Origin of the sequence: Streptomyces sp. NPDC059828 (genome assembly GCF_042731955.1) — a bacterium.
Classification (GTDB): Bacteria; Actinomycetota; Actinomycetes; order Streptomycetales; family Streptomycetaceae; genus Streptomyces.
Genome location: NZ_JBHWIW010000037.1, coordinates 1 through 57,671 on the forward strand (window position 1 = coordinate 1; position 57,671 = coordinate 57,671).

Consider the following 57,671-nt stretch of genomic DNA (forward strand, 5'->3'; position numbering starts at 1 on the left):
CGCGTCGTCCTGCTCTCCTCACGCCCCGGCCGCGTCGCCCACCAATGGACCGTCGACATCCCCCAGCCACGCCGCATCGAAGACTCCGCCGTCGCCGAACTCTCCGTCGAGATCACCGAACAACTCCGTGGGGAGATCCGCCGCCATGGCCAGCACTGAGACCAAGAGCGAGCTCACCAAGGCCACGGCCACCGGGGAGGCGGCGTCCCAGCGGACCGACGACTTCGCCGGACTCGAAGCGGGTCTCGACGCGCTCGACGCCGTCCAGGCCCATCGCACCCCCGTCCGCCAGGTACTGGTGGGCAAGGTGCTGCCGCCCACGGTGGCGGTGGCGCTGGTGCTCGTGGTGTGGCAGCTGCTGGTGGCGCTGAAGGTCACCGATGACTACAAGCTGCCGCCGCCGTCCGCTGTGTGGGACAGCGTGTCCGGGATGTGGCTCCAGGGCACCCTGCTCGAGGTGATCTGGACCAGTGTGTCGCGCGGTCTGCTCGGCTTCCTGCTGGCCCTGGCCATCGGCACACCGCTCGGTCTGCTCGTGGCCCGGGTGAAGTTCGTCCGCGCCGCCATAGGCCCGATTCTGTCGGGTCTCCAGTCACTGCCGTCGGTGGCGTGGGTGCCGCCCGCGGTGATCTGGCTCGGGCTGAACGACTCGATGATGTTCACGGTGATCCTGCTCGGTGCCGTGCCGTCCATCGCCAACGGCCTGGTGTCGGGCGTGGACCAGGTGCCGCCGCTGTTCCTGCGGGCCGGACGGACCCTCGGCGCCACCGGCCTGAAGGGCACCTGGCACATCGTGATGCCCGCCGCGCTCCCGGGCTACCTGGCGGGACTGAAGCAGGGCTGGGCCTTCTCCTGGCGCTCCCTGATGGCCGCCGAGATCATCGCCTCCTCTCCCGAACTGGGCTTGGGGCTCGGCCAGTTGCTGGAAAACGGCCGTAACAACTTCGACATGCCCGGGGTGTTCCTCGCGATCATCCTCATCCTGATCGTCGGCATCGCCATCGACCTGCTGGTCTTCAGCCCGCTGGAACGCTGGGTGCTGCGCAGCCGCGGTCTGCTCGCCCGGAGCTGATCCCTATGCACGATCCCGTACTGCTCGTCATCGCCCATGGCAGCCGCGATCCGCGGCATGCCGCGACCGTGCACGCCCTGGTGCGGCGGGTGCGGGCCCTGCGGCCCCGGTTGCGGGTGTCGACCGCGTTCCTGGACTTCAACGCCCCGGCCGTGCCGCAGGTGCTGGAGCGGATGGCGAACGACGACGTCCGGGACGTGGTGGCACTGCCGCTGCTGCTGACCCGCGCTTTCCATGCCAAGACCGACATCCCCTCCGTACTCGACGCGGCCCGGGCCCGGCACCCGCGGCTGCGGATCGTCCAGGCGGATGTGCTCGGCCCCTCGCCGCTGCTGCTGGACGCGCTGGAGCGGCGGCTCTACGAGGCCGGGTTGACCCCGGCCGACAAGCCCTCGACCGGGGTCGTCCTGGCCTCGGCGGGCTCATCCGACCCGGAGGCGATCGCAGTGATCGCTGAAATGGCGCGGGAGCTGCGGCACACCGGTTGGTGCGCCGTGCGGCCTGCGTTCGCCTCCGCTGCTCTGCCGCGCACCGGGGACGCGGTCCGCGCGCTGCGCGCCGATGGTGTGCGCCGGGTGGCGGTCGCTCCCTATGTGATCGCCCCGGGCCGGCTTCCGGACCGTATCGCCGACGGCGCCGGGTGCGCGGGCGCTGATGTGCTCGCGGATGTGCTGGGCCCCGCCCCTGAGCTGGCCGGGCTGCTGCTCCAGCGCTATGACGAGTCCCGGGCGACCGCCCGCCTTCCCCGGCTCCCGCTTCGGGCCTGGGGGCCCGCGCGGACGACCGCACGGGCGGCGGGGGCCTGAGGCCCCCGCCGGCAGGGGTCACCAGGTGTGGGCGACGTCCACGATGAGCTTGTCCCCGGACTGGAGCACCCGGAAGGGCAGCCTGGCCCGCACACCCAGGCCGATCTGGGTCTGGCCCTCGAAGCTGGCGCCGAACTTGGTGTCCTTGAAGGTCTTGTACCCGGTGAGGTCGACACCCGGCAGGGGCTTCCCGGCCTTGCCCGGATAGGTCGGGCGCATGTTCTCCGGGTCATAGCTGGGCGCGGAGACGAACACCTGGAGGATGGCACCTCCGCCGACCGGTATCGGCTCACCGGAGCCGTCCTGGTGGAACGCGTCCACATAGCCGACGTGATAGCCGAGCTCTGCCTTGGCGCCGCTGATGTCGAACACCATGCGGTCGTAGCACGTGCCCCGGCTCGCTGTGATGTTCTTCAGCGGCTTCCCGTCCGCGTCCGCGGCCGTTTTGGTGCCACTGCCCCAGGGCGTCGAGCACACCGAGACCGATGGCGTGCCCTCGGTGCGGTGGGACACGGCCGACGCCGGTCCCACCGCGCTGACAAGGCCCGCGGTGGCGAGCGCCAGCGCCGCGCCCACTGTCCATGAACGTCCCATGACCTACTCCCGACGTGTATGTGTGACAGGTGCACACAGTGAGACGTAGGGAACATGCGCTGGTTGACCGATTTCCCGTTCCGGCCATCACAAAGGCCGAAACGAGCACGCGGTGTCAGGCCGTGTTCAGCTTGCCGGTCCGGGTGCGCTTCAGCTCGAAGAAGTCGGGGTGGCCCGCGAGTACCCGGAAGCTGTCGAAGAGCTTGCCCGCCTCTTCACCGCGAGGGATCGAGTTGAGCACGGGACCGAACCAGACGGCTCCGTCGACATGGATGGTCGGTGTACCGATGTACTCCCCGGACACCGGGTCCAGACCGGCATCGTGGCTGCGGCGCACCGCGTCGTCGTAGGACTCGTCGTGCGCCGCGGCGGCAAGCTCGGCCGGCAGTCCGGCCTCCGCCAGGGCCTCGGCGATCACCGCGTCGAAGTCCTCGTTCTTCTGCTGGTGGATCCGGGTGCCGAGGGAGGTGTAGAGACCGCTCAGCACCTGCTCCCCGTGCTGCTCCGCCGCGGCGACCAGGACCCTGACCGGCCCTATGGTCCGGTCGATCAGCGCGCGGTAGCCGTCAGGGAGTTCGTTGCCCATGTTGTGGAAGTACAGACTCATCGGGCGGAACCGGACATGGATGTCGCGATGCTGCTCCACCTCCAGGATCCAGCGGGAGGTGATCCAGGCGAAGGGGCAGGCGGGGTCGAAGTAGAAGTCGACCTGAGCTGTGTGGTCGGTGGTCATGGAGATGACCCTAGAGGCTGGAGTGGCCCGGGACCACGGGCGTCGCCCGGCCCTTCGGAGCCATGACTACCTCAGGGTAACTACGGCTGGAAACAGCGGTTCATGACCGAAAAATACCTACCAGTTGTAAAACGATCGTGAAATTCTCGTCGTGCCCAGGGGGAGGGCGATCACGGGGATCAGGCGCTTGACCAGCGCCACAGGGGGAGACAGACCCGCACCGTGCCGTGCGGCGTGCCGCCGCGCATGCCTTCCGCCGGGCTGACCGCATTCAGTTCAGCAGAAGGCAAGCACGTGCAACGACTCACCCTCTTGCGGGCCAGACGCGACGGAAGGTGGCGCGTCACGCGCGCCGGCCTGCGTCGCACCCTCGCGGGCACGGCCCTCACCACGGCCTCCGCGCTCCTCGTCGGCCTCGTCCAGGCGGCTCCCGCCAGCGCCGTCGAGGTCCCTCCGGACACCGAACCCCCCTACCGCCCCATCGCCCTCGGCGAGCAGGGCCGCCTCGACCGCTGCGCCGCGGGTGTGGCACTGCACGTCGGCGGACCGGAGCTGAAGAAGCTCTCGGCGAAGCTGCTCACCGGCCCGCCGGAGGAACTGGGCACCGCCACCGACCTCGCGAGCGGCATGTGGCCACTCAACCAGGCGATGGTCAAGGACCGGGACTGGCCCGGCGGCGAGTCCTCCACGGACCGCACACGGCGCTGGGAAGCCGCCAACCAGACGTACTGGCAGACCGGCTGGGGCAGCGTCGCGAAGGACGCGCCGCAGTTCGCCAAGGGCATCGAGGCCTTCACCCGCAACACCCAGCGCGAGCTGTGGAACAAGCTCCAGACCGACGGTCACGCCATGGCGTCCAAAGCCTCCCTCGAGCGGGCCAAGGCGGTCGCCGAGGAGATCAAGGGCCGGGACGTCAACAACGACTGGCTCGCCGAGTCCATGCTCAAGGACGCGGAGAGCCCGCACTACCGGATGGTGACCGCGAGCGACATCGCCCGCTTCCTCCGGCACGGCGGCTTCATGGCCCAGACCCCGCCCGAGGACTCCCCCGAGTTCCGGCTGGAGGTCGAGGCCCTCAAGGTCGGCTGGGGATCCTGCGACAGCCGCAACCCCGTCGACTTCTACCGGGTGATGTCCCCGATCGTCGCGACCGCGCACGTGGAGTGGGAGCAGGAGTACGCGGCTCAGGCCCAACCGCGCACCGAGATCGTCAACGCCGAGGTCGTGGCCTCCGACGAGGTCCGCAAGGCCACCGAGGCGATGATCGAGGCCATGGGCCAGGCCTGGCTCGCCGACCAGATCCTGAACTGGCAGAAGTACTGGTCGAAGCAGCCGGCCGACCACCTGCACCGGCCCAAGCCGGCCGCGTTCACCAAGGCCAACGCCGATCTGGCCACGGCCCGCGCCAAGGCCGCGGCCCAGGCGAAGACCGCCGCGACCGCCGCGACCGCCGCCAAGACGGCGGCGGACAAGGCGAACACCGCGCAGAACGCCGCCTGGAGCATCGCGGACGCCGCGAAGACCCCGCGCGGGCGCGGCCTGCTCTTCGCGCAGCAGTCCGTCCAGGTCGCCAAGGCTTCGGCGGCGGCAGCGGAGGCCGCGTCCAAGGCCACGCTGACCGCGTCGAACGCCGCCAAGGCCACGGTCGCCGACAGCAAGGCCCTGTACGCGCTGGCGCAGACCCAGTCGCACGCCACCAACGCCGAGTTCCGCCGGGTCGCGGCGCAGGAGGCTGCCGCACAGGCGAAGGCGGCGGCCACCGCTGCTGCCGCCCAGGCGAAGGAGGCCGCGGAGAACGCCACCAAGGCGAAGGCCGCGCAGGCCACCGCCGAGCGGGCGCAGGAGACCGCGCGCCTCGCGGCGGGGACCGCCAAGGCACAGCGCGCCAAGGCCGAGCAGGAGAAGGCCCTCGCCGCGAAGGAGCGCCAGACTGCGGCCAGCGAGCGCGCCAAGGCCCAGGCGGCCGAGCAGCGCGCGGCCAACGAGCGCGAGACGGCGGGGCTCGCTCGCTCCCAGGCGGAGGGCGCTGCCAGGACGGCCGACGAGCAGCTCACCGTGGCGCTCCTCGCCGAAGGCAGGGCCGCCGCGGAGCGCGAGAAGGCGGAGGAGGCGGAGCGCGAGAAGAACGCCACCGCCGCCCGGGCCGCGGCCCTGGAGTCGGCCGCCGCCGCAGCCGTCGGCACCAGCGCCGCGGGCGAGACCCGGGAGGCGGCCACGGCCGCCCGTGCCGCCGCCAACGACGCGGCCGGCGCGGCCACCCGGGCGCGCGCCGCCGCCGGCGAGGCGAGCACCGCGGCACAGAACGCCCGCGCCGCCGCCACCCGTGCCGATGCCGCGGCACAGCGCTCCCGCGCGGCCGCTGACAAGGCGTGGTCGGCCTACCAGACGGCCGCCGCCGCGGGCGCGGTCGCGCACGCCGCTGCCGCCGAGGCCATCGACGCCTCCGAGGCCGCATCGGCGAACGCCGCCAAGGCCGAGCAGGAGGCCAAGAAGGCTCAGGCCGCCTCCCTCAAGGCGAGCCAGGAGGCCGACGCGTCCCGTGCCGAGGCCGCCAAGGCCATGGCCTGGGCGGCCGTGACCGCCGGACACGCGTACGCGGCCGGTCAGGCGGCCTCCGCGGCCCGGGACTCGGCGGCGGAGGCGATCAAGCCCGCCAACACCGCCATCGCGATGGGCACCCCGTACCGGGAGTCGGACTCCGCTGCCGCTTTCGCCGTCCTGATCGGCCAGACCGCCCTGTCGCTGTCCGAGCAGCAGGCAGCCGCGGCCACCGCCAAGGCCAACGAGGCGGCCAAGGCCGCCGCCGACGCCAAGGCGCTGGCCGACAAGGCCGCCGGCGACGCCAAGCTCGCCGCACAGGCGGCAGCGGCAGCGGCCGCCGACGCGGCGGCCGCCCTCAAGTCCATGGCCGCCGCCCGGGCTTCGGCGGCTGAGGCGGCCAAGGCCGCCGAGGCGGCGAAGAAGGCCGACGCCAAGACCAAGGAGTACGTCGCCCAGGCCGGCACGGACTGGTTCTACGCCGACAGCGCCGCCCGCGACGCGTCGAGCGAGGCCGCCGCGGCGAACAACGAGGCCACCGAGGCCGAGAAGAGCGCCACGAACGCCCGCGCCTCCGCCGACTCCGCCACCCGCGACGCCGGCGCCGCGGACACCGCGGCCACCCGGGCGGAGACGGACGCCGTAGCCGCCGAGAAGTCCGCGGCCAACGCCAACCAGGACGCGAAGGAAGCCGACGCGGCGGCCGACCGCGCCGAGGAGGAGTTCCGCAAGGAGGAGGAGGAAAGGCGCCAGGCCGCCCTGGACGCTCCCAAGCCCGACACCGGGCCGGACCTCACCAAGGACGAGGAAGCCCTGCTCCTCGCCCAGTGCGGCCAGTCCTGCGTGGACGAGTTCCGCAAGGCCAGGCAGGCCCTGGCCATGGACGTCATCGACTGGGTGATCGCCAACGGCGGCCAGATCCTCCTCGACGAGCTCGGCTACACCGACGCGAAGAAGTGCTTCGCCCAGCGCGACGTCGAGAGCTGCCTGTGGACGCTGGTCAACGTCATCCTCATCGGGGCCGCCGTCACCAAGATCCCGGCCGTCGGCAAGGCGATCTACCGGGTCAGCAAGGGCATTCACTCCTTCTGGGAGGGCCTGGACAAGGCGAAGGACACCCTGGACCGGCTTCGCACGGTCGTGGACCGGGTCAAGAAGGGCCAGAGCGCCGTCGAGTGTCTTGTGTCGATCGCGGAAGGCGCCGGCGTCCAGCGGGCCGCGTTCCACGGTGCGGCAGCGAAGCCCGCGGCGCTCGCCACTGCCGCCACGAGCAGCAAGTCGAAAATCTGCGTGACCTCGGCGCTCGGCAAGAAGTCCAAACTCGCCAAGCTCGCCGAGGCGGCCACCAAGAACCAGGACGTCCAGCGTGAGATGAACTCCCTGATCAACAAGCTGATGGACGGCAACGACCAGCCGGGCAAGGGCTCCAAGGCTCTGTCGCACGGCATCCGCTACCTTCGGGGCCAGAAGGGCGCACGGCTCTTCTTCCGTGAGGTCAAGGACGGATTCGAGATCATCGGGAAGTCCGACAAGGACAACGAGTCGGATGTCATCAAGGAGCTGCTGAAGGCCTATGGTTCATGACCCCTTCGTGGTCGTGAAGACCACGCACTTCACGGTCACCTACACACTCGGTCTGGACGACGACGCCGCCACCATCGAGGACGTCGACGCGATCATCCGCGCCCCTGACGGTAAGAGGTGGAGCGCAAGCCTCATGACGCTCCGGTACATCGCCGAGGTGATGGACCGCAGGTCCACCACCGGCGAGACGGCCGGCGGCCTCTACCTCCAGATCCCCGACCTCGTGATCGTCCGCGAAGGCGGCCTGGACGCCATGACCAGGGCACTGGTCGATCTCTTCGGCACGTTCGGGATGAACACCGACGTCCTGCCGCGCCTCACCGACGACGACGAGGAGGAGGTCGCCGAGGAAGACTGACTCCCGGCACCCGCCGCATACCGGGCCCCGGTGGAAGGCACTCCTTCCACCGGGGCTCCGGCACATCCGGCCCCCCGCCGGCCCCTTCAGCGCCCAGGATGCGGCGGGCGCACCTCCACGAAGCGACGGCCGCCCCGCCCCCGGTACACCAGGGCGTCCCAGCCGAGCCGGTCCAGGATCCGTGCGCACTCCTCAAGGGCGCCGCGCTCATCGGAGGCGGTGCCACCACCCGGTGGCCCCAGCCATTCGACCGCGACGGCCCCGGGCTGCTGCCCGTGCTCCTCGTCCGCGGCCCGCACTCTGTATCCGGCGACCGCCCGCCGTCCGGACGCGTCGACCGCGGACGGCGGTATCCCGGCGGCTTCGAGGGCGAGCGCCACGGACCGCACCATCCGGCCGTGCTCCCACGGCGCCGGGGCCGCCTCCGGTGCGGCGGCTCCGGTGTTGGTGAGGCGCCGGATCTGGAGCAGCCCCTCGAACGCGACCCGCACCTCGGCCGCCCGCGCCCGCACCGCGCGCTCGTCAACCGGCCGCGGTGGGCCGTCACCGTCGTCGTACATGGGACCGACGATAGGCCGGGCCGGTGACAATCCCCGCTGGCCCATCCGGAGGAGAAGCCGGCGGCGCCCGGGACCGTTCCCCGGGAACAGGACATGTCTGCGGTGACAAGACCGTGGCGGCGCGGTGACAGCCTCGCCGGGTTGCCCGTGCACCATGACGGCAAGGAGGCCGATATGTCGATCTATTACCACAAGCGGATCACGATCATCCCCAAGCTGCTGCACCTCAACATCAGTGACCGCGGCTGGGCGATGAGCTTCGGTACCCGCCGGGCCCACGTCACGCGTCACAGCGGCGGCCACCGCAGCGCGTCGGTACGGCTGCCGGGAGGATTCAGCTGGCACAAGAGCTCCCACCGGCACTGAGGCATGGCTCGGGGCCTGGGATAGGTTGGCCGCCGCCGACCCAGGAGACCCACCGTGCCCAGTCGTCCCAGCGTGTTGTTCGTGACCGACCTCGCCTACCAGGCCCGGGGACGGCGCTACTGCGACGAGGACATCTGCCTGTCCTCACGGCTGCGCGGAGAATTCGACATCGCCCTGTGCCATCCGCTGGACGCCGCCGCGCTGATGGACGGCTTCGACCTCGTCGTGGTCCGCAACAGCGGTCCCGTGCTGCACTACCGCGAGGAATACGACGTGTTCCGCGACCGGGCCACCGCACGCGGAACCCGCGTCTACAACCCACTGTCCGGCCGGGCCGACATGGCAGGCAAGCAGTACCTGCTGGACCTCACCGCAGCCGGCTACCCCGTCATCCCCACCATCGACCGGCCCGAGGACCTCGGCTCGCTGTCCGGGACCGACGACTACGTGGTCAAACCGAAGGCAGGAGCGGACTCCATCGGCCTCCGCGTCGTCCCCCGGGACCAACTGGACGGCCTCGCGTACGGCGACATCCTGGTCCAGCCCCGCATCGACTTCCGCTACGAGGTGTCGTTCTACTACGTCGACGACGCCTTCCAGTACGCCCTGTACGCCCCCGACCCCAACCAGCGCTGGGTCCTCGGGGCCTATCAGCCCACCGAGGCCGACCTCGGCTTCGCGCGCCGCTTCATCGACTGGAACACACTCCGGCACGGCATCCAGCGCGTGGACGCCTGCCGGACCCAGGACGGCGAGCTCCTCCTGGTGGAACTCGAGGACCTCAATCCCTATCTGTCCCTGGACCATGTCGACGAGCCGACCCGGGACGCCTTCGTCAGCGCCATGGCAGCATCGCTCCACCGGTATCTGGACACCGCACCCCGCGCTTGAGACGGCTTCAGGCCTCCGCCTCCGCGGCCATGTCCGCCAGCTTGACGACGGTGTTCCAGTTGCGGGTGGTGGCGGTGATCCCCTTGAACAGGCTCGGCCGGGCGAGCTGCTCCGCGAGCTTGGAGCGGCCGAGTCCGTCGGGGGCGTAGAGATAGAGCGCGCGGTCACCCAGCCGGAACTCCTCCGGCAGATGGGCCGCCGGGTCGATGCCCGCGAGGCGCTCCGGGTCCACCCGCTCGGAGAAGTAGGTGACGTGGAGCTGTCTGCCTTCGAGTTCGGCGGCCGGGAAGGGACAGTCGTCCACGATCGCGCGCAGATACCGCGCCCCGCGCACCAGGCAGTCGACAGCGAAGCCGAAGTGCCCCTCGACGGCCCGCTCGATGGCGGACGCGAGCCGGTCCTCGTCCGGCTCCGGGCTGGTGAACACGGCGTTTCCGCTCTGGAGGTAGCTGCGGACGCCGCCGTGGCCCAGCTCCGTCAGCAGTACGCGGAGGTCCGCCATGGGGACCTTGCGGTGACCGCCGACGTTGATCCCGCGGAGCAGCAGCGCATACGCATACGTGTTCTCCATCGTCACACCATAAGACGGCCGCCGTGCCCCGTGGGGGAGGGCACGGCGGCCGTCGGTCCATGGGCGGACCGGGTCGGGCGGTGACTCGGTTACTCGACGACCTTCAGGAGCTTGTTGGGCGTGCCCTCGCTCGGGTTGCTGATCTTGTCGGGAGTGGCACCGTCGGTCAGGGCCTTGGCGACCTGCTCCGGAGTGGCGTCCTTGTGTCCGGCGAGGTAGACCGCGGCGGCGCCGACGACGTGCGGGGTCGCCATCGACGTACCGGAGATGGTCTTGGTGCCCTCGTCGCTGTCGTTCCAGGAGGAGGTGATGTCCGAGCCCGGAGCGTAGATGTCCACGACAGAACCGAAGTTGGAGAAGTCGGACTGCTGGTCGTCCTTGGTCGACGAGGCGACGGTGATGGCTTCCTTGACCCGCGACGGGGAGCCCTGGCCGGCGTCACTGGACTCGTTGCCCGCGGCGACGGCGAAGGTGACACCGGCGGCGATGGCCTTCTGCACGGCCTCGTCGAGTGCGGGGTCGGCGCCGCCGCCGAGGCTCATGTTGGCAACAGAGGGACCCTTGTGGTTCTTGGTCACCCAGTCGATGCCCGCGACGACCTGCTCGGTCGTGCCGGAGCCGTTGTCGTCGAGCACCCGCACGGCGACGATCTTCGCCTTCTTGGCCACACCGTGCGACGTACCGGCTATGGTGCCCGCCACGTGTGTGCCGTGACCGTTGCCGTCGTCGGCGTTGTCGTCGTTGTCGATGGCGTCGAAGCCGCTGCTGGCGCGGCCCTCGAAGTCCTTGTGCGTGACGCGGACTCCGGTGTCGATGACATACGCCGTGACGCCTTCACCGCCGCCGTCGGGGTACGTGTACTTACTGTCGCCCGCGGTGTCGGCCTGGTCGATGCGGTCCAGGCCCCAGGACGGCGGGTTCTCCTGGGTGGCATTGATCGAGAACTTCTTGTTCTGGACCACCTTGTCCACGGCGGGGTCGGCGGCGAGGCGCTTGGCCTCGGTCTCCGAAAGCCCGCTGGCCGAGAAGCCGTTGACGGCCGATGAGTAGTTGCGCTCCAGCTTGCCGCCGTACTCCTTGGCCAGGCCCTGCTTGTCGGCCTTGGCGCTCATCGCGCTCTGCTGACCGTGCTTCAGCAGGACGATGTAGCTTCCGCCGACAGCGCCTTCGGCGTTCGCACCATAGATCTTGCCCTCCGCGGGCGCGGGGGCGGCTCCGGCGAACGACGCGCCGAATACGGTCACTCCTGCGGCGGCTGCCACGGCACTGATGGCCGCGGTCAGCTTGATCCTGCTCGCGCGCTTGTGAGTTGCCATGAAGAGGGATCTCCTCGTCAACTTTTGTGGGGGGATTGACCTCCGGACGGAAGTTCTCCGGAGGACGCTTCGAAACACTGACCGATTGACGGGCTCAGATCAAGAGCTTCATACAGCTGTGACTTACTCAACAAGTCTTCGTAATACGATATCCACCATGCCCCCTCATGTCGGACGCGAACCCACTCAAACTCTTTACGTGTTACGGGGATTGGGCGCCGCCACCGTGCCCGACGGCGATCGTGGCTGGTCGGAAGCGGCAGCAGGTCACCGCAACTGCATCCACATCAGGGGGTGTTGTCCCGCACGCAGCGGGTAGAAGAGCGCGGTTCATTTCACCGGGATGGGCGCGACGTGGCGGCGCAATTCACCAAGTGTGATGATTCTGAAACGATTTTCGGGGTAACGGCGACCGAATTCATCGAGCCCGCAATCCCGCCGTAGGGGACTCGGGAAGCAAAGGAGCATGTCGGTCCGATAGTCCGGGCGGGCTCGAGCGTCCGCGCTTCCACCGGTGGCTCCGTCACCGTTGCTGGTCACGGTCAGCGTGTACGCAGCCTGGCGCCAACTGCGGCAATGCGAGAATCCGGACCATGGACGAGACACGCGCACGGGCGGTGCTGGCCGCGGTGGGGCTGCCGGGGCGGGCGGAGCTGCTGGCGCTCGGGGAGAACGCGGTGTTCGCGTCCGGCGATGTGGTGGCGAAGGTCGGGCGGAGTGCCGAGCTGCTGGATCGGGCTGAACACGAGCTGTCCGTGGCCGAGTGGCTGGAGGAGGCGGGGGTGCCCGCCGTGCGGGCCGCGGAGCCGAAGGCCCTGCTGGTGGAGGGGCATCCGGTGACACTGTGGCACCGTCTCCCTCGGGCGGTGCGGCCCGCCGAGCCGCGTGATCTCGCGCCGCTGCTGCGGCTGGTGCACGCGCTGCCCACGGCGCCGATCGCACTGCCCCGCCGGGAGCTGCTCGAGGGGGTCGAACGCTGGCTGAGGCTGGCGGGTACGGCGATCGACCGGGCGGACGCGGACTATCTGCGGGACCGCCGGGACGGCTTCGTCACCGCGGCACAGCAACTGACGCCGCATCTACCGCCCGGTCCCATCCACGGCGACGCACTCCCCCGCAATGTCCATGTCGGCGCGGCCGGTCCGGTACTGACCGATCTGGAGACCTTCTCCTCCGACCTCCGTGAACACGATCTCGTCGTCCTGGCTCTCGCCCGCGACCGCTACGGTCTGGACCCCGCCGCCTACGAGGCCTTCACCGCCGCCTACGGCTGGGACGTACGCGACTGGCCCGGCTGCGCCGTGCTGCGGGGTGCCCGGGAGACGGCGAGCTGCGCCTGGGTCGCCCAGCACGTCCCTTCCAGCCCGGAGGCACTGGACGAGTTCCGGCTGCGGATCGACTCGCTGCGGAGGGACGACCCCGGGGTCCGCTGGCATCCGCTCTAGTGCCGTGAGTGTGGTGACCGCACAGGTGCGCCGGCACGGTCGGGCACCCTGTCCCAGGGCTGCGCCCCCGGTACGCGTTCCTGCCCGAAATGGCACCGCATGGTACCCGGTTCACAGCACGGTGATCTTGATGTGTACCAGCCCACATCCTCCCCTCACACCCTCGACACAGCGGAAGCGGTGACACCGCATCCGCCGAGCGACGGCCTTCGCCACCGGTGCGCAGCCTGGACCGGGGGGCACTGACGGGGCTTCACGCGCTGCCACCACGAGGCACACCCGCACGCTTCTGCGGCACTCCCCTCTTGTTACTCGTGGGTTCCTATCAGTCTTCGCAAGCCACCTTTCAGGCAAAGATTGGCTTCAAATCGTCCAATAGAAGCCTAAATTGGTGAGTGATCGGACAGGAACGGTCAATTCCACTTTGACTGCCCTTTCGTGATCTTCAAGACTGCGCCTCCGACCACCCCGCACCCTCGGGAACTGCGTGCGGGATCTAGCAGGGGGAACCGAAAGCACAATGAAGAAGAGTCACCCGAACTCCGCTCGTCTGCGGAGGGCCGTCACACGCGGGCTCGTGACCGCCACCGCTCTGGCCTCCGTCAGCGCCGTCGCCGCACCGATGACCGCCGTCGCCACCCCGTCGCGCTCCGCGGCCACTGCCGCCGGAATCGGAACAACCGACACACAGCGGGTGGACGCCGCTGCCGTCGTACGCCTCGATCCGAGCCCGGACGTCCTGCTGCTCAGCGACGACGACTTCATCCATGCCCTCTGGCAGAAGGCCCGGGACGGCGGGGATGCCTTCGACGCGGTGCGGCTCGCCGCCGAGGCCGCCATGATGAGCGAGACGGCCGAGGACCACGTCCAGTTCATCGTGACCGGCATCCACGAGGCGTACGCCGTCGACAAGCAGCGCGAGAAGGACAAGGCCGACGCCGCCCGTGCGGCCCGGCTCGCCAGGTCCCAGGCCCTGATCGCGGTCGGCATCCCGAACAGCCCCGATCTGCTCGACCTGAGCGACGACAACTTCATCCGCGCCGTGATGCGGCACGAGGCGGCAGGTCCCGAGGTTCGCGCCGCCGCCGCGACGGCCCTGGCCGGCGACGCCGCGGCGTGGCAGGCGTTCATCGCCAACGGTGCCCGCGAGGCCCACCAGCGCGACGTGGCCAACGAGCTCAAGGAGCTCGAGGAGAAGAACCGTGCGGAGGCCGAGCGCCGCAGGGAGCTCGCCGCCCGCACCAACGCGGCAGCGCTGTTCCGCATCACTCCGTCCGAGGCCATGCTGGCGCTCAGCGACGACAACTTCATCCGCGAACTGCTGCGTGTCGCTCCGGCGGACGCCAAGGAGAGCGAGCTCTACGCGGCCGCCCAGCGCGCGGTGCTCGACGCGGACCCGGCCGCGTGGAAGCGTTTCATCCACACCGGCGCCGAAGAGGCGTACAAGAAGGACGACGAGGCGCGCCGCAAGAAGATCGCCGAGGCCAACCGCCGGCTCGCGCTGCAGATCCAGGCCGCAGCGGAGAAGACCGGGATGAACCCGAACCTGGTCGCGGCCGCGAAGAAGGCGCTGGCCGGCAGCGACGAGGACGTCGCGCAGTTCCTCAAGGAGGACAGCCAGTACCGGGCCAAGCGCCAGTCGCTGCAGCCTGCGAGCGGCAAGCCGGCCGGCTTCTTCGTCCGGCAGTCCGACGTCGACGCCGGCGAGGCCTTCCTCGCTCCCGTGTCCACGACCTCCAAGCAGTCCGATCGCGAGGACGCCACCTGGGTCGTGGTGCCCGCGCTGGGCGGCCAGCCGGGCTGCTACTCCTTCGAGTCGGCCCGCAAGCCCGGCCACTACCTGGCTCAGAAGGACCTGCGGGTCCGGATGGCCGCGAGCGACGGCAGCACGCAGTTCCGCAAGGACGCCACCTGGTGTGCCAAGAAGGGACTGAGCGGCTCTGGTACGTCCTTCGAGTCGGCCAGCCAGCCGGGTCGCTTCCTGCGACAGCGCCAGGGCGACCTGTACGCGGCCAACAAGACCGCCAAGAACAGCTTCGACGCCGAGAAGGACTTCGTCCAGGACGCCTCCTGGAAGATCGTCGCTCCGCTCGCGCGCTGACCGCGGCCCGTCGGGCCCCTTTCCCGGAGATCCCGCAGATTCCCGGAGATCCCGCAGACCGGCAGATCCGCAGATGCCGCAGATGCCGCAGATCGCGCGGATCCCGAAGACCTGAGAAGAACGGAAGCACCCCATGTCCCGGATCACCCGATCCGTCCTGGCCCTCGGGGCCAGTGTCGCCGTACTCGCCGGCGGTGTGACCGTCGCCGTCGCCGACGAGCCGTCCACCCCGCCCACCCCGTCCGTCGCCGCGGCCGTGCCCCCCTCGGCCGTACGGCTCAAGGCCGAGCACAGCGGCCAGTGCCTCACGATCACCAAGGCCAGCCTGCGCAACGGCGCCGACGCCGTGCAGTCGGTCTGTGCCGACGACGCCGCGAACCAGCAGTTCGACATGGTGGCCACCGGCACGGGCTCCTTCGAGCTGCGGGCCAAGCACTCCGGCAAGTGCCTCGAGGTGCAGAGCAGCGGCACCAAGACCGGTGCGGTCGTCCAGCAGTACTGGTGCGGGCAGGGACCGCACCAGACGTGGCGTCTGGTCATGGTCGACATCGCCAAGGAGCTGTACGAACTGCGGCCCGGGAACGTCGCGCAGACCATGAACCGCTGCCTGGACATCGCGTCCGCGAGCAAGGAAGACGGTGCGCGCTCCCAGCTGTGGGCGTGCAACGGCACGGCCGCCCAGAAGTGGCGTATCCAGCCGGTCACGGCTGCCTGAGCACCCTGAACACGCGAGAGGAAAACGATCCCATCATGTCTCGGATCATCCGGGCCGCCCTGGCCGTAGGCGCCACCGTCGCGGTGCTGGCCGGAACGGCCACCGTCGTCCAAGCCGACGAGGGCGCCGACGCCCGCTCCGCGGCCGAAGCGGCCCGTATCGCCGCCGAGAGGGCACGCCAGGCAGCCGCGGGGGACGACCCCGCCACCGCCGCGCGAGAGGCAGCCGCGAGCGCGGTCGCCGCACGGTCGGAGCTCATGTCCCGCGCCGCGATGGCCCAGACGGTCGTGCAGCTGACGGCCGCCCACAGCGGCAAGTGCCTGGACGTCGAAGGTGGCAAGGCCACGAACGGCATCGACGTGCAGCAGTACACGTGCAACGCCACCCCCGCCCAGAAGTGGAACGCCGTCGCGGCCGCGGCCGGAAGCTTCGAGCTCCGCTCCGCCCTCAGCGGCAAGTGCCTCGAAGTGGAGAACCACGGTACGAAGCCCGGTGCCGTCGTCCAGCAGTGGACCTGCGGGGCCGGGGAGCACCAGCGCTGGCGGATGCTGCTCGTCGACCCGGTCCGCAAGCTGTACGAGCTGCAGCCGGTGCACGCGGACGGCATGTGCCTGGACGTGCCCAGCGCCAAGAAGGACAACGGCATCAACACGCACCTGTGGACCTGCAACCGGACCGACGCCCAGCTGTGGCGGGTCCAGCAGGTCGCGTGAGCCGACTGAACGGGGCGCGCGAGCGGGTCCGTTGAGTGTCCGGAGGGGCAGGGCCGGCGCGATGGCTCTGCCCCTCCGTGGTTGTGAACACGTTCTTCATCTTCCCAAGGGGGTCTGAGTTGAGTCGTCAGTGGTGGGGCGCGCGGACGGTGGTGGTCGGTGTGCTGGCCGGCGCGATCGCGGCCGCGGGTGTGGGGCCGGTGTGGGCGGGCGCCCGTGCCGCGGCTGCCGCGCCGCTTGCCCGGGCGGTCTCGGTGGCCGTCGTCGCGGCCGACGGGCCGGAGCGGCCGCTCTCGCCCGAACTGGCCGCGGCCGTCGAGGAGGCGCGTCGGCGGATCACGTCGATGGCGAAGACGCACCCGGCCGCCGAGGTGAGGACGTCGGCGTGGAACGCGCTGCGAAGCTCCCGGGGCGAGGAGGCACTCGTCGAGTGGCTCGCGCCGGGCGGCGGCTTCGACTACGCGAAGCAGCGGGCGCGGGACACCCGCGCCCGGAACAAGGCGTTCTGCGAGCGGGTGGTCGCGACGCACACGGTGGGGTTCTCCCCCGAAGTGCGGGCGGCCGCGGCGAAGGCGCTGAAGGGGAGCGTCGCCGAGCAGGCGGCCTTCGTGAAGTCGGGGTACGCCGAGGCGCAGCGGCGCGACCGTGCCGCGCGTGAGGCCGGTGAGCGGCAGGGCCTGGAAGTGAGCGCCGGGGACCGGGACTTCGTGCGCGGGCTGAGTGAGCGTGACCCTGGCGAACAGGTGCGGGTCGCGGCGCAGTGGGCGCTGCGACCCGGTGCCGCGGACGCGGACGTGGCCGAGTTCTTCGGCTACGGCTGGGCGACCGGCGCGGCGCTGGACCTGGAGGCGTACCGGACGCGTGTCGCCGACGCGGAGACGACGCGGCACCACACGCTGACCCTGCTGATCCGTGACGCCACGGCCGCCGAGGCGGCAGTCCAGGGCGCGGCGGACGCGGCCACGGCACGCGCCGAGGCGGAGCGAGCCTGGCGGGCGGTGTCCGAGCACGCGGATGCGGCGCACCGCGCATGGCTGGCCGAGCAGGCGGCCGCAGCCGCCCAGGCGGACAACTGGCGGGCCGTCGCCCTGCTGTCCCAGGAGTCCGCGGAACAGCTGTGGAAGGCGATCTCGGGCACCGCCGGGAGCAGTGAGAACGCGTGGGCCGGGGAACTGGCCGGGGCGCAGGACGCCGCCGCGTTCTGGAAGGCCATGTACGACCGCGCCCAGGACGGCGAGAGCCGCACACGGGGCTGATCTGATCCCCGGGCTGACCCGGGACCGGCCCGAGGCTGATCCCGGTTTCGTCCCGAGACTTCCTCCGGGCTGACCCGGGTTGATCCGGGGCTTCTCCCGGGCTGATCCCGAGGAGTTCGGCCGGCCCGTGACCGGGGCCGGCCGAGAGGCATGACCACCCCGCCCGAGGTGGCCGGGGTTTCTTGATCCATTCGTCTAGGGGGTTTCCCGTGTGGGAAAGGTTCCGGCCCACAGCCGGAAGGCTGCGCGCGAGCGCAGCCGGGAACGTACGGAAGGCCGTGTCGACAGCGGTCGTCCTGGCGGTGCTGGGCACCGCCACCGGTGAGGCCGCTGCCGCGACCGCCGTACCGGACCAGAAGGCGTCGCTGACGCAGACGCTGAAGTCACTGGACCAGCTCGCGGCGGCGCTGAAGCCGAAGCCCGGTGGTGCCGCGCCGGCCGCGAAGTCCGAGCTCGACCGCATCAGCGAGGAGCGGGACCGGCAGCTGGTCGAGGACTTCGCGGAGTTCGACGAGGAGGAAGAGGTCCGCGAGGCCGCCAAGGCGGCGCTCGCGAGCGACGACCCGAATGCGATACGGGAGTTCCTGGAGCACGGCGAGGCCGAATCCCGCCAGCGCGCCAAGGACAAGCGTGCCGGCGTCGACGTCGCGAACCGGCAGCAGATCGAGAAGCTGCGCGGCACTGGCGGCCCATACTTCAACGCCGAGGTCGAGCGGGTCCTCAAGGGCACGGCTCAGGACCGCGCCGACTTCCTGGCCTTCGGCGCCGGCATCGCCAAGCAGCGTGACGAGGCGGACAAGCAGAACGCCGCCAAGCGCGCGGAGGAGAACCGCAAGCGCGTCGAGATGCTCGTGTCGGTGGGCGGTCCCGCGGTGAAGCGGGCGGCGCAGGCCGCGCTGGACTCCAGGGACGACGCGGTGATCGCGGAGTTCCTGGAGAAGGGCTACCAGGCCGCCGCGCAGCAGGACGCCGACGACCGGGCCGCGCACGAGAAGGCCCAGAAGGAAGCCCAGGAGGCCGCGGAGAAGCTCCGTGAGCTGGCCCGCAAGGCGGCCGTCGCCGCCGAGGCCCGCACCAAGCTGATCGCCGCGCACGGCAGTGCCGTCCGAGCGCTGAAGGGCGCCTCCAACGCCATGGCGGCGGCGGCATCGGCAGCGCGGCAAGCGGACCGGATGCTGTCGGCCGACCGGGCCGGCAAGCGCCTGTCCGACTATGCCCAGGTCAAGGCCGAGGTCGCACGTCAGGTCGGGTACGCCGAGGACGCCGCCAAGGCGGCACAGGTCGCCGCCGCACAGGCCAAGGTGCAGGCCGATGTGCTGGTGGAGACCGGTCTCGAGCACGGCACCCAGTGGTCCGAGGTGGCCACGGGCATCGCCGCCGCCGCCGACGCCGCGGAGAAGGCCGCCCGGACGGCACAGCACGCGGTGGACGCCACCGCCGCCGACGCCGCCGGTCTGAACGCCAGGAACCAGGCCGAGCTGCATGAGCAGCAGGCCAAGAAGTGGCGGGAGAACGCCGAGGAGCACGCCCGGGCCGCGGCTCGACTGGCCGAGGCCGCGGACAAGCAGGCGAAGATCGCCGCGACCGCCGCGGCACGTGCCAAGGAGGCGCGTCTGGCGGCCGAGCAGGCCGAACGCGAGGCGTGGGAGCACGCCCGTAAGACCCGGGAAGCGCGCGTCGAGGCGCAGCGCCAGGCTCAGATCGCGGCCGAGCAGCGCAAGATCGCCGAGCGTGAACGGGACCTCGCCGCGGCGGCCCGGGCCCGGGCCGAGCGCGAGCGGGACAACGCCGCTGCGGCGCGTGCGCGCGCCGAGGCCGAGGCCCGTACGGCGACCGCTGCCCGTGCGCAGGCGCAGGCGGCTGCCGCCACAGCGGCTGCCGCGCGCGCGGACGCCGCACACCAGAACGGCATCGCCGCCGAGGCGGACCGCAAGGCGGGGATTGAGGAGGTCAACGCCCGCGATGCCCGCAACGCCGCGCGTGCGGCCGAGCAGCGGCACCAGGCGCAGGTGGCCCGTGCCCGTGCGACCGAGGCGATCGCCGCCTCCGGCCGCGGCACGGTCGACGCGGCTGTGGCTCGGAGCGCCGCCGACGCCGCGCGCGCCGACGCAGACGCCGCCGGTGTGGCAGCGGGTCAGGCCCGTGGTGCCGCCAACACCGCCAGCGGTGCGGCCGTACGGGCGCGTTCCGCCGCGACGGAGGCCGCGGGAGCGGCCGCCCGGGCACGGGCGGCGGCCGCCGAGGCCACCGCACACGCCGCGCGTGCGAACGCCGCGGCGAACAAGGCGGAGGCCGCTGCCGCCGCCGCCAACGCCGCGGCGAACCGCGCGGAGGCGGAGGCGGCTCTCACCCACGCCGCTGCCCAGCGCGCCAACCAGAAGGCCGCGGAGGCCACGGCCCAGGAGGCACGCGCCGGCATCGCCGCGCACGAGGCCGCCCGTCTCGCCGGACTCGCCGCCATGGAGGCGAACAACGCCCTCCAGGCCGCTAACCGCACCAAGGAGGAAGCACAGGGCGCGGTCCGCGAGGCGGCCATGGCGCGGGTCCAGGCCACCGTCGCGGTCAAGGCGTCGGCCGCGGCACGCAGCACGGCCGCCGGGATCGCCGAGCCGGCCAACACGGCCATCGAGCTGACCACGCCGTTCGCCGACACGGACGTCGACGCCGACTTCGCCGCCGCGGTCGCCGCCGCGGCGCAGGAGATGGGTGCGGAGCAGGTCGCCTCGGCCGAGGCGAAGGCAACGGAAGCGGTGAAGGCCGCCGAGGCCGCCGAGGCCGCGGCCAAGCGGGCGAATGCCCAGGTCGCCCCGGCGTTCAAGGCCGCGGCCGAAGCCGCGCGTTCATCCGCGAACGCCGCGCGCTCGGCTGCCGCCGCCATGAAGTCGGCTGCGCAGGCGGCCGAGGAGGGCGCCAAGGCCCGCTCCGCCGCGGCACGCGCCAACCAGGCCGACGCGCAGGCGCAGGCCGACGCGAAGCTCGCCCGCCAGGCCGCCACCCAGGCCTACGCGGACGCGACCGCGGCCCGCAACGCGGCCAACCAGGCCGAGGCGGAGGCGGCCCGGGCCCGGGGCGCTGCAGCCGAGGCCGACAACCACGCGGTGGCCGCCAACAGTGCGGCGAACCTGGCGGAGCACGAGGCGAGCGTCGCCCAGGGAGCCGCCGCCCAGGCCGAGAAGGACGCCGCGGACGCGAACACGTTCGCGGAGTCGGCCGAGAGCCATGCCAAGTCGGCTGAGGCCGCGGCAAAGAACGCCAACACGTATGCCCGCGAGGCGGACGAGGCGGCGAAGGAGGCCGAGGAATACCAGCGCGAGCAGGAGCGCAAGGCCCGCGAGGCCGCGGCCAAGGAGGCCGGCAGCAAGGGCGAGACCAGGAAACTGAGCGAAACCGAGCTCGATGCGCTGGAGCGCGCCGGCATCTCGCGCGAGGAGTACGAGAAGGCCCGTCAGCTCGCGGAAAAGGGCCTCGTCGACTTCCTCATCGAGAACGGCGGCGACATCATCGTCGACCTCCTCTTCGAGGACATCAAGAAGTGCTTCGCCGACGGTGACTTCGAGAGCTGCTTCTGGGCGGTGGTGGGCAGCCTTCCCTGGGGCAAGGCTCTCAAGATCATCAAGGAGACTCCGGCGATCGCCAAGGCGCTCAGCCGTATCGTCGGTGGCCTTGACGACTTCCTCGAGAAGTCCGCAGCTGCCAAGAAGCTGATCAAGGAGACCGAGGAGATCCTCGACGGCGTCCGCAAGGCGTGCAAGATCGGGGAGAAGACCAAGAACAGTTTCGCACCGGGCACGTTGGTCCTCATGGCCGACGGCACCCAGAAGCCGATCGAGGACGTCCGGGTCGGTGAGCGTGTGCTGGCGACCGACCCCGTGGCCGGCAGGACCGAGGCACGCGCCGTCACCCACCTGATCACCGGCGAGGGCCGGAAGGACCTGCGGGACCTCACCGTGGACACCGACGGTGCCGTCGGAGACGCCACCGGCACCCTCACGGCCACGGACGGGCACACCTTCTGGGTCGACAACCGGCACGAGTGGCTGGCCGCGCGGGACCTCAAGCCCGGTGACCGACTGCGCACCCCCGAGGGTGAGCTCAGGGAACTGGTCGGCGTTCGCGCCTGGACTCAGCCGATGCGGGTCCACAACCTGACGGTCGATGAGCTGCACACGTACTATGTGCTGGCAGAGAGGACTCCGCTCCTCGTCCACAACGAGACGCCGTGCGATGCGGAACTCGAAGCCGTCTGGATGTCTCCCAACAAGACTCTCGCCGACAGCTTCAAGTACCACTACGAGAAGCACGCCAAGGCTCTCGGCAAGACGGAAGCGCAGTACCAGGCCGATGCCAAGGCGTGGCTCGATTCGAATCCCAAGAAGCAGCGCCTGAACGCGAGGCTGTTGGAACTGGCCGACGGTACGAAGGGCATCAAGTACACGACCCCGGGCGGAGGCCCCGGCGGCATCCTCAAGGACGGCAAGCTCGTCAGCTTCTGGTACCACGACGATCACTGACGATCACCAGGGAGAGGTGCAGCACAGATGGAATTCATGGACTCCTACAGTCTGTGGACACAGCTCATGCGCCCCCCGAAGGGGGTGGACGAGGAGACCAGAGATCTCCGCACCGACCTGCTGGTGTCCGACGAGTACTTGCTGTCGGTGACGAACCTGGTCGACTACGGAATCTTCGACCCTCCGAAGGTCGACGTCTTCTCCTACCTGGACAAGCTCCTGCTCCGTGCGGAGAGGATGATCGCGGAGGGGAGCGCCGAGGTGCGGGGGTCCGCCCGCCATCTGCATGCGTATGCGGCGCTTTCCCGCCAGGTGTACCAGCAATACCTTGAGGTCGGTGCGCAGAAGCAATGACCCCGACTGCGGCGGGGCCCCGGTCGCGGGCCCCCCCCCGGCGGCTAGGTGAGCCCAGCCACACCACTACCGTGGGGGGGGCGCGCACCCCCAGAACCCCCCGCGCGCCTTGCCCCCCTGCGTAACCCCAACCACCTGCTGGGGGGTGCGAACACCCAATCCCCCGCCCGGCGGCGGGCCGCCCTCCGCGCCCCCCCCGCGGCCTTCTCGGTCAGCCCTGCCACAGCAGTCCGGTGCGAGGCGCTCTCACCCACTGACCCCGGCGAGCGCCCGGACCGGCCAGGTGCCGTCCACCACCGCGTCGTGGGTGCCCTTGCGTCGCAGGAAGTCCTGGAAGTCCGCCGCCCAGTCTGCGTACCAGCGGATCTGACGGGAGTGCAGCTCGGTGGGGGTCACCGCTGCCACCGAGGCGTGCCGCTCCGCTATCGCACACGCCACCCTGACCGCGGCCAGCGCGTCCGCCGAGGCTTCATGCGCCTCGTCCAGCACCACCCCGTACTCGGCGCAGACCGCCTCGAGGGTGCGCTTGCCCCTGCGGTAGCGGTCGACCGCGCGGTCGATCGTGTAGGGGTCGATGACCGGGCCGATCGCGGAGGCGTCCGTGCCCTGCCCCAGCCGCTCGGAGAGCGACGGCAGACCGTGCCGGGCCAGCTCGGCGGAGAGCAGCGTCAAGTCGAAAGCCGCGTTGTACGCCACGACCGGGACGCCTGCCTGCCAGTGGCCCGTCAGCGTTTCGGCGATCTGCTCCGCCACCTCGCTCGCCGGACGCCCGTCGGCCGCCGCCCGCTCGCTGCTGATGCCGTGGATCGCCGACGCCTGGGCCGGGATTCGGATCCCCGGGTCCGCGAGCCAGGTGCACCGCCGGACCGGCCGGCCGTCCTCCACGGCGACGACCGCCGCGGTCACGATGCGCGCGTCCAGCGGATCGGTGCCCGTCGTTTCCAGGTCGAAGCCGACCAGCGGCTCACGATGCCAGGCCATGCACTGCCCCCTCGTCTGTGGTACGGACGAAACTCTCGCACGTGGCACTGACAGTCAGGACACCGGTCGGGAGTCGCTCCACACGGACTCGAATTCCTCTCGGTAGGTCTGGAACAGGCCGTGCTCGCTCTCCTGACCGGACCTCACCACGGAAGGCCTGCCACCCCGCAGCACCAGCACGGGGGCCTCCATGCCCCGGGCCCGGCGCAGATACGACTGCACGACCGCGAGACCGTCGGGGCCGTCGCCGTCGACCAGGTAGGCCGTGAAACGAGGCGTCTCGTCGAACACGTGGATCTCGAAGGCCCCGGGGTCGCGCAGCCTCGACCGCACCCGTCGCATGTGCAGGATGTTCATCTCGACCGCGCGGCCCAGTTCGCCCTTCCTGATACCCAGCTCGCGCTCGCGCCGCTTGATCGCGCTGCTTGCGGGGTTGAGGAACAGCAGCCGCACCCGGGCGCCCGCTTCCGCGAGCCGGACAAGCCGCCGCCCCGAGAAGTTCTGCACGAGCAGATTCAGGCCTATGCCGACGGCGTCGAGCCGCCGGGCACCCCCGAAGAGGTCCTCCGCGGGGAGCTGGCGCTGGAGTCTGACCCGGTCCGGGTGGACGGAGACCACGTCCGCGTAGCGGTCGCCCACCAGGTCCTCGACCGCGTCGACCGGCAACCGGTCGGCGGAGGGCACCCCGGCTCCGCTCCCGAGGATCTCGAGCAGCCGGGCCGAGGCCCGTTCGGCCTGGGCCAGTACGGCCTCGTTCAGTGCCCGGTTGCGCGAGACCACGTTCCGCGCCACCTCGAGCTCGTCCAGCGCCAGCTCGACCTCGCGCCGGTCGTCGAAATACGGCTCGAAGCAGGGCCAGTGCTGGACCATCAGCTCCCGCAGCTGCGGCAAAGTGAGGAAGCTGAGCACATTGTCGTCGGCCGGGTCGAGCAGATAGCCCTTGCGGCGCGAGACCTCCCGTACGGCGACGGCCCGCTGCACCCACTCCTGGCCTGCCGGCCCCGCCGCGGCCACGACCCAGTCGTCGCCGTGCACATGCTCGTAGACGGGCCTCAGCACGGCGGCCACGACCGCGCGCAGCCGCTGCTCGACCAGATTCAGCCAGATGTAGGCGCGTCCGGCCCGCTGGGCGCGGGTACGCACCTCGCTCCAGGCCTCCGCGCTCCAGTCCAGTTCGGGTCCAATGTGAGATGCCATATCGACCGGCCTGGCGAGCGACACCGCGCCGGGCGGGACATCGGCCGAGTCCCCCTCATGACCTGCGTCACCGGGGGGTAGCTCCAGCCCTCCCGAGCTCACCCGCGCACCGCCTTCCCGCTCCCCCTCCAACGATCAAGGAAGGGTACTCCGCCCACGGGACGAGGCGCATCCGGAACTCCCGGCTCTTTCCCAACTCCCCGAAACCGGCAGCCCGTTCACGGTGGCGAGATCGTCCGGAGTGGGGGGAATCACCGCTATTGCACCCCTGGCGGCGCCCTGTGTCCGCAGGGTTTACCCGCCCGCGGCCCGCCGGCTCAGACTCCCCGGCACGGGCGACACGGGGGAACCCTGTGTTGACCGGGTCACCGGTTTGGCGGCATACGGTTTTACATGTATTTTTCAGCGTTTACCCGCTCTTTGGCATGGTCACCCGGTAGAACGGGGGTAAGTCCTAGGAGCCGGCCCCACTTTCGGGGAGGATCTGGCCGAAGTGGTCCCCCGCACCCGGATCAGAAGTGGAAGAGTCTTATCTATGCAGGTCTGGCCGGGACAGGCGTATCCCCTCGGTGCCACCTACGATGGCGCCGGCACCAACTTCGCGGTTTACTCAGAGGCCGCGCGGCGCATCGAGCTGTGTCTGCTGCACGACGACGGCTCGGAGACGGCGGTGGAGCTGCGCGAGACCGACGCCTTTGTGCGCCACGCCTATCTGCCGGGCGTGATGCCCGGCCAGCGTTACGGCTTCCGGGTACACGGACCGTATGCGCCGGAGCGTGGGCAGCGGTGCAACTCGGCCAAGCTGCTCCTCGACCCCTACGCACGCGCGATGAGCGGCCGGATCGACTGGGGCGAGGCGGTGTACGGCTACCACTTCGGCCGGCCGGACTCACGCAACGACCTCGATTCCGCCCCGCACACGATGGCCTCCGTCGTCGTCAATCCGTACTTCGACTGGGGCGACGACCGCCCGCCGCGTACGGACTACCACCGCACGGTCATCTACGAGGCCCATGTGAAGGGCCTGACGATGCTGCACCCGGCGCTGCCGCCCGAGCTGCGCGGCACCTACGCCGGGCTGGCCCATCCTGCGGTGATCTCCCACCTCACGGAACTGGGCGTCACGGCACTGGAGTTGATGCCGGTGCATCAGTTCGTCAACGACAACCGGCTGGCGGACGCGGGGCTGAGCAACTACTGGGGTTACAACACCATCGGATTCTTCGCCCCGCACAACAGCTACGCCTCCTGGGGCGACCGCGGGCAGCAGGTGCTGGAGTTCAAGTCCGCGGTCAGGGCCCTGCACCAGGCGGGCATCGAGGTGATCCTCGACGTGGTCTACAACCACACGGCCGAGGGCAACCACCTGGGTCCCACGCTGTCCTTCCGGGGCCTCGACAATGCCTCGTACTACCGGCTGTCCGAGGACAAGCGCTACCACACGGACACCACCGGCACCGGCAATTCCCTGCTGATGCGCTCCCCCCATGTGCTCCAGCTGATCATGGACTCGCTGCGCTACTGGGTCACCGAGATGCACGTGGACGGCTTCCGGTTCGACCTCGCTGCCACCCTGGCCCGCCAGTTCCACGAGGTGGACCGGCTGTCCTCGTTCTTCGACCTGGTCCAGCAGGATCCGGTGGTCAGCCAGGTGAAGTTGATCGCCGAGCCGTGGGACGTCGGCGAGGGCGGCTATCAGGTGGGCAACTTCCCGCCGCTGTGGACCGAATGGAACGGCATGTACCGGGACACGGTCCGCGACCTGTGGCGCGGACAGCCGCGCACGCTGGCCGAGTTCGCCTCCCGGCTGACCGGATCGTCCGACCTCTACCAGGACGACGGCCGGCGCCCGCTGGCCTCCGTCAACTTCGTGACCTGCCACGACGGGTTCACCCTGCGGGACCTGGTCTCGTACAACGAGAAGCACAACGAGGCGAACGGCGAGGGCAACCGGGACGGCGAAAGCCACAACAGGTCGTGGAACTGCGGCGCCGAGGGCGACACCGAGGATCCGGATGTGGTCGAGCTGCGGGGCCGCCAGATGCGGAACTTCATCGCCACCCTGATGCTGTCCCAGGGCGTGCCCATGCTCAGCCACGGCGACGAGTTCGGCCGCACCCAGCGCGGCAACAACAACGCCTACTGCCAGGACTCCGAGCTGTCCTGGGTGCGCTGGCCCTCGTCGACCGAGGAGGAGCCGGGCTCGCTGCTGGCGTTCACCCGGGCGATGGTGTGGCTACGCCGCGACCACCAGGTGTTCCGGCGCCGGCGCTTCTTCCACGGGCGGCCCGTGGAGGGCACGCACGACGAGCTCTCCGACATCGCCTGGTTCACTCCTGAGGGGGTGGAGATGACCCAGCGGGACTGGCAGGCGGCCCATGCCCGGGCCCTGACGGTGTTCCTGAACGGGCATGCGATCTCGGAGCCCGGTCCGAGGGGTGAGCGGATCTCGGACGACTCGTTCCTGCTGATGTTCAACGCGAGCGCCGACGATCTGGACTTCGCGGTGCCGGTCAACCACGGCAGGCAGTGGCAGGTGCTGGTGGACACCGCCCGGCCGGACGGCGTACCACCGGGGCAGGGACCCAAGGTGGCGGCCGGCGAGCGGGTCCGGATGATCGGGCGGAGCCTGGTGGTGCTGCGCCGTCCGGCGTAGCCCGGCGGATACGGATGCTTGGTCGTATCAGGTGAACGTGTCCGGCTCCGGGCACCCCCGGACCTGCGGGATGACACAGATGGCGCCGATGCGGGTACGTACGTTCGCATGACGCCCACCGCCACCTACCGGCTCCAGCTACAGCCGGCCTTCCCCTTCCGGGCCGCCGAGGAAGCAGTGCCGTACCTCGCCCGGCTCGGGGTCTCCCACCTGCATCTGTCCCCGGTACTGGAGGCGGTGCCGGGCTCGGAACACGGCTATGACGTCGTGGACCACTCCCGCGTACGGGAGGAACTCGGGGGCGAGGAGGGACTGCGGTCGCTGGCCGCCACGGCGCGTGAGCACGGTCTGGGTCTCGTGCTCGACATCGTGCCCAACCACATGGCGGCATCGCCCCGGCACAACCGGCCCCTGTGGGAGGTCCTGCGCCAAGGGCCCGGCTCACCGTACGCACGCTGGTTCGACATCGACTGGGAGGCGGGCGGCGGCAAGGTGCTGATGCCGGTGCTCGCCGGACGTCTCGGGGACGAGCTGGACGCGCTGCGCGTCGAGGGACGGGAGCTGCACTACGGGGACCACCGTTTCCCGCTGCGCGAGGGCACCGAAGGGCTGCCGCTGCCGGAGCTGCTGGACGCGCAGTGGTACCGGCTCGGCTGGTGGCGGCTGGCCCGCACGGAGCTCAACTACCGGCGCTTCTTCACCATTTCCGAGCTGATCGCGGTCCGGGTCGAGGACCCGGAGGTGTTCGCCGCCACCCACGCCAAGATCCTCGAGCTGGTGCGGGACGAGGTCGTCGACGGACTGCGGATCGACCACCCGGACGGTCTCGCCGACCCCGAGGAGTATCTGCACCGGCTGGACGAGGCGAGCAGCGGCTGCTGGACGGTGGTGGAGAAGATCCTCACCGGAGGCGAGCGGCTTCCGTCGTCGTGGCCGGTCGCCGGGACGACCGGCTATGACGCGCTGCACCGGATCGACGGGGTCTTCACCGACGCCGACGGGTTCGGGGAACTGCTGAGCGTCTACCGGGACTTCACCGCTCCCGCCGGCGACCGGGGCGGCTACTGGGGCGCCACGGCGCGCCGCGCCGCCTACAAGGTGGTGACCCACGAGCTGGTGGCGGAGACCGAGACCCTCGCGCGGCTGGCGCAGCGGGTGTGCGGGGCTGACCCCGCCCTGCGCGACCACGCGCCCTGGGCGCTGCGCACGGCGATCCGGGAGCTGCTGGTGCGGATGCCGGTCTATCGCGCCTACCGCACGGGCGGGGAGGCGGTGCTCACGGCGGACCTCGCGCTGCGTGCCAAGGGGGTGTTCGCGGTCCCCGAGGAAGCGGACGCGGTGGATGTGATCCGGGATCTGGCGCTGGGCCTCGGGGAGACCGGTCACGGCCCCGCGCAGTCCGCGTTCCGCGCCCGCTTCGCCCAGACCTCTTCCGCGCTGCGCGCCAAGTCCGTCGAGGACACCGCCTTCTACCGGTACTCGCCGCTGCTGTCCGCCAACGAGGTGGGCGGGGATCCCGGGCAGCCGGCGGTGAGCCCCGCGGATTTCCACGCCTACTGTGACCGGATCGCCCGGGACTGGCCCGCCACGGGCACGGTGCTGTCCACCCATGACACCAAGCGCAGCGCGGATGTCCGGGCCAGGATCGCGGTGCTGTCCCAGTGCCCGGGGCGCTGGCGGCAGTTGCTGACCGAGTTGTCACCGGTGGCCGCGCCCGATCCTCATCTGGCGTGGGTGGCCTGGCAGACGGCGTTCGGCCTCGGGATCCCCCGTGCGGACCGGATCGGGCCCGCGCTGCTGAAATCCGTACGGGAGGCGGGCCTGCACACCAGCTGGACCGAGCCCGATCCGGCGTACGAGCGTGCGGTGGAGGAGTTCGTGGCGGCGGGGCCCACGGGGCCGCCGCTGTACACCCTGGCGGTGTTCACCCGAGCACTCGACGGGCATGTACGGGCGAACGCCCTGGGCTCCGCGCTGGTCCAGCTCACCATGCCGGGGGTGCCAGAGCTGTACCAGGGCACCGAGCACCGGTATCTCGCTCTGGTCGACCCGGACAACCGGGAGCCGTTCCGCGAGCGCCCACCGGACGAGAAGGCGGCTCTCACTCGTACGGCGCTGGGGCTGCGGCGCCGTCGCCCCGAGGTGTTCGGCGCGCCCGGCGGGTACGCGCCGCTGGCGGCCACGGGGCCGGCGGCGGCGCACTGTCTGGCGTTCAGCCGGGCGGGCCAGGTGGTGACGGCGGTGACCCGGCTCTCGCTGCGGCTTGAGGCGGGAGGTGGCTGGGGCGGGACCTCGCTGACCCTTCCGGAGGGGCGCTGGGCCGATCTGCTGTGTCCTGGGCGGGAGTTCACGGGCGGGGACGGCGACCGGGCGGGCGTACCGCTGGCGGAGCTGTTCGCCGAGCGTCCGGTGGCCCTGCTGGAGCGGGTCGCGGGGAGCTGAGCCGGGCCGGTCGCCCGGAGTGGTCCGCGACCCGCCCCCCGCTCAGCCTGCCGCTTCCCCGGCGACCGGGTCCGTCCCTCCCATCCGGTCGGCCGGGCGGCGCCCCTTGGGCTGCTGCGGCTCCGGCAGGACCGGTGCGGGCGGCAGCGGGAGCCGCATCGGCTTACCGGCCTTCACGGTGAACAGCTCGCCGTGGTGGAGCAGCGTGAGCGGTTCCCCCTCGACCAGGGTGTAGTGGGCCCCGGAGTGCCGGATGTCCACCTGCAGTGCGCGTCCCCGGATGAGCAGGGTGAACTTCACCCCGGTCAGCGCCTCCGGCAGCCGCGGGGAGAACCCGAGGCAGCCCGGCTTCCCCTCCCCGGTGGTGTGGTGGTGCCGCAGCCCGCCGAAGCCCATCACCAGGGCCATCCAGGTCCCCGCGAGGGAGGCGATGTGCAGCCCGTCGCGGGTGTTGTGCTCCAGGTTCTCCAGATCCATCAGGGCGGCCTCGCCCAGATAGTCGTAGGCCAGCCTCAGTTGCCCGGTCTCCGCCGCGAGCACGGCCTGGCAGCATGCCGAGAGCGAGGAGTCCCGCACGGTCAGCGCCTCGTAGTAGGCGAAGTTGCGCGCCTTCTCCTCCGCCGTGAAGTCGTCCCCGCAGGTCGCCATGGCGAACACCAGGTCCGCCTGCTTGACCACCTGCTTGCGGTAGAGGTCGAAGTAGGGGAAGTGCAGCAGCAGCGGATACTGCTCGGCGGTCGTGGAATCGAAGTCCCAGCGCTGGAACCCGGTGAACCCTGCCGACTGCTCGTGCACCCCGAGCGTGTCGTTGTACGGCACGGCCATCCGGGCGGCGGCGTCGCGCCAGGCGGCCGTCTCCTCCTCGTCGACGCCGAGCTCCTCGGCCCGGTCGGGGTGGCGGGTCGCCGTCTCGGCCGCGACCCGCAGATTCCGCCGTGCCATCACGTTGGTGTACAGGTTGTCGCGGGCAATGGCGCTGTACTCGTCGGGGCCGGTGACACCGTCGATGTGGAAGACGCCCTCCGCGTCATGGTGGCCCAGCGAGCGCCACAGCCGGGCGGTGTGCACCAGCAGTTCCAGGCCCGGACCGCGCTCGAACGCCTCGTCGCCGGTGGCGTTCACATAGCGCGCCACGGCGTAGGCGATATCGGCGTTGATGTGGAAGGCCGCCGTGCCGGCGGGCCAGTAGGCGGAGCACTCCGCACCGGTGATGGTCCGCCAGGGGAATGCGGCGCCCGCGAACCCGAGCTGATGGGCCCGGTCGCGGGCCGCTGGCAGGGTGGCGTGGCGCCAGCGCAGTACGGGGGCGACGGCCTGGGGTGCCGTGTAGGTGAGCATCGGCAGCACGAAGGACTCCACGTCCCAGAAGGAGTGCCCGTCGTATCCGGTGCCGGTCAGGCCCTTGGCGGGGATGGCCCGCTGCTCCCCCCGCGCGGCGGCCTGAAGCACATGGAAGAGGGAGAAGCGCACCGCCTGCTGGATCTGCGCGTCACCGTCCACCTCGACGTCCGCGCAGGACCAGAAGTGGTCCAGGTAGGCACGCTGCTCGGCGAGCAGCCCCTCCCAGCCGGTGCTGCGGGCGGCGGCCACGGCCGCGTGGACCTGGTCCTGGAGTGCGGTCAGCGAGCGCTCCGCCGACCAGCCGTAGCCCACGAACTTCACCAGCCGCAGCCGCTTGCCGGGGGCCAGTGTGGCGGTCACCGTGACCCTGCTGACGTCCGGTTCGCTGTCGGCCGACCAGCTCGTCCCCTCGGGGCCCTCGATGATGTGGTCGGCGCCGACGGCCACCCGCTGGCCGCTGTCCCTGGTCCGGTGCACCAGGCGCAGCCGGGTGTCCCGGGCGAAGTCCTCCTCGGACTCCAGCGGTGAGTCGATCGCGGCGGCGACCCGGGGGTCGCCGGTGTCGTGCGGGACGGCCTCGTTGGCGATGAGTTCCGACTGGACGGCCACGGTGGACTCGCCGTTCAGCACCTCCACCTCGTAGGCGACCGCGGCGATGGCCCGCTGGGTGAGGGACACCATCCGGTGCGAGGTGATACGGACGGCGCGCCCGGCGGGCGTGGTCCACTCGGCGGTACGGCGCAGGACTCCGGTCCGGAAGTCCAGCACGCGTTCGTGGGAGGTCAGTTCGCCGTAGCGCAGATCGCAGGGGTGGTCGTCCACCAGCAGCCGGATGATCTTTCCGTCCGTGACGTTGATCAGCGTCTGGCCGGACTCGGGATAGCCGTATCCGGCCTCCGCGTAGGGCAGCGGATGGAGCTCGTGCACCCCGTTGAGATACGAGCCCGGCAGCCCGTGCGGCTCCCCCTCGTCCAGGTTGCCGCGCCAGCCGACATGGCCGTTGGACAGGGCGAACACCGACTCGCTCTGGGCGAGTACGTCGAGGTTCAGCTCGGTCTCGCGCAGGCACCAGGGTTCGACGGCGAACGCGGAGTGGTTGATCACCGCGCCTCCAGCAGCTCGGAGAGGTCGTCGACGACGATGCCCGCGCCGTGCCGGCGCAACTCCTCGGCCTGCCCGGTCCGGTCGACGCCCACGACGAGTCCGAAGCCTCCGGCGCGCCCGGCCTCCACTCCGGCGAGCGCGTCCTCGAAGACGGCGGCCGTCTCCGGCTCGACGCCGAGGACGCGGGCCGCGGCCAGATAGGTGTCCGGCGCGGGTTTGCCGCGCAGGTGGTGCTCGCGGACGGTGATCCCGTCGATGCGTTCCTCGAAGAGCTCCTCGATACCTGCGGCGATCAGCACATCGCGGCAATTGGCACTGGACGAGACCACCGCACGGTGCAGGCCGGCGTCCCGGGCGGCGCGGACGTAGGCCACCGAACCCTCGTACGCCTCGACGCCCTGTTCGCGGATCCTGCGCAGCACCATCTCGTTCTTGCGGGTGCCCAGACCGTTCACGGTCTCCTGGTCCGGCCCGTCGTCGGACGTGCCCTCCGGCAGTTCGACTCCGCGTGAGGCGAGGAAAGTGCGGACCCCGTCCTCGCGGGGCAGGCCGTCCACGTACTGGTCGTAGTCGCGGACGGCGTCGAACGCCACGAAGGGCGCGCCCTCCCGCTCGGCACGGGTGCGCAGATAGTCGTCGAACATCTCCTTCCACGCGGCGGCGTGCACCTTCGCGGTGCGGGTGAGCACGCCGTCGAGGTCGAACAGGCAGGTCCGTACGTGATCCGGAAGACCGAGCATGCATCCGAGGCTAAGGGCTGTCGGGTCGGCCCTGGCGGATCAGCGCGCGGATGGCGTCACCGATGGTCCGGCAGACTCCAGTGGTACGGGGCGATCAGCCGGTTGATGCTCTCCGGACCCCAGGAGCCCGGGGCGTACGGCTCCACCGGGCGCGGGTGCTCGAGGAGCGGGGCGGACGCCGCCCAGAGGCGCTCGATCCCGTCGGCGCGGGTGAACAGCGACTGGTCGCCGAGCATCGCGTCCAGGATGAGGCGCTCATAGCCTTCGAGGGCGTACATCGCGTTGAAGGAGTCGGCGTAGTTGAACACCATCTCGGCCTCGTCCAGGCGCATCGCGGGGCCCGGCTCCTTCACCAGGAAACGGATGGCGACCCGGCCGGGGTCGTTGAAGTCGATCACCAGTTCGTTGTTGCGGGGCTCCCCGGAGTCATGCGCGGTGCACGGGAACATCCGCAGGGCCGGTTCCCGGAACCCGAGGGTCACCACATGCCGGCCCTCGGCGAGGGACTTGCCGGAGCGCAGATAGAACGGCACTCCGGCCCACCGCCAGTTGTCGAGTTCCACGCGCAGTGCCACGAAGGTCTCGGTGTCCGAGTGCGGGTCGACCCCGGGCTCGTCGCGGTAGCCCTCGTACTGGCCGCGTACGACATGCTCCGGGTCCAGCGGCCGCATGGTCTCGAAGACCTTGGTCTTCTCGTCGCGCAGGCACTTGGCGTTGAGGCTGGTGGGGGGCTCCATCGCCACGAACCCGAGCAGCTGGAAGAGATGAGTGACGATCATGTCCCGGAAGGTCCCGGTCCCTTCGAAGAACTGCGCGCGGCCCTCGATGCTGAGCTTCTCGGGTACGTCGATCTGCACATGGCTGATGTGGTCCCGGTTCCAGACGGGCTCGAGGAAGCCGTTGGCGAACCGCAGCGCGAGGATGTTGTCGACGGACTCCTTGCCGAGGAAGTGGTCGATGCGGAACACCCGTGACTCGGCGAAGACGGAGTGGATGGTGGCGTTGAGGGCCTCGGCCGATGCCAGGTCCGTGCCGAACGGCTTCTCCACGATGACCCGTCCGTTTTCGGCGAGACCGGTCGCGCCCAGCATCTCGATGACGGAGGGGAAGGCCTTCGGCGGCACGGCGAGGTGGAACAGGCGCCGCGGGGAGCCGCCGATGGCCTCCTCGGCGTCCCTGACGGCCGCGAGCAGCGGGCCGGGGTCGTCGGGGTCCTCCGCCCCGAAGGTCAGGGCGTCCTCGAACCGCTGCCAGTCCTCACCCTCGGGCTTCGAGCGGCCGAACTCGGCGACCGCCTCGCGGGCCCGTTTGCGGAACTCGTCGTCGCTGAGTGCCGCCTGGGACGGTGCGGAGCCGACGATCCGGTAGCGGGCCGGCATCAGACCGGCCTTGGCGAGGTGGAACAGGCCCGGCAGGAGCTTGCGCCGGGCGAGGTCGCCGGTCGCGCCGAACAGCACGACGACATGGTCGTCGGGGACCGGGACGCCGTTGCCCGACTGGTGCGCCGCCTGGCTTGCCGCCTCGCTCGCTTCCTGGTTCGTCTCCTGAACGTGTGCGGGACCGGACATCGCTCACCCCGCCTTCTCGGCGTGACCGCCGAACTCGCCGCGCATCGCCGAGAGCACCTGGTCGGTGAACTCGCCGAGCCTGCGGGACTCGAACCGCTGGATCAGCGCCGCGGTGATCACCGGCGCCGGCACGCTCTCGTCCACCGCCGCCAGCACCGTCCAGCGGCCCTCGCCGGAGTCGGAGACCCGCCCGGTGAACTCGTCGAGGCCCGGAGAGCGGGCCAGTGCGTCGGCGATCAGATCGACCAGCCAGGAGCCGACCACCGAGCCGCGCCGCCACACCTCGGCGACCTCTCCCACATCGATGGTGTACGGGTACGCCTCGGGCTCGCGCAGTGGGGCGGTCTCGGCGTCGACGGTGCGGTTGGTGAGCCCCGCGTCCGCGTGCTTGATGATGCTGAGGCCCTCGGCGATGGCGGCCATCATGCCGTACTCGACCCCGTTGTGGACCATCTTCACGAAGTGGCCCGCTCCGTTGGGTCCGCAGTGCAGATAGCCCTCGGGCGCTGTGCCGTCGGTCCGGGTCCTGCCGGGCGTGGGCTCGGCGAGGCCCTTGCCGGGGGCGATGGTGCGGAAGACCGGGTCGAGCCGGGCCACGGCTTCGTCGTCGCCGCCGATCATCAGGCAGTATCCGCGTTCCAGGCCCCAGACACCGCCTGAGGTCCCGCAGTCGACGTAGTGGATACCGCGAGGGGCCAGCTCCTGGGCCCGGGTCATGTCGTCCCGGTAGTACGAGTTGCCGCCGTCGATCACGGTGTCACCGGTGTCGAGCAGCCCGGCGAGCTCGTCCAGGGTCTTCTGCACCACACCGGCGGGCAGCATCAGCCAGACGTTGCGAGGCTGCTCCAGCTTGCCGACGAAGTCCTGGAGGGACGAGGCCGCCGTGGCGCCTTCCTTCTCGAGCTCCTTGACGGCCTTGGTGTCCAGGTCGAACACGACGCAGTGATGGCCGTCGCGCATCAGCCGGCGTACCAGGTTGGCGCCCATCCGGCCGAGGCCGATCATGCCGAGCTGCATGGGTGTGTCAGTGGTCATGGCCGACCCCGTTCTCGTGACCGCTCTTGTGACCGCTCTTGTGACCGTTTCCGTGCCCGTTCTTGAGGGCGCGGTAGTGGCGGATGAGTGCGTTGGTGGACGAGTCGTGTCGCAGCTCCGGCTCCCGGTCGGCGGTGAGCTCCGGGATGATCTCGGCTGCCAGGACCTTGCCGAGCTCGACGCCCCACTGGTCGAAGGAGTCGATGTTCCAGACGGTGCCCTGGGTGAACACGTTGTGCTCGTAGAGCGCGACCAGCCGGCCCAGCACACGCGGCGTGAGCTTCTCCGCCAGCAGCACGGTGGAGGGCCGGTTGCCCTCCATCACCCGGTGGGGCACGACCTCGGGGGCGGTGCCCTCCGCGCGTACCTCCTCCTCGGTGCGGCCGAAGGCGAGCGCCTGGGCCTGGGCGAAGATGTTGGACGACAGGATGTCGTGGTGATCGCCCAGCGGGTTGAGGCTCTTGCCGAAGCCGATCAGGTCGACCGGGATCAGCCGGGTGCCCTGGTGCATCAGCTGGTAGAAGCTGTGCTGGCCGTTGGTGCCCGGCTCGCCCCAGTAGACGGGGCCGGTGTCGTAGTCCACCCGGTCGCCGCCGAGGGTCACGTGCTTGCCGTTGGACTCCATGGTGAGCTGCTGGAGATAGGCGGGGAAGCGGCTCAGATACTGCTCGTACGGCATCACGCCGACCGTCTGGGCGCCGAAGAAGTCCGCGTACCAGACCGCGAGCAGGCCCATCAGCACCGGCAGGTTCCGCTCCAGCGGGGCGGTCCGGAAGTGCTCGTCCATGTCGTGGAAACCGGCAAGCAGCTCACGGAACAGCTCGGGGCCGATGGCCAGCATGGTCGACAGGCCGATGGCCGAGTCCATCGAGTAGCGTCCGCCGACCCAGTCCCAGAAGCCGAACATGTTGTCGGTGTCGATACCGAAGGCGGCGACCCGTTCGGCGTTGGTGGACACGGCGGCGAAGTGCCGGGCGACGGCCTCCTCACCGAGCCGTCCCACCAGCCAGTCCCGTGCCGAGTGGGCGTTGGTGAGGGTCTCCAGCGTGCCGAACGTCTTGGACGAGACGATGAACAGGGTCTCGTCGGCTGACAGGTCGCGCAGCGCCTCCACGAGATCGGTCGAGTCGACGTTGGAGACGAAGCGGAACGTCATGTCGCGGCTGGTGTAGTGGCGCAGCGCCTCGTACGCCATCACCGGGCCGAGGTCGGAGCCGCCGATACCGATGTTGACGACATTGCGGATCGGCTTCCCGGTCGCGCCCCGCCACTGCCCCGAGCGCACCCGCTCCGTGAACGCGGCCATCCGGTCGAGCACGCCGTGGACCTCGCGTACGACGTCGGTGCCGTCGACGACCAGGGAGCTGCCCTGGGGCATGCGCAGGGCGATGTGCAGCACGCGCCGGTTCTCCGACACGTTGATGCGGTCCCCGCGGAACATCTCGTCCCGGTGGTGCTCGAGGCGGGACTCCCGGGCGAGGTCCAGCAGCAGGCCCATGGTCTCGTCGGTGACCAGGTGCTTGGAGTAGTCGAGATACAGCCCGGCGGCCTCGGCGCACAGCCGCTCGCCGCGTCCGGGGTCATCGGCGAACAGCGACCGCAGATCGTGCGCGGCGACCTCCTCGTGGTGCCGTTCCAGCGCCTGCCATGCGGGGCGCTTGCGGAGCAGAGTGGCCGTCATCGGGTCATCGCCTCCTGCGGGCGTGCGAGTACTTCACGCGCGGCCTCGGCCACCCGCTCGGGGGTGAAGCCGAACTTGGTCAGCAGTTGTTTGAGGGGTGCGGAGGCGCCGAAGGTGTGCATGCCGATGAGCGCGCCGCCGTCGCCGACGTAGCGGTCCCAGCCGAAGGTCGAAGCCTGCTCGATGCCGACCCGCGCGGTGACGTGCGGCGGCAGCACCTGGTCGCGGTACTCCCTGGGTTGACGGTCGAACAGCTCCCAGCAGGGCATGCTGACCACGCGGGCCTGGATGCCCTCGGCCGCCAGCTCTTCCCGGGCGGACAGTGCGAGGTGCACCTCCGAGCCCGTGGCGAGCAGGATCACCTCGGGCTCGCCCGACGGCGCGTCGGCCAGTACGTAGGCGCCCAGGGCCACTCCGGACGCGGCGGCGAGCCGAGACCGGTCGAGGGTGGGGAGCGCCTGGCGGGAGAGCACCAGCGCCGCGGGCTCATGGCGCAGTCCGGCGACCAGCCGCCAGGTCTCGGTGACCTCGTTGGCGTCGCAGGGACGGAACACCAGGAGTCCGGGCATCGCCCTCAGTCCGGCAATCTGTTCGACCGGCTGGTGGGTGGGGCCGTCCTCGCCGACGCCGATGGAGTCATGGGTGAAGATGTGCACGACCGGGATCTCCATCAGCGCGGAAAGCCGGATGGCGGCCTTGGCGTAGTCGGAGAAGATCAGGAACCCGGACCAGTACGACCGCAGTTTGGTCAGGGCCATCCCGTTGGCCAGGGCGGCCGAGGCGTGCTCCCGTACGCCCAGGTGGAGATTGCGCCCGTACGGCTCGTCCGGCTCGGAGTCCCCCGCTCCCTCGAAGGTGAGCCGGGTCTTGGTGGACGGCGCCAGGTCCGCCGACCCGCCGACGATCCAGGGCACCCGCTCGGCGAGGGCGTTGAGCACCCGGCCGGACGACTCCCTGGTGGCCAGGCCCTTGGGGTCGGCGGGGAAGTCGGGGACCTTGCTGTCCCAGCCGTTCGGCAGTTCGCGGCGCTGCATGCGCTGGATCTCGTCGGCGAGCCCGGGCCAGGCCGCGCGATAGGCCTCGAACCGCTTCTCCCAGGCACCGCGCAGCTCGGCGCCGCGGGCGCCGATGCCCTGCTCGAAGCGGGTACGGACCTCGTCGGGGACCCAGAACTCGCGGTCCTCGGGCAGTCCGAGGAAACGCTTGGCCGTCCGTACGCCCTCCGGTCCCAAAGGAGATCCATGGGCCTTCGGCGAGTCCTCCACGGGCGAGCCGTAGCCGATGTGACTGTGCACCAGGATCAGTGTGGGGCGCTCGGACTCGGCCCGGAAGGTGTGGAAGGCGCGGTCCACGGCGTCCAGGTCGTTGGCATCGGCGACGGTGGTCACGTTCCAGCCGTACGCGAGGAAGCGGGCGGCCACGTCCTCGGTGAAGGCGATCCCGGTGTGCCCCTCGATGGTCACCCGGTTGGAGTCGTAGATCCAGCACAGGTTCGCCAGTTGCTGGTGTCCGGCGAGGGAGGCGGCCTCGGAGGCGATGCCCTCCATCATGCAGCCGTCACCGGCGAGCGCGTACACGTCGAAGTCGAAGAGCGGGAAGTCGTCGCGGTTGTAGCGGGCGGCCAGCCAGCGGCCCGCCATCGCCATGCCGACGGAGGTGGCGACGCCCTGGCCCAGCGGCCCGGTCGTGGTCTCCACCCCGCTGGTCCACCGGTACTCGGGGTGTCCGGGGCAGCGGGAGCCGAGCTGCCGGAATGACTTCAGGTCGTCGAGAGTGACCGCGGGGCGCCCGAGCACCTCGTAGTCGGGGTCGACCGCCCGTACCCCGGTCAGGTGCAGCAGGGACCAGAGCAGTGTGGAGGCGTGGCCTTCGGAGAGCACGAAGCGGTCCCGGTTCGGCCAGATCGGGTCCGCGGGGTCGAACCTCAGATACCGCTGCCAGAGCGTGTAAGCGACGGGCGCGATGCCCATCGGCGTGCCCGGGTGCCCGGATGCGGCCTTCTCCACGGCGTCCATGCACAGGCCGCGGATGGTGTTCACCGACAGCGTGTCCAGGTCGATGTCCAGCGTGGTCATATGCGCTCCCGTTTCCGGCAGGTACGGCGGGTACCCGGGCTCGGCGGACTGATGCGGGGCCGGTGGGCGGTCGGGGGGACCCGGCGACCCACGTCCGGGCGCTCCCCGCCCGCCGCACGGCACGGACGATCCTCATGCCAGCCTGGCCGCAATATCCGATCTCGTGCTCACCCGCGAGGGGTGAACAGGGCTGCGGGCGGAGGCCCTCGTCAGGTGGGTGTCAGGCGTGCGGCACCACGGCCACCGGGCAGGCGGCGTGGTGGAGCACGGCGTGCGCGATGGAACCGATGTGGGACCCTTTGGCGGCCCGGCGCCGGCCCACGACCACCAGGGCGGCGTCCGCCGCCGACTCCACGAGCCGGTCGGCGGGACGGCCGGGCGCAGCGTCCTCGGTCACCTCGACCTGCGGGAACTTGTCCCGGTAGGGGCGTACGGCCGCCGCCAGCTCAGTCTCCCGTTCCCCGCGCACCTCGGCTTCACGGTGGTGGAAGGCGGGGCCGTGCCAGGTGTGCAGGATGTGAAGCGGGGCACTGTGCTTGGCCGCGAAGTCGAAGGCGAACGCCAGCAGCTCACCGCCGTCGTCACCATGTCCGACGTCGAGACCCACGACGATCTCGCCACGCTCGGCGCGGCCCGCGCCGGGGCCCTCCTCGCCGTAGCCCGGACGCACCAGCACCACGGGGCGCTTGGCGTCCGCCACGACCTCCTGTCCCACCGAGCCCACGATGAAACCGGAGGCGCTGCCGAGCGCGGACGACCCGAGCACCAGCAGTTCCGAGTCGGAGCCCACGTCCACCAGCAGCCGGACGGGGGCGTCCTCGGTCTCCTCCGGGGACGTGCTGATCCCCGGCCTGCGGGTGTGGGCCCGCTGCTCGGCCGCGGCCAGCAGGCTGCGGTCCTCCTCGCCCTGCGCCTCGCGCGTCGGCTTCACGGCCTGGAGCCGGTGCTCCTGCCAGCGCGACGCGTACACCAGGCGAAGGCCCGTGCCCCGCAGCGCGGCCTCGTCGGCCGCCCAGTCGATGGCCGACATGCTCTCGCCGGAACCGTCCACTCCCACAGCGATGGGTAGGGACATGGTGGTCCTCCTTGCCTCGGGGCACGTGCGCAGAGCCGTCACGGACCACCGCGCACAAGGACGCCTCAGAACGAAGCTACCGAGGAGCGCCGGGTGCCGCGATTCAGAGCGTCACGTACGGTGAGTGAGGGCCCCGACCGGGTCGGGCAGGGAGCAGGGGGCGCAGGCGGCTGCTCAGCGGGCGGCGAGGCGGAAGCTCATCCGCCCGAAGCCCACCACATCCCCGGCCTGGACCACGACCGCGCCGGTGACCCTGCGGTCGTTGACCGTGGTGCCGTTGGTGGAGCCGAGGTCGCGCAGCACCCACAGCCCGCCGCGCCGCGTCAGTTCGGCGTGCAGCCGGGAGACCGACTCATGGCTCAACCGCAGCCCGTTGGACGGGTCCCGGCCGATGCGCAGGGGATACGGTCCGGGCTCGGGCAGGAGCAGCGGGGGCAGCTTCTCCGCCTGCCAGGCACGGCCGAGCCGCACGGAGAAGGCGGACACCCTGCCGACCGCGCCGAACAGCTTCTTCGCCAGTCGCCCTTCGCTGCGCAGATCGGCGGTGAGCGCCCGCAGTTCATCGGGGCTGCTCGCAGCGAGGGCCAGCTCCACCCGCCGTACGAACGTATCGTGCGAGAGCCTGCCCTGGACCGCGCCCTCCCGGAGTCTGACCAGCGCACGGTCCCGGTCCGCGTCCGAGACGCGGGCGGGATATGTCTGGAACTCGAAGGAGGACGTCACACAGCTGATTGTCGGGCCGGATGCCCCGAGGTGTCCAGAAGCACCGGCCTGGCGGCCGACCGGTGCCCGGCGGGACGTCACGACCGATTGGCCGGGCCGGTCAGTGCCGGGATCGCTGGGCGCGGATCATGTCCCGGTACCACGTGTAGGACGCCTTGGGGGTGCGTTCGAGGGTCTCGTAGTCGACGTGGACCAGTCCGAAGCGCTGTGACGCGCCCTCGACCCACTCGATGTTGTCGGTCAACGACCAGACGAAGTAGCCGCGTACGTCCACTCCCTCCTCGATCGCCCCGTGCAGCGCGCGCAGATGGCCGTCCAGATAGGCGATGCGACGGCCGTCGTCGAGCCCGTCGTACGAACAGCCGTTCTCGGTGATGTGCACGGGCGGCAGCCGGTCCCCGTAGCGCTCCTTGAGCGTGACGAGGAGTTCGCGCAGTCCGTCGGGGACCACGGGCCAGCCGAAGTGGGTGCGTTCCGCGCCTTCGATCTCCCGGAGCCCGAAGGGCAGCCCTTCGGGCATGCCGAGTCCGGCGTACGAGTCCAGGGCCTCCGGTGCCGGGGCTCCGACCAGCATGGGGCTGTAGTAGTTGATGCCGTACCAGTCCAGGGGCTGGGAGATCAGAGCGAGGTCGTCGGCGACCGGCCCGGGCATCAGGCCGTCGAAGCCCTCGGGGTAGCGGCCCGTCAGCAGCGGGTCGGCGAAGAGCCAGTTGGTGAGGGTGTCGTAGATCTCGGCACCGGCGCGGTCCTCCTCGCTTGCGCTCGCGGCCCGTACGGGCGAGTGGGAGACCGCGAGGCCGACGGCACCGGCGCCCGCCTCGCGCAGGGCCTGGACGGCGAGGCCATGAGCGAGCAGCTGGTGGTGGGCGGCGGGCAGGGCGTCGAAGAGGAGCTGTTTTCCGGGCGCGTGCTCCCCGAGCGCATAGCCGAGCAGAGTGACTTCGGCCGGTTCGTTGATGGTGATCCACATGGGGACGCGGTCGGCGAGGCGGTCGGCGACGACGGCGGCGTAGTCGGCGAAGCGGGCGGCGGTGTCCCGGTTCAGCCAGCCGCCCGCCTCGTCCAGAGGCAGCGGGGTGTCCCAGTGGTAGAGGGTCGGCGCGGGCGTGATGCCGTGGGCGCACAGTTCGTCGACGAGGCGGTCGTAGAAGCCCAGCCCGGCCGGGTTGACCGGACCGCTGCCGCCGGGGATCACCCGGGGCCAGCTGATGGAGAAGCGGAAGGCGCCCGCGCCGAGCCCGGCGAGCAGGGCGACATCCTCGCGGTAGCGCTCATGGAAGCCGGTGCCCCGGGCGGCGTCGGCGCCGTCCTTGATGCGGCCGGGCTGTGCGGCGAAGGCGTCCCAGCCGGACGGGCCCTTGCCGTCGGAGTCGGTGGCGCCCTCGGTCTGGAAGGCGGAGGCGGACGCGCCCCACACGAATCCCGGTGGGAAGGCGGGCAGCGCGGTGGCGAGCGGCGCAGTCACGGGCGGCGGTACGGGCTGCGGTGTCATGGCCGGGACCCTAGTACCGGCGAGTAGCCCTCCTCCAGACCCCGGGACTTGCCAGGATGGACGGAGTGCCACCGATACGGAGCTGACGGACCAACGGATCACCGTACTGACGGACCGACACGACAGGGGATGCGCCAGTGCTGTTCGAGGTGTGGGCGCCGCACGCCCGGGACCGGGTCGTGCTGTGGCTGGACGATACGCGGCAACCGATGCGACGCGATCCCGAGCGCAAGGGCTGGTGGACAGCGGAGGTCGACGCGGTCGACGGCACGCGCTACGGCTTCCTGCTGGACGACGGCCCGCTGCTGCCGGACCCGCGTTCACGCCGCCAGCCCGACGGACCTGATGGGCCGAGCGCGGTGGTCGCCCCGGACGCGTACGTCTGGAGCAGCGACGACTGGCCGGGACGCGGACTCACAGGTGCGGTGCTGTACGAGCTGCATGTGGGCACCTGCACGCGGGAGGGCACGCTGGACGCCGCGGCGGAGCGGCTGCCCGAGCTGGTGCACCTGGGCATCACCCATGTGGAGCTGATGCCGGTGTGTCCCTTCCCCGGGGTGCACGGATGGGGGTACGACGGGGTGGCGCCCTGGGCCGTGCACGAGCCGTACGGCGGGCCCGCCGCCCTCAAGCGCTTCGTCGACGCGGCGCACGGCCTGGGGCTCGGGGTGGTCCTGGACGTGGTCCACAACCATCTGGGGCCCTCGGGCAACCATCTGCCCTCCTTCGGCCCGTATCTCACGGACACCCATCACACCCCGTGGGGCTCGGCGATCAACCTGGACGCCCCCGGCTCGGACGAGGTGCGCGCCTATCTGGTGGGCAGCGCGGTGGCCTGGCTGCGTGACTACCGGATGGACGGGCTGCGGCTGGACGCGGTCCACGCCCTCGTCGACAACCGTGCGCTCACGTTCCTGGAGGAGCTGTCGGCCGCGGTGGACGCCTTCGGCGCCGACGTACACCGCCCGGTGTTCCTCATCGCCGAATCGGACCTGTGCGATCCCCGTACGACCACACCGCGCGAGGAGGGCGGGCTCGGGCTGCACGCCCAGTGGAACGACGACTTCCACCATGCCCTGCACACCGCCCTGACCGGCGATTCCCGCGGATACTACGCGGACTTCGCCCGCGCCCCGCTGGCCGCGCTCGCCAAGACGTTCGGGCATGTCTTCTTCCACGACGGGACCTACTCGGCCTTCCGGGGCCGGACCCACGGGCGTCCGGTCGAGCTGAGCCGCACCCCGGCGCACCGCTTCCTGGGTTATGCCCAGACCCATGACCAGATCGGCAACCGCGCGATGGGCGACCGGCTGTCCGCGCGGCTCTCCCCCGGTCTGCTGGCGTGCGCGGCGGCGCTGGTTCTGACGGCGCCGTTCACCCCCATGCTGTTCATGGGTGAGGAGTGGGGGGCCGCCACACCCTGGCAGTACTTCACCGACCACACCGACCCCGAGCTGGCGGAGGCCGTGCGCCAGGGCCGGCGGCGGGAGTTCGCCGGGCACGGCTGGTCGGCGGACGACATCCCGGACCCTCAGGACCCGGCGACCCGGGAGCGCTCCTGCCTGGACCGTACCGAGCGGGAGCGCGAGCCCCACACCCGGCTGCTGGCCTGGTACCGCGAGCTGATCGCCCTGCGCCGATCCCAGCCGGACCTCTCCGACCCCGATCTGGCGGCGGTACGGATCGCCTACGACGAGGAGGCGCGGTGGTTCGTGTTCCGCCGCGGTGACCTCAGGGTCGCGGTCAACCTGGGCGAGGCCCCGGCCGTGATCCCGCTGGGCGGCGGCCCGGCCCGGGTGCTCGCGGTGTGGAACGGAGTCCGGGCACCGGGGCCTGACGGGACGCTGGAACTGCCGGGCGAGTCATGTGTGGTGCTCGCGGACGAGTGAGCAGCGAGGCCTACTCGACGATCGCCAGCTCGCGCGGGGTGTTGTTGAAGCGCCGTCCGCCGCTCTCCGTGACGGTGACGATGTCCTCGATCCGTACTCCGAAGCGCCCCGGCAGATAGATCCCCGGCTCGATCGAGAAGCACATACCGGGCACCAGCGGCTGCTCCTCGCCCTCGATCAGGTACGGCGGCTCATGGGTGGTGACGCCGATGCCGTGACCGGTGCGGTGGATGAAGTACACGCCGTACCCGGCCGCCTCGATGACCGCGCGGGCGGCCCGGTCGACGTCCTGGCACGGCGCCCCGGGACGAACGGCGTCGAACCCGGCCTGCTGCGCGGCGCGCACCACATCGTGGACCCACGCTTCCTCGGCGGTCGGTTCACCCACATGGACGGTGCGGGTGGTGTCGGAGCCGTAGCCGTGCTTGAGACCTCCGAAGTCCAGTACGACCATGTCGCCCTGCCCGATGACACGCTCGCCCGCTTCGTGGTGGGGATTGGCGCCGTTCGGGCCGGACCCGACGACGGTGAAGTCCACCTGCGAGTGCCCGAACCGCAGCAGCAGCGCGGCGAGGTCGGCGGCCACCTCGCTTTCCCGGCGTCCGGCGAAGCGGACCTTGAGGATCTCCCCGTACGCCTCGTCGGCGGCGGCTCCCGCCGCCTCCAGCCGGGCCAGCTCAGCAGCGTCCTTGACCGCCCGCAGCATGGGCAGGGCTTTGGTGAGCGCCACATAGGAGCTGCCCGGGAGCCGCCGTTGCAGTCCGAGCAGGTGCATGGCCCAGGTGTTGTCGCTGACCCCGTAGCGTCCCTCGGCCTCCAGCAGCGCCCCGGCGACGGCGTGCGGGTCCTGCCCGTCCGTCCAGTCCCGCAGGGTGAGCGCGCCGGCGCCGGGGGCGTGTTCGGCGTCGGGAGCCTCCAGGGTCGGCACCACCAGTACGGGATCCCGGCCGTCGGCGAGGTGGAGGAGGGTGAGCCGTTCGGTGGACACCGGCTGGTAGCCGGTGAGATGGACCAGGTCGGGCCCCGGGGCCACGAGCAGGCCGTCGAGTCCGGCCTCGGCAGCGGAGCGCGCGGCGCGGGCCATCCGGGCCCGGTAGTCCTCGGCGGTGAAGGGCTCGGGCGGAGTGTTCATGGCGGGCACGGCGGGCATGGGCTCCTCATCGGCGGCTGGGGTGACGGGCCGGACGGCCCTGGATCAACCTGAGGGTCTCCGCAGTGATTTTCAAGAGCACCACGGCTCGGCCACCCGAACACCCGCCGTCCTGAGACGCGTTGCAGTGCGGCCGGCCCGCACACGCTCGGCCGGCCGGCCGCACAGGGTCCACGGCATCCGGGCAGGCCCGGTCGGCCGTCAGTCCGTCGCGGGGTACGGCACGCGTGCGAGGAGTCCGGTGAGATCGCGTGTGGTGGACCCGGCGATGTTCTTGATGACGTCCTTGATCTCTCCGGCGAGGCCGGGGTCGACCTTGCCTTCCACGAGACGGTCGTACTTGCTGACCGCGTCGTCCCAGGTGAAGGGGCGGCACGGCAGTCCGGGATAGTCGTCGACACCGTGCGTGAGGACACTGCCGTCCTGGAGGCGGACGGTGAGGTGTGCCGGCATCAACTCGGGGTAGGCACGCGTGAAGTCCTGACCCGGCTTGACGACGACCTTGGTCAGCAGATGCTGCACGTCGTCGCGACCGATGCGTTCCGGGAGGAACTGCGCGGGCATCACGTCTCCGTCGAGGAGCGCTACGGCGAGCAGATAGGGGAGGCTGTGGTCGGCCTGCTCCTTCGTCGTGATCGTCGTGGCCGCTCCCCCGTACAGCCCGCCACCGGTGAAGTCGAAGGTGATCTGGGGTACGACCGCCTCGATGGAGACGATCTGCGCGGGGTCGAGCGGCTGCCGCCCGCGTAGTTCGACCATGCAGTGGATCGCCGACTGCGTGTGGATCTCGGCGTTGTACCGCTTGATGGCACTCGTGGCGATGCCTTCGTACTTCTCGTTCGCCCAGTCGACCTCGATGGGCCGGTGCAGCAGATTGTCGATGCCGTTCGGGCCTTCGATGATGGAGAGCGGGCCCTCGACCCCGCGTCGGGCGAGGAACAGCGCGTTCATCGCGGCGAACGCGGACTGAGCCGAGGCGAGCCCCTTCCACTGGGACAGGGGCTTCGCCCGGATGTTGGCGAACGACGCTCCACTCGCACCGGCCATGGCCATCGCGTGGGCGAGCTGTTCCGCTTCCATACCGAGGAGCCGGCCTGCCGCGGCGGGGACCGAGAAGGCGAGCTGCGCGGTGTGGTCGAACCCTCGCGTCATGAAGTTGGCGTGGTCGACGAGCCTGGACTGGATGGTGTAGCTGACGGCGAGCCCCAGCATGAACTCCCGGCCGCTCGCGTCGGCGAGATCCGCTGCGGTGAGGACACCGCCGAAGTTGTCCGCGGTGTGGCAGGTCTCCGTCGGTGCGAGGAAGTTCTCCATGATGTCGACGTAACGCACCAGCGCCGTGTGCCAGAACGATGCGTACACCGGGTTCGATGTCCCACCCGCGATGAGCCGGCAGGCCCCGCCGTCGGCGAAGTCACGCACCTGTGCGCGGCAGGCGTTCACCGGTGGGGCGCCGAGAGCGGCGAGGGAGCAGGCGACACAGTCGAGCACATGGGTGGGCAGCTGCTCGACGGAGGTCTTCGAGAGGTCCTCATAACGCGCACGGTGCGCGTAGGCGGCGATCTCTTCCACCACGGTGGGCTTCGTGTCGACTGCGCTGGCGGGGGCGGCCATGGAATCTCCTCGCGGACTCGGACAGTCAGGGCGGTGCGCGTTCGACCACGCCTCTACGGCCGAATACCGGGACGAACGGGAGTCCGACAGCCGTCGAGCGCGCCGAACGGCATGATGTCCCCACAGTCTTGCGTCACCGCCCGCCGGGACCGGTGCTTCCGATCCGCACGTCGTGCCGCGCCACTCGCATGGCGCAGCACGACGTGCGACGCTCAGTCCTCGCCCGGCTGCCGGCCGATGAGCCTTTCCAGCAGTTCCTGGAAGTCGCCGTCCACGACGATCCGCAGCCCTTCGCCGTCCTCGGTGCGATCACTGAGCTGGGTGAGCGTGCCGTGGCGCCACCAGTAGACGTACGGGGTGATGGCGCCGGGCGTGTCGGCGTACCCGGAAGCGGCGAAGGCCGCCATGCCGTTGAGCGACGGGATGATGCCGGCGTCACGGATGACGTGGAATGCGACCTGGTGCCGGAAGGGCAGCGCGACCAGCGCGCCGTCGGAGGTGATGTGCTGTCCGGTGACCTGATGGGCGAGTGTGTCGAGCGCCAGGACACGGCTGGCGGTGTAGAACGAGTCGCCGACCACCACGTCGAAGCGCAGGCCGCCGGCGTCCTCGACGCGTTCGTGGCCCTCCACCGGGAGGGCTCGGAGGTTCTCCATCGCGCGTTGCCTGAGCTCCTCGACCTTCCCGAGCGGCTCCAGGGCCTCGTCGGTGAGCATCATGACGCTCTCCGGGAGATCGAGGGCGAGCACCTCGCACAGCCCGGGGGCGAGGTGGCGGGCATATCCGAAGGTCTTGGGGTCGAGGCCGTCCGAGCCGATCACCCTCGGGTAGAGCTGGGCGCGGATCTGCTCCGGCGGCAGCGTGTCCAGGGCCGACGGCGCGTCCATGGTGCGCAGCACCAGGGCGACATGCCCGCGGATCACTTCGGGCCACACCCGGGAGCCGCGCTCGTCGTTGTGGCAGACGGCCGCGAGGTTGCCGAGCCCGAACTGGCGTCCGGAGCTGTCGGTCACCACATCGGAGTAGACGGTGACCTCGAGTCCCTGTTCGGCGAACGCCTCCCGGACCTGGCTGCGGAAGCGCGCGGCCTCTCCGACCGAGAGGAAGGTGAACTCCTCGTCGCGGGGCACGTCGTCCCCGTCCCGCTTCGGTCCTCGCCGGAACAGCCCCACATCAGCCCCCGCTCATCCTGTGGTCCTCGGTTTCCCGCGTGTGCTCTGGTTTCGAGCCTACCGACCACCCTGCCGGGAGCGCTCTTCGGGTGCCCGCGCCCGCCCCGCTGCTCAGCCCCGTTCAGTCCATCCGTACGGTCAGATGGGCCCGATGCCTGCCGTGCGCGACCAGCCGGGCGTTGGCCTCGTCGGAATCCGTTACCCAGCGCTCGGCGTACGGGCGTTCCTTGCCGGAGCGCACATGGCGGTCGACAAGCCTGGGCACCCGCAGCCGCTCGTCGAGCTCCAGGTACCAGACCTCGTCCAGGAGACCGCGGACCCGGGCCCAGGCACCCTCGTCGTGGAGCAGGTAGTTGCCCTCCGTGATGACCAGCGGGACGCCCGGGCCGACCGGGATGCTGCCCGCCACCGGCTCCTCGATCTCGCGTGCGAAGGCGGGCGCGTACACCGTGCTGCCCTCCTCGGCCCCCCGCAGCCGGGCCAGCAGCGCGGTGTACCCGGCGGCGTCGAAGGTGTCGGGCGCGCCCTTCCGGGACGCCCGCCCCAGCCGTTCCAGCTCCGCCTGCGCCAGATGGAACCCGTCCATGGGTACGAGCACGGCGAGCCCGTCCAGCCGCGCCACGAGCTCCCCGGCGAGGGTCGACTTGCCGGCCCCGGGCGGCCCGGCGATCCCGAGGATCCGGCGCACACCCGGCCGTGCGAGTCGTCCGGCCCGGGCGGTGAGCTGCTCGATCGAGGGGTCCATGGCAGGCATTGTGCAGGTGCCCGGGATACTGGGCGCCCCCAGCACCCCGGGCATCCCCGGCATCCCCCAGCAAGGAGCGCGCTCATGTCCACGCCGCAGCGCCGTATCGCCCTGGCCGCACTGGTCGTCCGCGACTACGACGAGGCCATCGCCTTCTACCGCGACGCCCTCGGTTTCGCCCTCGTCGAGGACACGGACCGGGGCGGCGGCTCGCGCTGGGTGGTCGTCCGCCCCGGGGACGGCGGCGGCACCGACCTGCTGCTCGCGAAGGCCGCCGACGAGGCACAGCTCGCTGCCGTCGGCGCCCAGACGGGTGGCCGGGTCGGCTTCTTCCTGTACACCGACGACTTCGCCCGCGACCATGCCCGGATGACCACCGCAGGGGTGCGCTTCCTGGAGGAGCCACGCCATGAGCCGTACGGCTCGGTGGCCGTGTTCGAGGACCTCTACGGCAACCGGTGGGACCTGCTCCAACCCGCGTGAAGCGTGGGCAGCGAGCTGACGGGACGTCTCAGCGCCTGCCGGCCCTGGACGTACGTTCGACCGCTTGTCCGGTCGCGAACTCGGGCGTCGGGCACGGATGTCACGCCCCGCCGCGCTCTGCGGCCATTCGGCCGCAGGCTGGTTTGCGGGTGCGTCAGACCTGACATGGGATCGGGTGCATGCACATACCCGGAGCGATTTCCGGCCGCGGGCGTTGTGCCGTGGTCACCCTCGCGGCGGTGCTCTGCACGGCGATGCACACCCCGGCCCACGCCCCGATGCGCACCCCACCGGCACGCTCCCTGGCCGGAGGACCGGTCCCTCCTCCCGCCGACGCGTCCGCTCTGGAATGGACCCCCTGCGCCGAAGCCCCCGGTTTCGAGTGCGCCACCGCCCGTGTGCCGCTCGACCACCGCGCTCCGGGCGGGCGCACGATCGAACTGGCCGTCATCAAGCGGCAGGCGACCGGCCCCGGGCGTCGTGTCGGCACCCTCTTCTACAACCCCGGAGGTCCCGGTGGCGCGGGGACGGAGGATCTGCCGCTGTCCTACGAAGCCTTCCCCGAGGAAGTACGCCGCCGCTTCGACATCGTGAGCTGGGACCCGCGCGGTGTCGGATCGAGCACCGCCGTGCGGTGCTTCGACACCCCTCAAGAAGCCTATGAGTGGGCCGCCGAGAGCCCCGGCGGCTTCCCGGTCGACGCGAAGGAACGCGAAGTCTGGTTCGACGGGTACGCCGAGCTGGCCAGGCGTTGTGAGAAGCGGGACCCCGAGCTGCTGCGGCATGTCTCCACCGCCGACACGGCCCGCGACCTCGACCGGCTGCGGGAGGCCGTGGGCGAGGTGCGGCTCAGCTACCTCGGGGTGTCCTACGGGACGCTGCTGGGCGCCACGTACGCCAACCTGTTCCCCGACCGGGTCCGCGCCATGGTCCTGGACGCCAACCTCGACCCCGAGGCCTGGTTCAACCACGGCGCGAAGAGCGACCCCCTGCTGACCACCTTCCAGCGCACGGACTCCGACCTGGGCGCCGCCGCGACCCTGCGGCAGTTCCTCGACCTCTGCGGGCGTACGGACACCGAGCGCTGCGCCTTCTCCGCGGGCAGCCCGGACGCGACCCGCGACAAGTACGAACGTCTGCTACGGCGTCTCGAACGGCAGTCCCAGGACGGCTGGACCTATGCCGCCGCCGTCGGCACCACGTTCGAACACCTCTACACCGTCCACCCCCAGTGGACCGAGCTCGCGGACACCCTCGAGGAGCTCTGGCAGGAGCGCACCCCGGAGGAGTCCCCGGCCACGCCCGCCCCGTTGCCGTACCCGGGCTACGAACAGATAGAGGCGATACGGTGCTCCGAGAGCCCCAACCCCAGGGACCCGCAGCGCTACCGCTCCCTCGCGGACTTCGGCCAGGCCCGCGCCGGTGACCTGGGACGCCTCATCCCCTGGTCGACCTCGGCCTGCGCGGTGTGGCCCGCGACGGCTGCCGACCCGTACACGGGTCCGTGGAACCGTCCCACCCCACCGCTGCTGGTGGTCAACTCCACCTTCGACCCGGTCACTCCCCACCAGGGGGCCCTGGCCATGACGCGCGAACTGGCCAACGCCCGTCTGCTCACCATCAAGGGCTACGGGCACACCGCGCTGGCGAACCCCAGCGTCTGCGCGGACGAGTACGAGAGCCGCTACCTCGTCGACGGTGTCCTCCCCCCGGCCGGCACCCTCTGCGCACAGGACATCCCCCCTTTCACCCCGGTCGAGCCCGAGGGCGGCATCGACACGGGCGGCGGCGGACTCGCCGAAGAGGACTGAGACCTCCGGCCCCGTAGCCGCCCCTCAAGCCCGCCTCCCCGTGCGTGCTAGCGTCCCCGGGCAACGACCGGCCGCACCTGGGGAGCATGGCCGGGCATGGGGGGAGCCATCGTGACCACCGTGGAACAGGACCGCCCGACGACGGCCGGCACCCGGGCAAGCCTGCCCTCCGTCGCGTACGGGGACCGGTGCACGCGCACCGGTAACGCACTCGTCGGCGCCTGGCGGCTCCTGCGCGACCCGGTGACCATCACCGTGATCACCGCGGGTCTGCTGCATCTGCTGTGGTTCCGCTTCGTCGCCAACAGCGGTGGTGACATCGCGGCCCAGGACGCATGGGCCGGGTTCGTCGGACGGCATCCCGGGTCCGCGTACAACTTCGCCTGGTACGGCGGGATGCACCCGATGTCGTACAGCGTCGTCTCGTCCCATCTGATGGCGGCGGTCGGCGTGCGGACGACGATGGTGGTCTCCGGGACGCTGTGCGCGGGTCTGCTGGCGTTCGTCCTCACCCGCTGCGGCGGAGTACGCCGTCCACTGCCGCCGGCACTGTGGGGTGCGGTGGCGCTCGTCTGCAATGCCGCTTCCGGCCGGGCCACGTTCGGACTGGGGCTCCTGTTCGGGCTCGCCGCGGTGGGCGTGCTGTTCTGGGGTGGAGGCGACGGCCGGGCGGCTCCTCCCGGGTGGCGAAGGCGCCTGCGGGGCGCCGCCGTGGTGTCGTTCTCGCTGCTCGCCACGGCCGCCAGTCCGGTGGCGGGGCTGTTCCTGGGGGTCCTCGGTGCCGCGCTGTTCCTGCGCGGGCGGCGGGCGGCGGCCTGTGCGGCGGCAGTGCCGCCGATAGCCGTGGTCGGTGCGTCGGCCCTGCTGTTCCCCTTCCAGGGGATACAGCCCCTGGCGTTCGGCACGGTGGTGCAGCCCCTCCTGTACACGGTGGCCGTGCTGCTGACGGCGCCACCGCGGTGGCGCACCGTACGGACCGGCGCGGCTCTCTACGCCCTCGGGATCGCCGTGGCCTGGCTGGTTCCCTCGCAGGTGGGCAGCAATGTGGAACGGCTGGCGCTGCTCTTCGCCGGTACGGCGCTGCTGGCCGCGGCAGGCGAGCGCCCTGCCGTCCGGCGGTCGCTGCGTCTGCCGCGCCTGCTGGTGGCGGGACTGGCGTTCGCCGGGCTGCTCACCTGGACGGTCAACAAGACGGTGTCGGACATCAGGCTCACCACTCCCGCCACGGCCTGGGCGAGCGGGCTCACGCCGCTGGTCGAGCAGCTGCGGAGCGGCGACGCCGTACGCGGCCGGGTCGAGGTCGTCCCGCAGCGCAGCCACCGGGAGGCGTCGGCGCTCACCCCGTACGTGAACCTGGCACGCGGCTGGAACCGTCAGGCGGACATGCAGCGCAACGCACTCTTCTACGACGGCACACTCGACGCCACCAACTACCGCGCCTGGCTGGAGCGGTGGGCGGTGCGCTATGTGGTGCTCCCGACGGGTGGCCGACCGGACATCGGGGCTGAGCAGGAGACGGAGCTGGTCTCGGCAGGCCTGCCCTATCTGACCGAGGTCTGGTCGGACGCCGGCTGGCGGCTGTTCCGGGTGACGGATCCCGCACCTCTCGCCGGGCCGTCCGCGTCCGTCATACGCGCCGGCGAGAGCGGGACGGACCTGACCGTGGACTCGCCCGGCCAGGTGCTGGTCCGGATTCCGTGGTCGCCCTGGCTGTCCCTGGTGGACGCGGACGGCAGGCGTCTGGAGGGCACCGCCCAGCGCGACGGCTGCCTGGCCGAGGCGGACGGCTGGACCCGCCTGACGGCACCGCAGCCGGGCGTCTACCGGATCGCCGCGCCCTACGGCGTGTCACGCGGCACGCCCTGCCCGCAGTGATGACCGACCGGATGACAGCCGGGACGGCCCGGTCTCGCCCACTTCGCCGACCAAGGGCTCTGACCAGGGAAACTCCCTGGTCAGAGCCACAGACACGGGCTCACTCGCCGGCCGGCTCCAGCCGCAGCGAGATCGAGTTGATGCAGTACCGCTGGTCCGTCGGGGTGGCGTAGCCCTCGCCCTCGAAGACATGCCCGAGGTGCGAGCCGCAGCGCCCGCAGCGCACCTCGGTGCGGACCATGCCGTGGGAGCGGTCCTCAATCAGCTCCACCGCGTCCGAGTCCTTCGGGTCGTAGAAGGACGGCCAGCCGCAGTGCGACTCGAACTTGGTGCCGGAGGTGAAGAGCTCGGCCCCGCAGGCCCGGCAGGAGTAGACACCCTTGGTCTTGGTGTCCGTGTACTCCCCGCGGAACGCGGGCTCGGTCCCGCCCTCGCGAAGCACCGCGTACTCCGCCGGGGTCAGCTCCGCGCGCCACTGCTCGTCCGGCTTCTCGACGTCGTACGCCATGCTCGCTCTCCCTCGCTTGGGGCCGTGGACGGCCTCAGTCAGACAGGTGGGCCAGGATCCGCGGACCGAGGTCGGTGACGTCTCCGGCGCCCATGGTGAGAACGAGATCACCGGGTGCGGCCATTCCCGCGATCAGGCCGGGGACGGCCTTCTTGTCGGACACGGGGGTCACCCGGGCGCCCGCGGCGGTCGCGGCGTCGGTGATCAGCACGCTGGTGACGCCCGGGATCGGGTCCTCGCGGGCCGGGTAGATGTCGAGGACCAGGGAGGCGTCGGCGAGGGCGAGCGCCTGGCCCATCTCGCTGCCGAGCTCCTGGGTGCGGGAGAAGAGGTGGGGCTGGAAGACCACGAGCAGCCTGCGGTCGCCCGCGGCGGCGCGCATGGCCTCGAGGTCGGCGGTCATCTCGGTGGGGTGATGGGCGTATGAATCGATGACCTGGACACCCGCCGCCTCGCCCTTGAGCTGGAGCCGGCGGCCCACACCGGTGTACGCGGTGAGGGCGGCGGCCAGTTCGGCGGGGGCGATCCCCATCCGGGCGCCGGCGGCGAGGGCGGCCGCTGCGTTGTGGGCGTAGTGGCGGCCGGGGACGGAGACGGTGAAGGTGATCTCGCCGCCGCCCGCTCCGCCGCCCGTGGCTGTGCCTTCCGCCAGCGAGACGGTGACCTCGCTGGTCATGCCGTTCGGCCGGATCGCGAGGATCCGCACATCGGCGGCCTCGTCCTCACCGACCCGCACGATGGTCAGGTCCTCGCGCACGGCGACCCGTGCGGCCAGCTCCCGGGCTCCGGAGTGCTCGCCGACGACCAGGGTGCCGCCCTGCGGGATCTTGGCGACGAACGCCTCGAAGGACTCGTAGATCTCGTCCATGGAGGCGTAGTTGGCGTGGTGGTCGAGCTCGACGTTGAGGACGATCGCGACATCGGGGTCGTACTTCTGGAAGCTGCGGTCGCTCTCGTCGGCCTCGGCGACGAAGATCTCGCCCTCACCGTGCCGGGCGTTCGTGCCGGGCCCCGCCAGGTCGCCGCCGATCGCGTACGAGGGGTCGAGGCCCAGCTCGCTGAGGGCCACCGCCAGCATGGAGGTCGTGGTGGTCTTCCCGTGGGTACCGGCCACGGCGATGGTGCCGGCGCCGTGCATCAGGGAGGCGAGGGCGTCGGAGCGGTGCACGACGGGCACGCCGAGCTCGGCGGCGCGGGCGAGCTCGGGATTGTCGGCGCGGATGGCACTGGACACCACCACGCAGGAGGCGTCGTCGGCGAGGTGCTCCGCGGCGTGTCCGATGTGCACGGTCACTCCGAGCGCGCGCAGGGCTTCGGCGGTCGCCGACTCCCTGGCGTCACTGCCCGCGACCTTGGCGCCACGCTGGGCGAGGATCTTGGCGATCCCGGACATTCCGGCGCCGCCGATGCCGATGAAGTGCGGCCGATCCATGGCGTGGGGGATGCCGGGTGCCATCTGTGTGTCTCCCAGAGTGCGGTCAGAGTGCGGTGTCGTACGAGAGCCCAGCCTATTCGCTGTGCGCGAAGAGCTTGAGCACCGGTACACCGACCTTGTGACGGGCCCGGGACGCCCAGTCGCGGTGGAAGAACTCCTCCACGTAGTGCGGCGCGGTCAGCACGATCACCTCGTCGGCCCCGGACTCGTCCACGACGGTCTTGAGCTTGTCCAGCGGGTGGTCCTCGACGATCTGGCCGACGGCCTCGCTCCCTGCCGCCCGCAGCACCGCGAGCGAGTGTTCGAGGGCACGCTCGGCGGGCTTTCTCGCCTCCTTGCCCTCAGGCTCGTCCCCTTCTCTGACGGCTTCCTTCAGCTCCCCCATCGCGACGTCGTCGATGGCACGCAGCAGCAAATCCGCCTGGTCGCCGCGGGGCTGCATGAGCACGATGAACGAGACGGCCTCGTCCCCGTGCAGAGTGGTGACGAAATCCACGTCGATGGACGTGAGGGGCTTCTCGATCATCAATACGCTTGTGAACACGTCGGGCGCCCTTCTGCGTTTCTCTGTTGCCGCCTTCGGCCTTCCGCGGAAACCATCCTTCCCCGCGCTCGCACGGGGTCCGTGAGTAATAGTGCCCGCCCGGGGCAAACCGGAACGAAAAACGCCGACCGCCTATCCGATCCGGCGGTAGCTGCTGAACAGGAACCCGTCCTCCTCCAGCAGCGACGCCAGCCCGAAGCGCCGTGGCACCGCCACCGACGGCCCGCCCGCGATCCGCTGGGCGTCCCCCGCCGTCAGCATCGGGGACACGGTCAGGCACAGCTCGTCCAGCGCACCGGACGCGATGAACTGACCCAGCAGCCGCGGGCCGCCCTCGGTGAGCAGCCGCCGCAGCCCGCGGTCCGCCAGTGCCCGTACGGCACGGACGGGGTCGACACCCGGGCCGTCCCCCGCGATCACGACCTCCGCGCCCGCCGCACGGGCCCTCTCGATCCGCTCGGGCGATGCCGCGGCCCCGGTCAGCACCAGGGTCGGCACCAGCGGCGAGGTGTAGAGGGGCAGGCTGAAGTCCAGATCGAGGCTGGCGCTGACCACGGCCACCGCCGGAGCGGGCCCCTGCCCGGCGGCCGCCCTGCGCTCCGCGAAGGCCTCCCGGGCCCGGGCGGGGCGGTAGCCCTCCTGGCGTACCGTTTCCGCGCCGACGATCACCGCATCCGCCAGCGCCCGCAGGGTGCCGAAGATCCGCATGTCCATCTCCGAGGACAACGGCTGCGAGCGCCCCTCGTGCTGGGCGGCGCCGTCCAGGGACGCGACCATGTTGCCCCGCAGCCACACGGCGTCCCCGCGGTGACACTCACCGGGGTACGCGTACGCGTCGGCGAGCTCGTCGAGGCTCCATTCGCGGTCGGCCATGTCGGCAGCCGCGACTGTCGGGTCGGTCACAGGGAACAGACGTCGCATGCCGTGCAGTCTGGCACGGCCCGTAGAGTGGGTAGCTGTGTCCACCAGCCCCATAACCGAAGCGGCCCCGGTTTCCCTGTGCGCCCGCGAGCCCCGTGTCCCCGCCGACCGCCTGGTCGCGGAGATGGTGCCGCCGCCGCGCTTCGACGCGGTCCGCTTCGACACCTATGTGCCCGACCCCCGCCAGCCCAGCCAGAGCGAGGCGGTCACGGTCCTGAGCACGTTCGCCGCAGGTCTGGGCGGGGCGCACGCCTCCGGAGCGGGCAGACGGCGCTGGTTCGCGAAGAAGCCCGCCGCCCCGACCGCACCGCGCGGCGTCTATCTGGACGGCGGCTACGGGGTCGGCAAGACGCATCTGCTGGCCTCGCTGTGGCACGCGACGCCCGCCGAACCGGCGCTCAAGGCCTTCGGCACCTTCGTCGAGCTGACCAATCTGGTCGGCGCGCTCGGCTTCCAGCAGACGGTGAGCACGCTCAGCGGGCACCGTCTGCTGTGCATCGACGAGTTCGAGCTGGACGACCCGGGTGACACCGTGCTGGTGTCCACCCTGCTCGGCAAACTGGTGGACGCGGGCGTGGCGCTCGCGGCCACGTCCAACACCCTGCCGGGGAAGCTCGGTGAGGGCCGGTTCGCCGCCGCCGACTTCCTGCGGGAGATCCAGGGTCTTTCCGCGCACTTCAGGCCGCTGCGGATCGACGGCGACGACTACCGCCACCGCGGGCTTCCCGAGGCCCCGCCGCCCTTCACGGACGAGCAGGTCGCCAAGGCCGCACACGCCGCCGAAGGCGCCTCGCTCGATGCCTTCCCCAGCCTGCTCGAACATCTGGCACGGGTCCACCCGAGCCGTTACGGAGCCCTGACGGACGGGGTGCGCGCCGTGTGCCTCACCGATGTGCAGCCGGTGCCCGACCAGTCGACGGCGCTGCGGCT

At 71.1% G+C, this 57,671-nt stretch carries 44 protein-coding genes and 1 pseudogene (1 of these 45 running past the window's edge); 21 read left to right on the forward strand and 24 right to left on the reverse strand.

Annotated features, from left to right (window positions below; all coding sequences use genetic code 11):
* The 3 genes and pseudogenes from ACFV6V_RS21665 to ACFV6V_RS21675 form a co-directional block, all read left to right on the forward strand.
* Nucleotides 1-159: pseudogene (locus ACFV6V_RS21665) on the forward strand (ABC transporter ATP-binding protein); the annotation flags it as partial.
* Nucleotides 146-1,072 carry an ABC transporter permease gene (locus ACFV6V_RS21670; RefSeq protein ID WP_385567373.1) on the forward strand — a complete coding sequence of 309 codons (927 nt, stop codon included), beginning with the start codon at nt 146-148 and terminating at the stop codon, nt 1,070-1,072. The pseudogene ACFV6V_RS21665 and the gene ACFV6V_RS21670, both read left to right, overlap by 14 nt.
* A gap of 5 nt (nt 1,073-1,077) precedes the next feature.
* Nucleotides 1,078-1,878, forward strand: coding sequence for a sirohydrochlorin chelatase (locus ACFV6V_RS21675; RefSeq protein ID WP_385567376.1), 801 nt, complete (start codon nt 1,078-1,080; stop codon nt 1,876-1,878).
* Between the two features lie 18 nt (nt 1,879-1,896).
* Here the strand turns inward: ACFV6V_RS21675 and ACFV6V_RS21680 are convergent, their stop codons facing one another.
* Nucleotides 1,897-2,472, reverse strand: a complete 576-nt coding sequence (locus tag ACFV6V_RS21680) for a hypothetical protein (RefSeq protein ID WP_385567378.1) — start codon at nt 2,470-2,472, stop codon at nt 1,897-1,899.
* Nucleotides 2,473-2,587: 115 nt separating this feature from the next.
* The gene (locus tag ACFV6V_RS21685) at nt 2,588-3,205 is read right to left on the reverse strand and encodes a DsbA family protein (RefSeq protein WP_385567381.1); all 618 of its coding nucleotides are present in this window, start codon (nt 3,203-3,205) and stop codon (nt 2,588-2,590) included.
* A 294-nt stretch (nt 3,206-3,499) separates the two neighbouring features.
* On the opposite strand from ACFV6V_RS21685, the gene ACFV6V_RS21690 reads away from it, so the two are divergent.
* Nucleotides 3,500-7,327 (forward strand): hypothetical protein, encoded by a 3,828-nt coding sequence (locus tag ACFV6V_RS21690; protein WP_385567384.1) that lies wholly within the window; start codon nt 3,500-3,502, stop codon nt 7,325-7,327.
* Entirely contained in the window at nt 7,317-7,685 is a 369-nt protein-coding gene (locus tag ACFV6V_RS21695) for a hypothetical protein (protein ID WP_385567386.1), read from the forward strand. Before ACFV6V_RS21690 ends, ACFV6V_RS21695 begins: the two co-directional genes overlap by 11 nt.
* Nucleotides 7,686-7,771: 86 nt before the next feature.
* Here ACFV6V_RS21695 and ACFV6V_RS21700 read toward each other — a convergent pair whose 3' ends face one another.
* Nucleotides 7,772-8,245 carry a hypothetical protein gene (locus tag ACFV6V_RS21700; RefSeq protein WP_385567389.1) on the reverse strand — a complete coding sequence of 158 codons (474 nt, stop codon included), beginning with the start codon at nt 8,243-8,245 and terminating at the stop codon, nt 7,772-7,774.
* Between the two features lie 93 nt (nt 8,246-8,338).
* Between ACFV6V_RS21700 and ACFV6V_RS21705 the strand changes: the two genes are divergently transcribed.
* Nucleotides 8,339-8,611 carry a DUF4236 domain-containing protein gene (locus ACFV6V_RS21705; RefSeq protein ID WP_385567392.1) on the forward strand — a complete coding sequence of 91 codons (273 nt, stop codon included), beginning with the start codon at nt 8,339-8,341 and terminating at the stop codon, nt 8,609-8,611.
* Between the two features lie 54 nt (nt 8,612-8,665).
* On the forward strand, nt 8,666-9,502 hold the full coding sequence (locus ACFV6V_RS21710; RefSeq protein ID WP_385567395.1) for a hypothetical protein: 837 nt from the start codon (nt 8,666-8,668) through the stop codon (nt 9,500-9,502).
* A gap of 7 nt (nt 9,503-9,509) precedes the next feature.
* Here ACFV6V_RS21710 and ACFV6V_RS21715 read toward each other — a convergent pair whose 3' ends face one another.
* Together ACFV6V_RS21715 and ACFV6V_RS21720 are read right to left on the reverse strand one after the other, a co-directional pair.
* Nucleotides 9,510-10,073 (reverse strand): DUF1697 domain-containing protein, encoded by a 564-nt coding sequence (locus ACFV6V_RS21715; RefSeq protein ID WP_385567398.1) that lies wholly within the window; start codon nt 10,071-10,073, stop codon nt 9,510-9,512.
* Between the two features lie 89 nt (nt 10,074-10,162).
* A complete protein-coding gene (locus ACFV6V_RS21720) occupies nt 10,163-11,389 on the reverse strand; it encodes a S8 family peptidase (protein ID WP_385567400.1) in 1,227 nt (408 codons plus the stop codon).
* A 593-nt stretch (nt 11,390-11,982) separates the two neighbouring features.
* On the opposite strand from ACFV6V_RS21720, the gene ACFV6V_RS21725 reads away from it, so the two are divergent.
* The 7 genes from ACFV6V_RS21725 (at nt 11,983) to ACFV6V_RS21755 (ending at nt 22,484) form a co-directional block, all read left to right on the forward strand.
* The gene (locus ACFV6V_RS21725) at nt 11,983-12,834 is read left to right on the forward strand and encodes a phosphotransferase enzyme family protein (protein WP_385567403.1); all 852 of its coding nucleotides are present in this window, start codon (nt 11,983-11,985) and stop codon (nt 12,832-12,834) included.
* A gap of 577 nt (nt 12,835-13,411) precedes the next feature.
* Nucleotides 13,412-14,935 carry an AbfB domain-containing protein gene (locus ACFV6V_RS21730; protein WP_385567405.1) on the forward strand — a complete coding sequence of 508 codons (1,524 nt, stop codon included), beginning with the start codon at nt 13,412-13,414 and terminating at the stop codon, nt 14,933-14,935.
* A 133-nt stretch (nt 14,936-15,068) separates the two neighbouring features.
* The gene (locus ACFV6V_RS21735) at nt 15,069-15,650 is read left to right on the forward strand and encodes an RICIN domain-containing protein (RefSeq protein WP_385567407.1); all 582 of its coding nucleotides are present in this window, start codon (nt 15,069-15,071) and stop codon (nt 15,648-15,650) included.
* 35 nt (nt 15,651-15,685) lie between these two features.
* Entirely contained in the window at nt 15,686-16,363 is a 678-nt protein-coding gene (locus ACFV6V_RS21740) for an RICIN domain-containing protein (protein WP_385567409.1), read from the forward strand.
* 119 nt (nt 16,364-16,482) lie between these two features.
* Nucleotides 16,483-17,619: a hypothetical protein gene (locus tag ACFV6V_RS21745; RefSeq protein ID WP_385567412.1), complete on the forward strand. Its 1,137-nt coding sequence runs from the start codon at nt 16,483-16,485 to the stop codon at nt 17,617-17,619.
* 278 nt (nt 17,620-17,897) lie between these two features.
* Entirely contained in the window at nt 17,898-22,130 is a 4,233-nt protein-coding gene (locus ACFV6V_RS21750; protein ID WP_385567415.1) for a polymorphic toxin-type HINT domain-containing protein, read from the forward strand.
* Between the two features lie 36 nt (nt 22,131-22,166).
* Nucleotides 22,167-22,484, forward strand: a complete 318-nt coding sequence (locus tag ACFV6V_RS21755) for a hypothetical protein (protein WP_385567417.1) — start codon at nt 22,167-22,169, stop codon at nt 22,482-22,484.
* Between the two features lie 246 nt (nt 22,485-22,730).
* Here the strand turns inward: ACFV6V_RS21755 and ACFV6V_RS21760 are convergent, their stop codons facing one another.
* Together ACFV6V_RS21760 and ACFV6V_RS21765 are read right to left on the reverse strand one after the other, a co-directional pair.
* Nucleotides 22,731-23,465 carry a 3'-5' exonuclease gene (locus ACFV6V_RS21760; RefSeq protein ID WP_385567420.1) on the reverse strand — a complete coding sequence of 245 codons (735 nt, stop codon included), beginning with the start codon at nt 23,463-23,465 and terminating at the stop codon, nt 22,731-22,733.
* A gap of 54 nt (nt 23,466-23,519) precedes the next feature.
* Nucleotides 23,520-24,764, reverse strand: coding sequence for an SAV2148 family HEPN domain-containing protein (locus tag ACFV6V_RS21765; RefSeq protein ID WP_385567422.1), 1,245 nt, complete (start codon nt 24,762-24,764; stop codon nt 23,520-23,522).
* Between the two features lie 433 nt (nt 24,765-25,197).
* On the opposite strand from ACFV6V_RS21765, the gene glgX reads away from it, so the two are divergent.
* Together glgX and treY are read left to right on the forward strand one after the other, a co-directional pair.
* Nucleotides 25,198-27,318: a glycogen debranching protein GlgX gene (gene glgX, locus ACFV6V_RS21770; RefSeq protein ID WP_385567425.1), complete on the forward strand. Its 2,121-nt coding sequence runs from the start codon at nt 25,198-25,200 to the stop codon at nt 27,316-27,318.
* A gap of 108 nt (nt 27,319-27,426) precedes the next feature.
* On the forward strand, nt 27,427-29,760 hold the full coding sequence (treY, locus tag ACFV6V_RS21775; protein WP_385567427.1) for a malto-oligosyltrehalose synthase: 2,334 nt from the start codon (nt 27,427-27,429) through the stop codon (nt 29,758-29,760).
* Between the two features lie 42 nt (nt 29,761-29,802).
* On the opposite strand, the gene ACFV6V_RS21780 is transcribed toward treY, so the two are convergent.
* From ACFV6V_RS21780 to ACFV6V_RS21820, 9 genes are all read right to left on the reverse strand, one after another.
* Entirely contained in the window at nt 29,803-32,205 is a 2,403-nt protein-coding gene (locus ACFV6V_RS21780; protein ID WP_385567430.1) for a glycoside hydrolase family 65 protein, read from the reverse strand.
* Complete coding sequence (locus ACFV6V_RS21785; protein ID WP_385567432.1) at nt 32,202-32,945, reverse strand: HAD family hydrolase; 744 nt, start codon at nt 32,943-32,945, stop codon at nt 32,202-32,204. The genes ACFV6V_RS21780 and ACFV6V_RS21785 overlap by 4 nt, the downstream gene beginning before the upstream one ends.
* Nucleotides 32,946-33,001: 56 nt before the next feature.
* Nucleotides 33,002-34,513 carry a glucose-6-phosphate dehydrogenase gene (gene zwf, locus ACFV6V_RS21790; RefSeq protein WP_385567435.1) on the reverse strand — a complete coding sequence of 504 codons (1,512 nt, stop codon included), beginning with the start codon at nt 34,511-34,513 and terminating at the stop codon, nt 33,002-33,004.
* Between the two features lie 3 nt (nt 34,514-34,516).
* Nucleotides 34,517-35,548 carry a phosphogluconate dehydrogenase (NAD(+)-dependent, decarboxylating) gene (gene gnd, locus ACFV6V_RS21795; protein WP_385567437.1) on the reverse strand — a complete coding sequence of 344 codons (1,032 nt, stop codon included), beginning with the start codon at nt 35,546-35,548 and terminating at the stop codon, nt 34,517-34,519.
* Nucleotides 35,538-37,229 (reverse strand): glucose-6-phosphate isomerase, encoded by a 1,692-nt coding sequence (gene pgi / locus ACFV6V_RS21800; RefSeq protein WP_385567440.1) that lies wholly within the window; start codon nt 37,227-37,229, stop codon nt 35,538-35,540. Before pgi ends, gnd begins: the two co-directional genes overlap by 11 nt.
* Complete coding sequence (gene tkt, locus ACFV6V_RS21805; protein ID WP_385567442.1) at nt 37,226-39,304, reverse strand: transketolase; 2,079 nt, start codon at nt 39,302-39,304, stop codon at nt 37,226-37,228. The genes pgi and tkt overlap by 4 nt, the downstream gene beginning before the upstream one ends.
* Nucleotides 39,305-39,524: 220 nt before the next feature.
* Entirely contained in the window at nt 39,525-40,379 is an 855-nt protein-coding gene (locus ACFV6V_RS21810; protein ID WP_385567445.1) for a universal stress protein, read from the reverse strand.
* Between the two features lie 174 nt (nt 40,380-40,553).
* On the reverse strand, nt 40,554-41,102 hold the full coding sequence (locus ACFV6V_RS21815; protein WP_385567447.1) for a DUF1707 and FHA domain-containing protein: 549 nt from the start codon (nt 41,100-41,102) through the stop codon (nt 40,554-40,556).
* Nucleotides 41,103-41,202: 100 nt separating this feature from the next.
* Nucleotides 41,203-42,594, reverse strand: a complete 1,392-nt coding sequence (locus tag ACFV6V_RS21820) for a GH1 family beta-glucosidase (protein WP_385567450.1) — start codon at nt 42,592-42,594, stop codon at nt 41,203-41,205.
* A gap of 137 nt (nt 42,595-42,731) precedes the next feature.
* Here ACFV6V_RS21820 and treZ point away from each other — a divergent pair, with 137 nt between their 5' ends.
* Entirely contained in the window at nt 42,732-44,483 is a 1,752-nt protein-coding gene (gene treZ / locus ACFV6V_RS21825) for a malto-oligosyltrehalose trehalohydrolase (RefSeq protein ID WP_385567453.1), read from the forward strand.
* A 10-nt stretch (nt 44,484-44,493) separates the two neighbouring features.
* Here the strand turns inward: treZ and ACFV6V_RS21830 are convergent, their stop codons facing one another.
* The 4 genes from ACFV6V_RS21830 to ACFV6V_RS21845 form a co-directional block, all read right to left on the reverse strand.
* Nucleotides 44,494-45,633, reverse strand: a complete 1,140-nt coding sequence (locus ACFV6V_RS21830; protein ID WP_385567456.1) for a M24 family metallopeptidase — start codon at nt 45,631-45,633, stop codon at nt 44,494-44,496.
* 201 nt (nt 45,634-45,834) lie between these two features.
* Nucleotides 45,835-47,247, reverse strand: a complete 1,413-nt coding sequence (locus tag ACFV6V_RS21835) for an MmgE/PrpD family protein (RefSeq protein WP_385567458.1) — start codon at nt 47,245-47,247, stop codon at nt 45,835-45,837.
* A gap of 212 nt (nt 47,248-47,459) precedes the next feature.
* Complete coding sequence (locus tag ACFV6V_RS21840) at nt 47,460-48,419, reverse strand: hypothetical protein (protein ID WP_385567461.1); 960 nt, start codon at nt 48,417-48,419, stop codon at nt 47,460-47,462.
* A 121-nt stretch (nt 48,420-48,540) separates the two neighbouring features.
* A complete protein-coding gene (locus tag ACFV6V_RS21845) occupies nt 48,541-49,164 on the reverse strand; it encodes a nucleoside/nucleotide kinase family protein (RefSeq protein WP_385567463.1) in 624 nt (207 codons plus the stop codon).
* 84 nt (nt 49,165-49,248) lie between these two features.
* On the opposite strand from ACFV6V_RS21845, the gene ACFV6V_RS21850 reads away from it, so the two are divergent.
* The 3 genes from ACFV6V_RS21850 to ACFV6V_RS21860 all read left to right on the forward strand — a co-directional run bounded on the left by ACFV6V_RS21850 (nt 49,249) and on the right by ACFV6V_RS21860 (nt 53,333).
* Nucleotides 49,249-49,647: a VOC family protein gene (locus ACFV6V_RS21850; protein ID WP_385567466.1), complete on the forward strand. Its 399-nt coding sequence runs from the start codon at nt 49,249-49,251 to the stop codon at nt 49,645-49,647.
* Nucleotides 49,648-49,826: 179 nt separating this feature from the next.
* Nucleotides 49,827-51,458, forward strand: coding sequence for an alpha/beta hydrolase (locus tag ACFV6V_RS21855; protein ID WP_385567468.1), 1,632 nt, complete (start codon nt 49,827-49,829; stop codon nt 51,456-51,458).
* 111 nt (nt 51,459-51,569) lie between these two features.
* A complete protein-coding gene (locus ACFV6V_RS21860) occupies nt 51,570-53,333 on the forward strand; it encodes an MFS transporter (RefSeq protein WP_385567471.1) in 1,764 nt (587 codons plus the stop codon).
* 100 nt (nt 53,334-53,433) lie between these two features.
* On the opposite strand, the gene msrB is transcribed toward ACFV6V_RS21860, so the two are convergent.
* The 4 genes from msrB to ACFV6V_RS21880 all read right to left on the reverse strand — a co-directional run bounded on the left by msrB (nt 53,434) and on the right by ACFV6V_RS21880 (nt 56,741).
* Nucleotides 53,434-53,841 carry a peptide-methionine (R)-S-oxide reductase MsrB gene (msrB, locus tag ACFV6V_RS21865; RefSeq protein WP_385567474.1) on the reverse strand — a complete coding sequence of 136 codons (408 nt, stop codon included), beginning with the start codon at nt 53,839-53,841 and terminating at the stop codon, nt 53,434-53,436.
* Between the two features lie 34 nt (nt 53,842-53,875).
* Complete coding sequence (gene murC / locus ACFV6V_RS21870; protein ID WP_385567476.1) at nt 53,876-55,297, reverse strand: UDP-N-acetylmuramate--L-alanine ligase; 1,422 nt, start codon at nt 55,295-55,297, stop codon at nt 53,876-53,878.
* Nucleotides 55,298-55,349: 52 nt separating this feature from the next.
* Nucleotides 55,350-55,820, reverse strand: a complete 471-nt coding sequence (locus tag ACFV6V_RS21875; RefSeq protein ID WP_385567478.1) for an indole-3-glycerol phosphate synthase — start codon at nt 55,818-55,820, stop codon at nt 55,350-55,352.
* Nucleotides 55,821-55,952: 132 nt separating this feature from the next.
* A complete protein-coding gene (locus tag ACFV6V_RS21880; RefSeq protein WP_385567481.1) occupies nt 55,953-56,741 on the reverse strand; it encodes a pyrimidine reductase family protein in 789 nt (262 codons plus the stop codon).
* Between ACFV6V_RS21880 and zapE the strand changes: the two genes are divergently transcribed.
* Nucleotides 56,740-57,671 carry the 5' portion of a cell division protein ZapE gene (zapE, locus tag ACFV6V_RS21885; RefSeq protein WP_385567483.1) on the forward strand. It continues 178 nt past the right edge of the window, so the window shows 932 of its 1,110 coding nt (coding positions 1-932); the start codon lies at nt 56,740-56,742; the stop codon falls past the right edge of the window. The two genes, ACFV6V_RS21880 and zapE, sit on opposite strands and share 2 nt — an antisense overlap.

Coding starts and splice junctions, on each gene's coding strand:
- ACFV6V_RS21670 (WP_385567373.1), top strand. CDS start 146: ATGGCCAGCACTGAGACCAAGAGCGAGCTCACCAAGGCCACGGCCACC.
- ACFV6V_RS21675 (WP_385567376.1), top strand. CDS start 1,078: ATGCACGATCCCGTACTGCTCGTCATCGCCCATGGCAGCCGCGATCCG.
- ACFV6V_RS21680 (WP_385567378.1), bottom strand. CDS start 2,472: ATGGGACGTTCATGGACAGTGGGCGCGGCGCTGGCGCTCGCCACCGCG.
- ACFV6V_RS21685 (WP_385567381.1), bottom strand. CDS start 3,205: ATGACCACCGACCACACAGCTCAGGTCGACTTCTACTTCGACCCCGCC.
- ACFV6V_RS21695 (WP_385567386.1), top strand. CDS start 7,317: ATGGTTCATGACCCCTTCGTGGTCGTGAAGACCACGCACTTCACGGTC.
- ACFV6V_RS21700 (WP_385567389.1), bottom strand. CDS start 8,245: ATGTACGACGACGGTGACGGCCCACCGCGGCCGGTTGACGAGCGCGCG.
- ACFV6V_RS21705 (WP_385567392.1), top strand. CDS start 8,339: ATGTCTGCGGTGACAAGACCGTGGCGGCGCGGTGACAGCCTCGCCGGG.
- ACFV6V_RS21715 (WP_385567398.1), bottom strand. CDS start 10,073: ATGGAGAACACGTATGCGTATGCGCTGCTGCTCCGCGGGATCAACGTC.
- ACFV6V_RS21720 (WP_385567400.1), bottom strand. CDS start 11,389: ATGGCAACTCACAAGCGCGCGAGCAGGATCAAGCTGACCGCGGCCATC.
- ACFV6V_RS21725 (WP_385567403.1), top strand. CDS start 11,983: ATGGACGAGACACGCGCACGGGCGGTGCTGGCCGCGGTGGGGCTGCCG.
- ACFV6V_RS21735 (WP_385567407.1), top strand. CDS start 15,069: ATGTCCCGGATCACCCGATCCGTCCTGGCCCTCGGGGCCAGTGTCGCC.
- ACFV6V_RS21740 (WP_385567409.1), top strand. CDS start 15,686: ATGTCTCGGATCATCCGGGCCGCCCTGGCCGTAGGCGCCACCGTCGCG.
- ACFV6V_RS21755 (WP_385567417.1), top strand. CDS start 22,167: ATGGACTCCTACAGTCTGTGGACACAGCTCATGCGCCCCCCGAAGGGG.
- ACFV6V_RS21760 (WP_385567420.1), bottom strand. CDS start 23,465: ATGGCCTGGCATCGTGAGCCGCTGGTCGGCTTCGACCTGGAAACGACG.
- glgX (WP_385567425.1), top strand. CDS start 25,198: ATGCAGGTCTGGCCGGGACAGGCGTATCCCCTCGGTGCCACCTACGAT.
- treY (WP_385567427.1), top strand. CDS start 27,427: ATGACGCCCACCGCCACCTACCGGCTCCAGCTACAGCCGGCCTTCCCC.
- ACFV6V_RS21785 (WP_385567432.1), bottom strand. CDS start 32,945: ATGCTCGGTCTTCCGGATCACGTACGGACCTGCCTGTTCGACCTCGAC.
- zwf (WP_385567435.1), bottom strand. CDS start 34,513: ATGTCCGGTCCCGCACACGTTCAGGAGACGAACCAGGAAGCGAGCGAG.
- gnd (WP_385567437.1), bottom strand. CDS start 35,548: ATGACCACTGACACACCCATGCAGCTCGGCATGATCGGCCTCGGCCGG.
- pgi (WP_385567440.1), bottom strand. CDS start 37,229: ATGACGGCCACTCTGCTCCGCAAGCGCCCCGCATGGCAGGCGCTGGAA.
- tkt (WP_385567442.1), bottom strand. CDS start 39,304: ATGACCACGCTGGACATCGACCTGGACACGCTGTCGGTGAACACCATC.
- ACFV6V_RS21810 (WP_385567445.1), bottom strand. CDS start 40,379: ATGTCCCTACCCATCGCTGTGGGAGTGGACGGTTCCGGCGAGAGCATG.
- ACFV6V_RS21820 (WP_385567450.1), bottom strand. CDS start 42,594: ATGACACCGCAGCCCGTACCGCCGCCCGTGACTGCGCCGCTCGCCACC.
- ACFV6V_RS21830 (WP_385567456.1), bottom strand. CDS start 45,633: ATGCCCGCCGTGCCCGCCATGAACACTCCGCCCGAGCCCTTCACCGCC.
- ACFV6V_RS21835 (WP_385567458.1), bottom strand. CDS start 47,247: ATGGCCGCCCCCGCCAGCGCAGTCGACACGAAGCCCACCGTGGTGGAA.
- ACFV6V_RS21845 (WP_385567463.1), bottom strand. CDS start 49,164: ATGGACCCCTCGATCGAGCAGCTCACCGCCCGGGCCGGACGACTCGCA.
- ACFV6V_RS21850 (WP_385567466.1), top strand. CDS start 49,249: ATGTCCACGCCGCAGCGCCGTATCGCCCTGGCCGCACTGGTCGTCCGC.
- ACFV6V_RS21855 (WP_385567468.1), top strand. CDS start 49,827: ATGCACATACCCGGAGCGATTTCCGGCCGCGGGCGTTGTGCCGTGGTC.
- msrB (WP_385567474.1), bottom strand. CDS start 53,841: ATGGCGTACGACGTCGAGAAGCCGGACGAGCAGTGGCGCGCGGAGCTG.
- murC (WP_385567476.1), bottom strand. CDS start 55,297: ATGGCACCCGGCATCCCCCACGCCATGGATCGGCCGCACTTCATCGGC.
- ACFV6V_RS21880 (WP_385567481.1), bottom strand. CDS start 56,741: ATGCGACGTCTGTTCCCTGTGACCGACCCGACAGTCGCGGCTGCCGAC.